44 protein-coding genes (2 of these 44 running past the window's edge) are annotated in these 57,671 nt (G+C 36.9%); 31 read left to right on the forward strand and 13 right to left on the reverse strand.

Annotated features, from left to right (window positions below):
• Nucleotides 1-238 carry the start of a class I SAM-dependent methyltransferase gene (locus DKG80_RS01040; protein ID WP_109829426.1) on the reverse strand. The gene continues 371 nt to the left of window position 1, outside the view, so only the first 238 of its 609 coding nucleotides appear in the window; the start codon lies at nt 236-238; the stop codon falls past the left edge of the window.
• 43 nt (nt 239-281) lie between these two features.
• Between DKG80_RS01040 and DKG80_RS01045 the strand changes: the two genes are divergently transcribed.
• Nucleotides 282-2,861 carry a WG repeat-containing protein gene (locus tag DKG80_RS01045; protein WP_109829427.1) on the forward strand — a complete coding sequence of 860 codons (2,580 nt, stop codon included), beginning with the start codon at nt 282-284 and terminating at the stop codon, nt 2,859-2,861.
• 170 nt (nt 2,862-3,031) lie between these two features.
• On the opposite strand, the gene tpx is transcribed toward DKG80_RS01045, so the two are convergent.
• Nucleotides 3,032-3,529, reverse strand: coding sequence for a thiol peroxidase (gene tpx / locus DKG80_RS01050; protein ID WP_109829428.1), 498 nt, complete (start codon nt 3,527-3,529; stop codon nt 3,032-3,034).
• A gap of 43 nt (nt 3,530-3,572) precedes the next feature.
• Complete coding sequence (locus DKG80_RS01055) at nt 3,573-4,043, reverse strand: SRPBCC family protein (protein ID WP_109829429.1); 471 nt, start codon at nt 4,041-4,043, stop codon at nt 3,573-3,575.
• A gap of 126 nt (nt 4,044-4,169) precedes the next feature.
• On the opposite strand from DKG80_RS01055, the gene DKG80_RS01060 reads away from it, so the two are divergent.
• The 5 genes from DKG80_RS01060 to DKG80_RS01080 all read left to right on the forward strand — a co-directional run bounded on the left by DKG80_RS01060 (nt 4,170) and on the right by DKG80_RS01080 (nt 9,602).
• Nucleotides 4,170-5,675, forward strand: coding sequence for an MmgE/PrpD family protein (locus tag DKG80_RS01060; protein WP_109829430.1), 1,506 nt, complete (start codon nt 4,170-4,172; stop codon nt 5,673-5,675).
• The gene (prpB, locus tag DKG80_RS01065) at nt 5,672-6,565 is read left to right on the forward strand and encodes a methylisocitrate lyase (RefSeq protein WP_109829431.1); all 894 of its coding nucleotides are present in this window, start codon (nt 5,672-5,674) and stop codon (nt 6,563-6,565) included. Before DKG80_RS01060 ends, prpB begins: the two co-directional genes overlap by 4 nt.
• A 21-nt stretch (nt 6,566-6,586) precedes the next feature.
• The gene (locus DKG80_RS01070; protein WP_109829432.1) at nt 6,587-7,702 is read left to right on the forward strand and encodes a bifunctional 2-methylcitrate synthase/citrate synthase; all 1,116 of its coding nucleotides are present in this window, start codon (nt 6,587-6,589) and stop codon (nt 7,700-7,702) included.
• A 38-nt stretch (nt 7,703-7,740) separates the two neighbouring features.
• Nucleotides 7,741-8,328, forward strand: a complete 588-nt coding sequence (locus tag DKG80_RS01075) for a hypothetical protein (RefSeq protein WP_109829433.1) — start codon at nt 7,741-7,743, stop codon at nt 8,326-8,328.
• Nucleotides 8,329-8,621: 293 nt separating this feature from the next.
• Nucleotides 8,622-9,602 (forward strand): SH3 domain-containing protein, encoded by a 981-nt coding sequence (locus DKG80_RS01080; RefSeq protein ID WP_109829434.1) that lies wholly within the window; start codon nt 8,622-8,624, stop codon nt 9,600-9,602.
• A 572-nt stretch (nt 9,603-10,174) separates the two neighbouring features.
• Here DKG80_RS01080 and DKG80_RS01085 read toward each other — a convergent pair.
• Nucleotides 10,175-10,735, reverse strand: a complete 561-nt coding sequence (locus tag DKG80_RS01085) for a hypothetical protein (protein WP_109829435.1) — start codon at nt 10,733-10,735, stop codon at nt 10,175-10,177.
• Between the two features lie 89 nt (nt 10,736-10,824).
• Entirely contained in the window at nt 10,825-11,376 is a 552-nt protein-coding gene (locus tag DKG80_RS01090; protein WP_109829436.1) for a hypothetical protein, read from the reverse strand.
• Between the two features lie 484 nt (nt 11,377-11,860).
• On the opposite strand from DKG80_RS01090, the gene DKG80_RS01095 reads away from it, so the two are divergent.
• The 3 genes from DKG80_RS01095 to DKG80_RS01105 all read left to right on the forward strand — a co-directional run bounded on the left by DKG80_RS01095 (nt 11,861) and on the right by DKG80_RS01105 (nt 16,087).
• On the forward strand, nt 11,861-12,592 hold the full coding sequence (locus DKG80_RS01095) for an SDR family oxidoreductase (RefSeq protein WP_109829437.1): 732 nt from the start codon (nt 11,861-11,863) through the stop codon (nt 12,590-12,592).
• 637 nt (nt 12,593-13,229) lie between these two features.
• Nucleotides 13,230-14,327, forward strand: coding sequence for a dsDNA nuclease domain-containing protein (locus DKG80_RS01100; protein ID WP_109829438.1), 1,098 nt, complete (start codon nt 13,230-13,232; stop codon nt 14,325-14,327).
• Nucleotides 14,328-14,377: 50 nt separating this feature from the next.
• Nucleotides 14,378-16,087, forward strand: coding sequence for an AAA family ATPase (locus DKG80_RS01105; protein WP_162555610.1), 1,710 nt, complete (start codon nt 14,378-14,380; stop codon nt 16,085-16,087).
• 296 nt (nt 16,088-16,383) lie between these two features.
• On the opposite strand, the gene DKG80_RS01110 is transcribed toward DKG80_RS01105, so the two are convergent.
• Nucleotides 16,384-16,689 carry a hypothetical protein gene (locus DKG80_RS01110; RefSeq protein WP_109829440.1) on the reverse strand — a complete coding sequence of 102 codons (306 nt, stop codon included), beginning with the start codon at nt 16,687-16,689 and terminating at the stop codon, nt 16,384-16,386.
• 1,252 nt (nt 16,690-17,941) lie between these two features.
• Here DKG80_RS01110 and DKG80_RS01115 point away from each other — a divergent pair.
• From DKG80_RS01115 to DKG80_RS01140, 6 genes are all read left to right on the forward strand, one after another.
• Nucleotides 17,942-21,292 (forward strand): transglutaminase family protein, encoded by a 3,351-nt coding sequence (locus DKG80_RS01115; protein WP_109829441.1) that lies wholly within the window; start codon nt 17,942-17,944, stop codon nt 21,290-21,292.
• Between the two features lie 20 nt (nt 21,293-21,312).
• Complete coding sequence (locus DKG80_RS01120; RefSeq protein WP_109829442.1) at nt 21,313-23,841, forward strand: circularly permuted type 2 ATP-grasp protein; 2,529 nt, start codon at nt 21,313-21,315, stop codon at nt 23,839-23,841.
• Nucleotides 23,838-24,713 carry a transglutaminase family protein gene (locus DKG80_RS01125; protein WP_109829443.1) on the forward strand — a complete coding sequence of 292 codons (876 nt, stop codon included), beginning with the start codon at nt 23,838-23,840 and terminating at the stop codon, nt 24,711-24,713. The genes DKG80_RS01120 and DKG80_RS01125 overlap by 4 nt, the downstream gene beginning before the upstream one ends.
• 333 nt (nt 24,714-25,046) lie before the next feature.
• Nucleotides 25,047-26,519 (forward strand): circularly permuted type 2 ATP-grasp protein, encoded by a 1,473-nt coding sequence (locus DKG80_RS01130; protein ID WP_109829444.1) that lies wholly within the window; start codon nt 25,047-25,049, stop codon nt 26,517-26,519.
• A gap of 49 nt (nt 26,520-26,568) precedes the next feature.
• Nucleotides 26,569-27,510, forward strand: a complete 942-nt coding sequence (locus DKG80_RS01135) for an alpha-E domain-containing protein (RefSeq protein ID WP_109829445.1) — start codon at nt 26,569-26,571, stop codon at nt 27,508-27,510.
• Between the two features lie 486 nt (nt 27,511-27,996).
• The gene (locus DKG80_RS01140; protein WP_109829446.1) at nt 27,997-30,606 is read left to right on the forward strand and encodes a T9SS type A sorting domain-containing protein; all 2,610 of its coding nucleotides are present in this window, start codon (nt 27,997-27,999) and stop codon (nt 30,604-30,606) included.
• A 120-nt stretch (nt 30,607-30,726) separates the two neighbouring features.
• Here the strand turns inward: DKG80_RS01140 and DKG80_RS01145 are convergent, their stop codons facing one another.
• On the reverse strand, nt 30,727-31,779 hold the full coding sequence (locus DKG80_RS01145) for an alpha/beta hydrolase (protein ID WP_109829447.1): 1,053 nt from the start codon (nt 31,777-31,779) through the stop codon (nt 30,727-30,729).
• A 461-nt stretch (nt 31,780-32,240) separates the two neighbouring features.
• Between DKG80_RS01145 and DKG80_RS01150 the strand changes: the two genes are divergently transcribed.
• From DKG80_RS01150 to DKG80_RS01165, 4 genes are all read left to right on the forward strand, one after another.
• Nucleotides 32,241-33,125, forward strand: a complete 885-nt coding sequence (locus DKG80_RS01150) for a UDP-2,3-diacylglucosamine diphosphatase (RefSeq protein ID WP_109829448.1) — start codon at nt 32,241-32,243, stop codon at nt 33,123-33,125.
• Entirely contained in the window at nt 33,122-34,168 is a 1,047-nt protein-coding gene (locus DKG80_RS01155; protein ID WP_109829449.1) for a glycosyltransferase family protein, read from the forward strand. Before DKG80_RS01150 ends, DKG80_RS01155 begins: the two co-directional genes overlap by 4 nt.
• 3 nt (nt 34,169-34,171) lie before the next feature.
• Nucleotides 34,172-35,545, forward strand: a complete 1,374-nt coding sequence (locus DKG80_RS01160; protein WP_109829450.1) for a GH1 family beta-glucosidase — start codon at nt 34,172-34,174, stop codon at nt 35,543-35,545.
• Nucleotides 35,546-35,856: 311 nt separating this feature from the next.
• Nucleotides 35,857-36,390 carry an adenine phosphoribosyltransferase gene (locus DKG80_RS01165; RefSeq protein ID WP_109829451.1) on the forward strand — a complete coding sequence of 178 codons (534 nt, stop codon included), beginning with the start codon at nt 35,857-35,859 and terminating at the stop codon, nt 36,388-36,390.
• 88 nt (nt 36,391-36,478) lie between these two features.
• Here DKG80_RS01165 and DKG80_RS01170 read toward each other — a convergent pair whose 3' ends face one another.
• The 3 genes from DKG80_RS01170 to recA all read right to left on the reverse strand — a co-directional run bounded on the left by DKG80_RS01170 (nt 36,479) and on the right by recA (nt 38,850).
• Nucleotides 36,479-37,054 carry a thioredoxin family protein gene (locus DKG80_RS01170; protein ID WP_109829452.1) on the reverse strand — a complete coding sequence of 192 codons (576 nt, stop codon included), beginning with the start codon at nt 37,052-37,054 and terminating at the stop codon, nt 36,479-36,481.
• Between the two features lie 7 nt (nt 37,055-37,061).
• The gene (locus DKG80_RS01175) at nt 37,062-37,544 is read right to left on the reverse strand and encodes a TlpA disulfide reductase family protein (protein ID WP_109829453.1); all 483 of its coding nucleotides are present in this window, start codon (nt 37,542-37,544) and stop codon (nt 37,062-37,064) included.
• A 283-nt stretch (nt 37,545-37,827) separates the two neighbouring features.
• Complete coding sequence (gene recA / locus DKG80_RS01180; RefSeq protein ID WP_109829454.1) at nt 37,828-38,850, reverse strand: recombinase RecA; 1,023 nt, start codon at nt 38,848-38,850, stop codon at nt 37,828-37,830.
• Nucleotides 38,851-39,185: 335 nt separating this feature from the next.
• On the opposite strand from recA, the gene DKG80_RS01185 reads away from it, so the two are divergent.
• Together DKG80_RS01185 and DKG80_RS01190 are read left to right on the forward strand one after the other, a co-directional pair.
• Nucleotides 39,186-39,869, forward strand: coding sequence for a response regulator transcription factor (locus tag DKG80_RS01185; protein ID WP_109829455.1), 684 nt, complete (start codon nt 39,186-39,188; stop codon nt 39,867-39,869).
• Between the two features lie 8 nt (nt 39,870-39,877).
• Nucleotides 39,878-40,915: a sensor histidine kinase gene (locus DKG80_RS01190; protein ID WP_109829456.1), complete on the forward strand. Its 1,038-nt coding sequence runs from the start codon at nt 39,878-39,880 to the stop codon at nt 40,913-40,915.
• Between the two features lie 36 nt (nt 40,916-40,951).
• Here the strand turns inward: DKG80_RS01190 and DKG80_RS01195 are convergent, their stop codons facing one another.
• The gene (locus DKG80_RS01195) at nt 40,952-41,791 is read right to left on the reverse strand and encodes an oxidoreductase (protein WP_109829457.1); all 840 of its coding nucleotides are present in this window, start codon (nt 41,789-41,791) and stop codon (nt 40,952-40,954) included.
• 85 nt (nt 41,792-41,876) lie between these two features.
• The gene (locus DKG80_RS01200; protein ID WP_109829458.1) at nt 41,877-42,464 is read right to left on the reverse strand and encodes a Crp/Fnr family transcriptional regulator; all 588 of its coding nucleotides are present in this window, start codon (nt 42,462-42,464) and stop codon (nt 41,877-41,879) included.
• A gap of 212 nt (nt 42,465-42,676) precedes the next feature.
• On the opposite strand from DKG80_RS01200, the gene eat reads away from it, so the two are divergent.
• The 10 genes from eat (at nt 42,677) to DKG80_RS01250 (ending at nt 55,699) form a co-directional block, all read left to right on the forward strand.
• Entirely contained in the window at nt 42,677-43,990 is a 1,314-nt protein-coding gene (gene eat, locus DKG80_RS01205) for an ethanolamine permease (RefSeq protein WP_109829459.1), read from the forward strand.
• Between the two features lie 82 nt (nt 43,991-44,072).
• The gene (locus tag DKG80_RS01210; RefSeq protein ID WP_109829460.1) at nt 44,073-45,437 is read left to right on the forward strand and encodes a glutamine synthetase family protein; all 1,365 of its coding nucleotides are present in this window, start codon (nt 44,073-44,075) and stop codon (nt 45,435-45,437) included.
• 5 nt (nt 45,438-45,442) lie between these two features.
• Nucleotides 45,443-46,600, forward strand: coding sequence for an iron-containing alcohol dehydrogenase (locus DKG80_RS01215; protein ID WP_245906938.1), 1,158 nt, complete (start codon nt 45,443-45,445; stop codon nt 46,598-46,600).
• On the forward strand, nt 46,597-47,337 hold the full coding sequence (locus DKG80_RS01220; protein WP_109829461.1) for a gamma-glutamyl-gamma-aminobutyrate hydrolase family protein: 741 nt from the start codon (nt 46,597-46,599) through the stop codon (nt 47,335-47,337). Before DKG80_RS01215 ends, DKG80_RS01220 begins: the two co-directional genes overlap by 4 nt.
• Nucleotides 47,334-48,698 carry an aldehyde dehydrogenase family protein gene (locus tag DKG80_RS01225; protein ID WP_109829462.1) on the forward strand — a complete coding sequence of 455 codons (1,365 nt, stop codon included), beginning with the start codon at nt 47,334-47,336 and terminating at the stop codon, nt 48,696-48,698. Before DKG80_RS01220 ends, DKG80_RS01225 begins: the two co-directional genes overlap by 4 nt.
• A 166-nt stretch (nt 48,699-48,864) precedes the next feature.
• Nucleotides 48,865-50,286, forward strand: coding sequence for a T9SS type A sorting domain-containing protein (locus DKG80_RS01230; protein WP_109829463.1), 1,422 nt, complete (start codon nt 48,865-48,867; stop codon nt 50,284-50,286).
• Nucleotides 50,287-51,688: 1,402 nt separating this feature from the next.
• Nucleotides 51,689-52,558: an SDR family oxidoreductase gene (locus DKG80_RS01235; protein WP_109829464.1), complete on the forward strand. Its 870-nt coding sequence runs from the start codon at nt 51,689-51,691 to the stop codon at nt 52,556-52,558.
• 77 nt (nt 52,559-52,635) lie between these two features.
• Nucleotides 52,636-53,562 carry a helix-turn-helix domain-containing protein gene (locus DKG80_RS01240; RefSeq protein ID WP_109829465.1) on the forward strand — a complete coding sequence of 309 codons (927 nt, stop codon included), beginning with the start codon at nt 52,636-52,638 and terminating at the stop codon, nt 53,560-53,562.
• A gap of 187 nt (nt 53,563-53,749) precedes the next feature.
• Complete coding sequence (locus tag DKG80_RS01245; RefSeq protein WP_109829466.1) at nt 53,750-55,000, forward strand: amidohydrolase family protein; 1,251 nt, start codon at nt 53,750-53,752, stop codon at nt 54,998-55,000.
• Between the two features lie 291 nt (nt 55,001-55,291).
• Nucleotides 55,292-55,699, forward strand: a complete 408-nt coding sequence (locus tag DKG80_RS01250) for a nuclear transport factor 2 family protein (protein ID WP_109829467.1) — start codon at nt 55,292-55,294, stop codon at nt 55,697-55,699.
• Between the two features lie 1,926 nt (nt 55,700-57,625).
• Here the strand turns inward: DKG80_RS01250 and DKG80_RS01255 are convergent.
• Nucleotides 57,626-57,671: the final stretch of an NAD(P)H-dependent oxidoreductase gene (locus tag DKG80_RS01255; RefSeq protein WP_109829468.1), read on the reverse strand. The gene runs 584 nt beyond the window's last position; only the last 46 of its 630 coding nucleotides appear in the window; its start codon lies off the right edge, out of view; the stop codon is at nt 57,626-57,628.

Consider the following 57,671-nt stretch of genomic DNA (forward strand, 5'->3'; position numbering starts at 1 on the left):
ATTTCGGAATAGAGGGGAATTTTGTCCCAAGAATAAAATGTAACATTCGAATAGCATCCTCATTGATATCGACTCCGTGTATATCGTATCCGTTGTTGAGGAAATAAAAAATATTTCTGCCTTCACCACATCCAGCATCTAAGATTTTAGCGTCAGTTGGTATTTTAGCCTTTAAAATTTGATCTAAAAGATATAAGTCAATATTGCCTAGTTCGTTATTTAGTTGCTGTACGTTCATTTTGCTAAATTAGCCGCCTTTGAATTAGACCAAAAAATTGTATTTGCGAATTTCTATAATCTTTCTTTTACTCTTACCGAGTGCAGTAATTGGCCAAAAATCCAGACAGGCAATCAAATTGCTTGAATCTCAGGAGTACGAAAAACTCATTGAGTTGCAAGAGAAGTCTGTACTAAAAGATAGTCTGAATCCAGCCACATTTTATGTGTATGCTAGAATTTATACTTCTCAAGAGTATGATGCCTATGATATTGGGATGGCTCATGAATATATTATTAAGTCAATTGATTACTTGTCAGAAGCTACAGAGGATCATTTAAAGGAACTGGAACGATCAGAAATATCTAAAGAAGATATTCTTGAACTAAAGCACAATATTGATGAGTTAGCATATAAAGAGGTGGTTCAAGCTGAGAGTATTGAAGCTTGTGAGTTGTATATATATGATTATGCAGATAGTAAATGGTTGTCTGGGGCTATTGAATTACGAAACCGATTAGCTTTTAAAGAAGCTTCTAGACAGAATACATGGAAAGCGTATCAAACCTTTATGAACACCTATCCAGATTCAAATGAGTATAATGAAGCTGAGAAAAGGTTTAATGATTTAGTCTATCAAGAAAAAGTTGGTGATGGAGGTCTTAAAGAATGGAAGAAGTTTATAAAAGAGTATCCGAAGAGTCCATATAGATTAAAAGTTGAGAGTAAAGTCTTTGAGTTTAATTTGGCACGAGTTGATTTTTCAGGGTTAGAGAGCTTTTTAGAAATAGCTCAGAGTGATGAACTAAAGAGAAATGCTATAGATGTATTATATAGTTGGAATAAACTCAATAAAGGCATTCGAAAGAAGTATACGAATAGGGTGTGGCGTGATTCAATACAAGTAGTTGAAGCCCTATCTGAAGAAACGATTGTTCCTGTTCTCGATGAGGATAAATTTAGATTTGTCACAGCTAATACAGACCCTTTGAATGGAGTCACTTTTACTAACGTTGCTCCCGAATATTTATGTGGGAGAATTGATAAGAATCTACTTTTAGTAGAAAATGATAGTGCTAAAATTGTTGTTAATAGGGCTGGGCAGCAAGTAATCTCAGGTAACTATGAATCAATAGAAGAAAGTGCAGATGGTGTTGTACTTTTTGAGATGAATTCAGGATTTGGAGCTTTTCACGTATCAGGGATAGATCTAGTAGAACCAAAGTATGAAGATCTGAAATGGTCAGGTTGTAAGTATTTTATAGCTGAATCGGAAGAAGGAGTGGGATTGTTGGACTATATGGGAGGGGAGATATTGCCTCCGAAATATGATGATATTGATACACTTGGTGTGTTTTGGGTACTAACTATTGGGGATAGTTTGTATCTGACGAACGAATCTTCTCTATCTAAATTTGATCCCATTGCTAATTTGCCTTTTGAGGAATTTGAACAGTTATCTGATGAGTATGTTATTGCATATACGGAAGACAGTGAATTGATTATCAATCAAAATTTAGAAATAGTTACTCCAGAAAATACGAATAGAATAAATACACGGTATGAAACTTGGGTGTTTGAGCAAGATTCTAGTTTTCTTCTTTTTGATCCAAAGTCCAACCAATTAAATCCAACTCGATTTCATGATGTCCAGCAAAATGCAGAATGGATAGGTACAAATAGGTTTGGCAAATGGAGTGTCAAGCCAAAAAATATTGATAGTGAAGAATTGCTAGCAATAGATTCATTAAAGCTAATTGGTCACAATATAGCAATGGTTTTCAGAGATGAACAAGGAGTAGCTATTTTTCCAAATAAGGAAACTGTTGAGTTCAAAGACGGAGAGAAGTTAATTGGATTGACTAATTCAGAAAGTTCAGAAAAACACTTTCTGGTCATTGATCGTGATGGCAAGAGGTATCTGTATAGAGATGGAGTTAAACTCTTTGCAACTAGTGCAAAAAAGCTGTCTTATGTAACTGATGAGTTCTTTTCTATGTATGAAAATGGCAAGTATGGGATGGTTAATGAAAAGGGAGTGCCTATTCTCAGGACCAAGTACGATGCTGTAGGAACAGCTGAAGATGGGTTGGTGTCAGTTATTTATCGTGGTAAGTTTGGGTGCTTTGATTTAAACAGTCTTGTATTGATTAGTTTGGATTTTGATGAAATGCCTAAACCATATGCAAATGATTTGATAGTGGTCAGGCAAGATGGTTTATATGGTATATGGGATAGGGCTAAAAATGTAGTTCTAGAACCAGAATTTGAACAGTTACAGTATTGGACAGATACTACAGCCTTAGTGAATGAAGGAGGGTTTTGGGGTATTTTGGATATTAAGAATAACAGGTATTTATTAGAAGAGGTTATATCTTTCGAGAAGGTAGAAGGTGCTCATCCATCTATCTTATACCGGACAGAGACAGGTTATGGAGTTTATGATCAAGTCAATGGTGTAATTGTGCTGCCTGTCTACTCAGATGTATTGAACTTAGGTAGTGCAAAAGTTCCGATCTATTTTGCAGAAAAGGCATTTAGTGAGGCTGGATACAATATCGTCGTTTATTATAATGAGAAAGGTGAGAAACTTAAGCGCGCTGCTTACACAGAAGAACAGTTTGATAGGTTAATCTGTGACTGACTAAATTTAAGCTTCAACTTTTTAGCTTGTAGTATTGTAATAGCTGCCTAAGCTGAATCAGGAGCCTATTCTACCATCAAGTTAGTGTTCTTTTTTCATCCGATTAAAATGTTGAAATACTTATCCCAACATTTTAATCAATGAAAAATCTGTATGCTATAAAAACACTTTTATTTGAGTGATTCTAGAGCTTTGTCATAATCAGGTTCATCTACTGTTTCAGATACTTGCTCCGTGTATATTACTTTTTTGTCTTCATCCAGCACTACTATTGATCTTGAATCTAATCCTTCCAGTGGGCCATCTACTATTCTAAGACCATAAGTTTTTCCAAAAGTACCATCAACATAGTCTGAAAGCATGACTACGTTTTCTATTCCTTCAGCTCCACAGAATCTACTTTGAGCAAATGGAAGGTCTTTCGAGATACACAGTACAGTTGTGTTTTCAACAGAGGAAGCTACTTCATTGAATTTACGAACAGATGTAGCACAAGTACTAGTATCGACACTAGGGAAAATGTTTAATACGAGCTTACCTGAAAAGTCGGATAATTTAGCTCTACTTAGATCTCCTTTGACCATTTCGAATTCTGGAGCTGTAGATCCTACTTCTGGTAATTCTCCAATAGTATTAATCTCGTTTCCTTTAAGGGTTATTTTAGCCATGATTTAAATTTATTTTTTAGTAAATATACAATTTGCTCCTAGCTCATACTCCGTGGTTGAGAGAAGGTTTAGTTTTTGACCTTATTTGATGAGGCTTTCCTATTCCAGTTTCTAGATATTGTTTTAAACTATTTAAAAAGAATTGCCATCCTTTTGAGCATATGTGATAGCAATCAAGCTCTTCTGCTAGGCCTATGTGTGAGAGCTGAATCGTTGTAGAGTTTGAATTCTCAATCAGTAACCACTTAATAGCCGTGTTGTTCCATTCATCAGTTTTATCAGAACTGAAAATATGGTGAGATTCAGTTACTTTCCAAGTTATTTGTTCTGGTGGTTGAAAGTTGACTTCCTTAATAGTCCAAAAAGATCCATTTGAAAATTTTACTCTGAATGTCCTTTCATCTATTTGTTCCAAGTCTTCAGTCCACCATTCGTAGATTTTCTTTCTTATAGCATGAAAAGCTTTTTCAATAGGAATAGAAATATGAATCTTAGTATGGAATGACTGGTTCATCGCAGTAAGCTAGTTGTTGAAAGTATACTTACAATAAATATACTCAATCAAAAAGCTTGGATATCTACATGATATAGTTAAGTGTCTCAAATTCACTATATTTAATAGGAACAACAAGACTAAACTATGATTAATCACCATGTAAGGGTGTATCCATCAAAATTTGATTTGCCTAAAATTGAACAGCTGGCATATAAGCTAGCTCAAGTAGTTTGTGATCCAGTCCCAATTATTCCGAAGGTAGAAGAAATGGTGATCAATAGAATCATCGATAATGCCTCTGTCGGTATTGCTTCGCTCAATAGAATGCCAATAATTAATGCTCGTGGGCAGGCCTTAGGTCATTCTAGACAAAGAGGGGCAACTCTATTTGGTCTTCCAAATGAGATCAATGTACATGCAGAGTGGGCTGCATGGGCCAATTGTGTAGCTGTTCGTGAATTGGACTATCACGATACTTTTTTAGCTGCGGACTATTCTCATCCAGCGGATAGTATTCCTGCTATTTTGGCAGTTGCTCAGCAGATGAGGAAAGGAGGAGAAGATGTTTTGAGAGCTATAGTGGCGGCTTATGAGGTACACGTTAGTTTAGTCAAGGGAATATGTCTTCACAAGCATAAGATCGATCATGTAGCACATTTGTGTCCAGCACAGGCAGCAGGCGTATGTGCACTTTTAAGGTTAAATGAGAGTACAACCTATCAAGCTATACAACAAGCATTGCATGTTAGCATATCTACTCGCCAATCAAGGAAGGGAGATATTTCTAGCTGGAAAGCATATGTGCCAGCACATGGTGCCAAACTAGCTATAGAGGCAGTGGATCGAGCTATCAGAGGAGAAAAAAGCCCTTCGCCTATTTATGAAGGTGAGGATTCGGTTTTAGCTTGGATATTAGATGGCCCAGAATCAGATTATAGGGTTCCTCTTCCAGAAAGGGGAGAAGAAAAGAAGGCAATACTCGAGACATATACCAAAGAGCATAGTGCTGAATATCAATCTCAGGCATTAATAGACTTGGCATTTCGGATGAGACATAGAGTAAAGGACTTGTCCCAAATAGCAGCTATTGTTATTGAAACCTCTCATCATACACACTATGTGATAGGAACAGGGTCAAATGATCCACAAAAGTTTAATCCAGAAAGCTCCAGAGAAACATTAGATCATAGTATCATGTACATTTTTGCAGTGGCATTACAAGATGGTAAATGGCATCATATAGATAGTTATTCACCAGACAGAGCTAAAAGGTCGGATACTATAGAGCTGTGGAGGAAAGTATCGACTACTGAGAAAGATAGATGGACTAAACTCTATCATGATCCAGATCCGAACAAAAAGGCTTTTGGAGGTAAGGTCACTATTACTCTGAAAGATGGTTCGACAGTTGAAGATGAAATCGAGAGAGCTAATGCTCATCCGGCAGGAGCGAGACCATTCGAGAGAGACCAGTACATAAGTAAATTCAAAACTTTAACTGATTCAATTTTGGAACCCAAGGAATCAGAAAAGTTCCTAAAGTTAGTTGAAAGGTTGTCGGGATTGACTTCTGATGAAGTGATGCAAATTAATCCAGTGGTCCCAGAAGAGTATTTAATTCAGTGTAACGTCAAAGGGATATTTGGATGATACAGCAGGCAAAAACTTCAAAACAGAAACGAGTCGAACTTAGAAGTAAAATTGATTCAGGCAAGATATTACAGTTTCCAGGAGCTTTTAATGCTTTAGTAGGAATGATGATAGAGCAATCTGGTTTTGATGGAGTCTATATGTCAGGAGCTGTAATCTCTAATTCTTTAGGATTACCAGATATTGGCTTGACAACGCTAACAGAAGTACTTCAATTCTCGAAGCCAATTTGCGCTAGGGTCACTATTCCATCCATTGTCGATGTTGATACGGGGTTCGGGGAAACAATGAACGTGGCTCGAACTATTCGAGAGATAGAAGAAATAGGAGCTTCTGGGTGTCACTTAGAAGATCAGGTTAACCCAAAGCGCTGTGGTCATTTGGATAATAAAGCAATAGTATCAGTAGAAGAGATGGTCAAAAAAATAAAAGCGGCCGCTGATGCTAAAATAGACCCAAATTTCATCCTGATAGCTAGGACGGATGCGGCTACAGTCGAAGGGATAGAAAGTGCTATTGATCGAGCCAAAGCCTATACGGATGCAGGGGCTGATATGATTTTTCCAGAAGCCATGAGAGACGAAAAGGATTTTGAGAGATTTCGAAAAGAGATAGATCTGCCCCTCTTAGCTAATATGACAGAGTTTGGTAAGTCTAAGCTGTTGTCAAAATCGACACTTCAGGAACTAGGTTTCAACATTGTAATTTATCCAGTTTCAATGCAAAGATTGGCGATGAAATCAGTGGAACTCGGATTGAAGACCATTATGGATGAAGGAACACAAGGAAATTTATTGCCTGAAATGCAGGATAGAAAGAGACTTTATGAAGTCTTAGGGTATGAAAAGTACAATGCCTTTGATAATGATATTTTCAATTTTGAATTGTGAAATGACTTAAAGCAATCAATCATGAACCTAGAAAAAATTAACAAAGGTCTTAATGGAGTAACAGTCGATTATTCGGCAATATCCAAAGTAATGCCAGAGACCAATTCATTGACTTATCGTGGCTATGCGGTAGAAGAGCTTTGCGAACACTGCAGTTTTGAGGAAGTAGCCTATTTACTTATATATGGAGAGCTTCCCAAGCTGGAAGAATTAGAAGAGTTTCAGACTAAAGAACGTGAAAAGAGAAAGCTATCAGTGGAGCAACTACAGCGCATTCACTATTTACCTGAAGCAGCGCATCCGATGGATACATTGCGTACTTGTGTTAGTTTTTTGGGGTGTGAAGACCCTCGGCTTTGGGACAATTCTGAAGAAACAAGTATTGATAAATTTCTTAATCTTTTAGCTAAGATTCCAACCATCATTGCAGGTTGCTATCGACACGCTGCCAATCAAGATATTATTATCCCAAAGCAGAACATAAGTATGGCTGAAAACTTCTTCTATATGTGTTTTGGAGAGATTCCAGCTAAAGAAGTAGTCAAAGCTTTGGAAGTATCTCTAATACTATATGCCGAACATAGTTTCAATGCTTCAACCTTTACTGCTAGAGTAATAGCCAGTACGACATCTGATATGTATAGTGCAGTGACAGGTGCTATTGGAGCATTGAAAGGCCCTTTGCATGGAGGCGCGAACGAACAGGTGATGCATATGTTAATGGAGATTGGTTCTGCGAGTAAAGCAGAAAGATGGTTGGATAATGCATTTGCCGAAAAGAAAAAAGTGATGGGTTTTGGCCATAGAGTATATAAGAATGGAGACTCTCGAGTGCCTACGATGAAAAAGTATGCTAACCTAATGGCAGATTATATTGGTGATCATCAATGGCGTGATATTTCCGAAGTTCTTGAACAGAAAATGATCAAAGACAAAGGGATTTATCCCAACCTTGACTTTCCAGCTGGACCAGCCTATTATTTAATGGGATTCGATATAGATGTATTTACGCCCATTTTCGTGATGAGTCGAATAACAGGATGGTGTGCACATATAATGGAGCAGTATGCAGATAATAAACTGATAAGGCCACTAAGTGCATATTCAGGAGTAGAGCAAAGAAAAGTAGTCGTATAGATTTTGAATACTCGAGGTACTGTAATTGCTTTGTCGGTATGAACTCAGAAAATCAAAATCCTCAACAGGTAGATATTCCAAAGATTTTTAAATGTGATCTTACAGGAGATCATTTTGATCACTGTATCCATTGTGAAAGAGAGCTTTTGGACGGAAGCGTGCCATACGTGATAGAAAAAGCAATAAAACCTTATAACGGTTACAAAGCCTATTCTACCATATTTGAGTATGCTATGTGTATGCCATGTGCGGTTGGGCTGAGGTCAAAGATTTCAAAAGAGAGTATGGAAAATATAAATCACTATTTCTCTACTCAGATCAACTTTGTTGAACGCGCAAAGGTGACTTTTGAATCCGAGAATGTTGATGATTATATGAAACAGTGTCTGATCAAAAACAGATCTATTGACGAAGTAAACGAATGTCAGATCTACGCTCAGTGTCAAGGAGATAAAATGACCCTAGGAGAATTTCCTTACATGGTAAGTGGTCAGGCTATGGATGAAGTGATGGACTTACTTTCACAGGAGACAATGGATGAGTTCAACGACTTGAAAGACGAGTTGATCGATGGACCTTCAGAATTTCAAGATTTACTTCAGGGAGGCCCAAGAGTATTGATTTGAAAAAAATACTACTTATTTCTAGTCGTATTCTTTTTAGATAATGTTTGGATTTGCTGAAGGTAAAGTGCTCTCTTAGGGTTTTTGATTTTGTAATTTCGGCTGATCCAATCTAGTTAAATATAAACGTAGTCTTAACTATGATCTGTGGATCGTAAAACCTCCATGCAGCATGACGGGAATGGGGTGTTTGTTACATATCACCATTTGTAATTAATTGTTGTCATTAATAGTATTGTATGTTACAATAAAAGAAAAACTGAGTGTTATATACTCGGTCGTTATATGCGAGCAATATGAAGCATCTATTATTACTAACCTTAATCTTCTTCCTTACTCAATATTCCAAAGCTCAATCTTATCGTCATACTGAAGCTTTCTATCGAGTGACCAGTACTAACGGACTAAAACTAAGAGAAAAGCCTTCCACGAATTCTAAAGTAATTACGTCAATTCCATATAACAACATTGTAAGAGCTGGCGGAATGGGAAAGATAGTGTCCGATACTATTGAAAATATTATAGGTACTTGGATGCCTAGTAAATTCAAAGAATTCAAGGGCTATTTATTCAATCCATACATTGATAGAATTGCAGGTGAAATATTTACTGAAGAAGATCTTGGTATGATATGCTACTATGGCTTAACGGAAATCGAAAGAATTTCCTCTATATATCCAGAACTTTCAGCCTACTATTACAACAATACGAAAACAACTTTCAGAATTGAGAATATAAATACACTCGATTATCTCACCAAAAAAATGGAGGAGGCACAAGGCAAGCGAAAAGCTCAAAAAAACACAGAAGAAAGACTTGTATTCATGTCATCACCAACAAAAATAAAAGTCAAGGTGTTTTCTACTGGATTTGGTTTAAGAAGCTCTAGTAGTAGAGTTCTGAATTACAGCATAGATTCAACTCTATACAAATATTCAATTTTCGCATTATCTGAAACCACGATTAGTAGTAATAAAATTGAACCAATCGCCAATAAAAGTTATCGAATAATATTAAGACAGAAGAAGGGTGATACGATTACCGACCAAGAAATTTTTTCAATACCGACCTTAAAAAATTATGAGGGCGAATGTTGTTCAGAACCGATTCACTTCATCGGTATAAAATGGGTTGGAGATATTGATGGTGACCAAAAGTTAGATTTAGAAATTAGTGTCCAAGGATGGGAATGGTATACTAACTATATCTATCTATCATCAAGAGCAAAAGAAGGAGAGTTAGTTTCACTAGCAGAACAAATTCAATGGGATAGCTAAAGAATATAACATGCTGTATCAAATCATGGCAGGTCAGCTGTAAACCCAGTTGTTTGAAGTCTTCCGAAGGGTGACTTCAAACTTAAAGATGAACCCCAAGTGTCTCCTGACACGGCCTGCTAATTAAAAGCATCTCTATATCCAATGCCCTCCTGTCGATTAACATAATTATTTACACTTGATCAAATTAATACTCAGGTACATCAACTATCCTTGCTTCTATAGGTTTTTAACCAATGTACTTGAAAGGTCGAATAAGCTTAATATCCCATTAACTAACACTTTAGTTTAAAGATAAAACTAGAAAGGCCGTGTCGGGAGACACTAGAACTTCATCTTCAATTTTAAGTGCCGTTGCACTTACACTTAAAATAACGGGAGTTTTGGGACAGTCAGGTAGCTATTTTTCCTGAATTTGCCTTAGCAAGTATCGACGATGAACCAATTGGTTTATTACCTTGCGATTCTGTTCAATCTGGAAGATTAAGTTCAGAGTTAGTAGAGGAACTAACTAAGTAGTAATAATGATAGGGAGTCTCAAAGTAGACTCCCTATCATTATTACTCATAAAATTACTCTTTTACATAGCTTGTAATATGCAGGCCGCTCAGTTTTAAATAAATAGTAGTTCCTTCTCCGCTGCCATCAGCCCAAATGCCAAATACCTTACCACTCACTGTTGCTTTCTGGCCTTTATTTAAACACTTATAAATATTGTCGCCTTCACAAGATTTACAAACCTCTTTTGGAACTACAAGCTCATTGCTATAACTAAAATCTTCACTTAGAAAGCTTTCCTTCCCTAGAAATTTATTTACATCGTAGTTCGAGGAATTATTGGTGAAGGCTCCAACAAAGAAATATCGACCAAAATCTTGTTCTCTCCTACTACCGTATCCCAGCATGCATTGTCCTGACTCAGCATCAATCATTTCATGAATACCCAGGGTTCGAAGATCCTTTAAAATTACTTCTTTCCCAATTAGACTTTTTGCTTCTTCTTCAGACATCCCTTTAATTTTTTCATTAATAACTTCCCCTCTAAGCTCACCTAATTTTATTTGATTATCACTACAGGCTGCTAACAAGAAAAGTACAAAAGGCAGCAGAAACTTAGCTGTAAATTTAGTCATAAATGGTCTCAGGTTTTATCAAGTTCAGACAATTGATTAAATGGGAAGAGAATAAGGTTGTCAAACTTACATTTAAAATAATGAGGAAATTATTTTGGGTATGGAACAAGTTCGTAGCCGCTTAACTTAATATAGATCCTCGTAATTCCGGGCTCATTTGTATCTCCATTCCACTTCCAAGCTCGAATCACCTTCCCACTTACTGAAGCTGTAACTCCTTTATTCAAACAATCTTCGAAATTATCACATCGTTTGCAAACTTCTTTTGGAAGCTCTATTTCATTTTCGAACTTAAAACTGTCTGAAGTAAATTCGTTCGTTGGTATAAAATCATTAATATCATACTCATGAGATGAGTTAGTAAAAGCACCTAGAAAGAAACGTCCACCAAAACCAAGTTCTTTTTTAGCTCCAAACGCTAGCATACATTGACCTTTTTCTAGATCAATCATCTCATTTACACCTCGGGGAGTCAGGCCCTTGAGTACTATTTCTTTATTTAACAGTTCTTTAATTGATTCGGGGGTAAAAGTCGAGATCTTGTCATTTAATTGCTCTCCTTTTAACTCTCCAAACTTAATTTTATTCTCGCAACCAGTTAAAACGAATACTACGACTAAGAACAGTGACCTTAAAGACATTACGATTTACCCTATTTTTTGAATTGATTTAAAAATATAAAAGTTAATATTTTTTCACTTATAAATAATAACCTGACACGGCCTGCTTATTAAAAGCATCTCTATATCCAAGTGCCTCCTGTCGATTAACATAATTATTTACACCTGATCAAATTAATGCTCAGGTACATCAACTACCCTTGCCGCTATTGGTTTTTAGCCAATGTACTTGAAAGGTCGAATAAGAATAATATCCCATTTACTAACACTTTTAGTTTAAAGATAGCACTAGAAAGGCCGTGTCGGGAGACACTAGAACTTCATCTTCAATTTTAAGTACCGTTGCACTTACACTTAAAATAACGGGTGTAAAAAGTCCGAGAATAAACTTAACCTTTAGAACAATCGAAATTAAACCTAATTCTTAATTCCGCAAGTATCGGGTTTTATAGGCTTTATCATCAAAATATTTTTGCATTATAATTATTGATCAAAATAACGAAACATGCAAACATTGGAAGACAAAGTAATATTAATTACAGGAGCGAACAGAGGAATTGGAAAGTCTCTCGTAAAAGCATCATTAGAAAAAGGAGCGAGAAAAATTTATGCTACTTCCAGAGATTTAAGCAAAATGCCAAATTTTGGAGACGAAAGAGTTGTAGCATTAGAATTAGACATTACTGATAACGCTCAAATTATAAAAGTTGCAGAAAAAACTAAAGACGTAGAAGTTCTTATTAATAATGCAGGAATTTTAAGTCAAGGAAATGTTTTAGAGGGAGAAATTAGTGCTTTAGAAAACGATATGAAAGTTAACTATTATGGAACAATAAATATGATGCGAGCATTTGCTCCTATTTTAGAGAAAAACACACCTGCTAAAATCATTAATATAGTTTCGATTGTTGCATATTCGCCACTTCCGTCAATTGCAGGTTATTCAGCATCAAAAACAGCTTTATATTCAGCAACACTTTCAGTAAGAATTGAGCTTGCCAAAAAAGGGGTAACTGTACACGCTATAAATCCAGGAGCAATCGATACAGATATGAATAAAGGTAGTGAATGGGATATGCCAGCACCAGACGGAGTTGCGACAATAATTTTAGACAAAGTAGAAGCAGGAGAATTGGATATTGTACCTGACGAAATGGGACTTGGAATGTTTAATGCTTGGAAAGAATCACCTTCAAAATTAGCTGAAATGTATTCTAATATGTATCACGGAGAATAAAAAAAGGACGGAAATTGAGCGTGAAAAAAGTACGAACGCACAACAATGTATATAAAAAATAGCGGTTCAGGTGCAAGCCTGAATCGCTTTTGCGTTTAATTAAGTATATTGCTTTCCAAAAGGTTCGTGCTTATAAATCCGCTACTTTTCATATACTAGCCGTTACACTCCATTTGCTCCGCTTGATCGCAATTGTATTGCGATTTTATTAGTCTACAGCATCTGTGATGTGACCTTCATATTTAAACTAATCCAATTCCTTTACTAATATAGTACCATTAAGTCCTTAATGGTTACTTTAACAAAGTACAATCACTCATAGTTTCTAATCTTATATCTGTAAGCCATAAATACAAGTTAACATCAAGATTACCGCAATGCAATTGCTAGATACTTCTCTATTAAGCTAGATTTCAGTCGCAAAATATTTGCGACCGAGCAGGATTTTATGAATATCAAGAATCTATTAGATATAATGGTTATAATCACCATTATACACATTAACATTACAATTACGTTAGGTTTCATGCAAGAACGACGCGAGCCAACGCACATTTGGCACATTTACAAGCTCTAACACACAGGCTGACACTTCAGCTTGTAAAAGAGCCAAATTTTTGCCAATACACAATGAATTATGGATATAAAAGATACTTTAATAAAAAACAAACCGAGAGAAAAAGCTGGTGCTAGGTCTGCCAGCCGTTTTGATTATCAGAAAGATTGGAGTATCTGCCAATTACTTGATTTTCACAATGAGAAAAGTGATTATTTATTTGTATTTGATTATCAAGAAGACCTAATGATAATGGATTCAGAAAGTACTCCTCAAAAAGTTTCGTTCTATCAAATTAAAGGAAAGCAAAATAAAGCTCATTGGACATTGGGCGAATTGCTTAAAAGCCCAAAAAGTACAAAAGGAGATGTTCTTCTTTCCATTATTGGAAAGCTATATGATTGCAAAATTAAAGCAGAAAAGAACACAGAATCTCTGAATTTTGTTTCGAATATTGGATTTAAAGTTGGCGATAAAGACTTTAATTCACTGGATAAAAAAGAAGTATGTGTAATAGAACTAAATGAAACTGACAAGAAAAAAATAAATGAAAAACTAAATATAGAACATCCTAGTGAAGATATTTCTGAATATGAAGATATCACCTTCTTGAAAGTTGCAGAATTAAACTTGCATGATAGTCCAACATACACCAAAGGGAAAATTGCCGATTTTCTTAATGATTCATATCCTAATACTAAACACAATATCCCTCTAATTTATCAACATCTATTCAATGAAGTTAAGCGCAAATCCAATTACAATAAAGATGTAATATCCTTTGATGATTTAATCAAATGTAAAGCAATTGGAAAATCTTCTTTTCAAGGCATGTTAGATATTTGCGGTACATCAAAGGACTTTGAATCTGCTTGGAAGAACATTGAAAAAATATTGTCAAATGAAGGTGTTAAATATTCTAGAATTAGAAAATATAAGAATGCTTGGGATAAAGTTGAAATTGAAAGAATGGAGCCTAATAATTCAATATTAGCTTCCATAATTAAGAAGATTAAAGAATTAATAAAGCATTTTGAGGAAAATGATTTATTGGATAATGACACTTTGCTAGAGTGTGTAGATAAAGTATTGTCGAAATATAACCAAGCGCCTATAAACCAAACAATCTATGATGAAATATTTATTGAAGCATTAACATTATGTGAACTGTATGACTAATACAAGTGAAAATTTTAAAAAACTTATTCGGAATCTAAGAACAAAGAAATATGAAAAGATTCGTTTTGTCCGAAATAATGCTCTTGTCTCACAAAGAAAAGAAGGCGAAAGCAGTGGAACTAAATCCACATCGAACGGTAATTTACGGGAAGAATGATACTGGGAAATCATCCCTTATAAAATCTATATACGAAGCATTTGGAGCAAACCCGAGAAAATCTAATCCTAGGTGGGTTAATTTATCTCCTATAATCATGGTTAGATTTTTAGTTGATGATGTCAATTTTGTAATCGTTAAGGATTATAAAACCTATGCTATTTTTGATAGGAATGACAATTTAATTGGTCTATTTGATAGCGTAACAAAAGGTTTAGGTCCATTTTTAGCAAAAATGTTTGATTTTAAAATTCAACTACCTGATAGGAATAATAATATAATAACTCCTCCTCCTGCTTATTGTTTTTTACCATATTATATTGACCAAGACTCAAGTTGGCAAGAACCATGGGTTTCTTTTAAAAATCTATCTCAGGTAAAAAAGTACAAAGACCCAATTAGCTATTATCATACTGGAATTCGACCGAATGAGTATTACATTACTAAAGGAGAGATTGACCAACACCTTGTAACCGTAAAGGAATTAGAAAGTGAAAAAAAACTAGCTCAAAACATGCTTAAAAAGGTAAAAGACCAGATGGAACAAGTTGATTTTGCCTTTAGTATGGATGATTTTAAAGAAGAAATAAAAGAGTTATTATTAGAGTCACAAGAGCTGAAAAAAGCTCAAGAAAAACTTAAAACTAAATTGGTTGATTTTCACAACTTTAAAAATAATTGCGAAACTCAAATTGAAATAACAAAGAAAGCATTGAATGAAGTTCGCAAAGACTATCAGCATGCTACCTTTTATCAGATTAGTGACCATATCGATTGTCCAACCTGTGGTGCAACATATGAAAACTCCTTTGAGGAAAGATTTGAAATTGCTCAAGATGAAAATAAATGTAAGGAGTTACTTATTGAACTAAGTAGGGAACTAACTGAATTAGATTCTCATATCGCTAAAGTTAATCAAGCTTATACGAATAATAATGAGGAAATTGTAAAGGTTGAAACTGTTTTAGAAAAGAAACAAGGAGGTATTAAGCTAAGGGACATTATCGAAAATGAAGGAAAACGAGAACTAAAAAAGGTCTTTGATGAAAATATTGATGCTTTGAAGGAAGAGATTTTCGAATTGACTTATCAGGTTAATCAGCTTAATGAAAAACTAAAAGGAATTGAAAATAAAGAAAGGAAAAAGGAAATTTTAGAATTTTATAGAACTAATGTTCGGACAAATTTAAGGGACTTAGATGTTTGGTCTATAAGTGAGGAAGATATGAAGAGTATAAATACTACGATACCAGAAACAGGTAGTACTTTACCAAGAGCATTAATATCATATTATTTTTCAATACTTAAGACAATAAATAAATATGGGTCATCTACTTTTTGCCCAATTGTTATTGATTCTCCAAATCAGCAAGCTCAAGACACAGGGCACATTGACCTGATTTATTCTTTCATACTAAAAAATCAACCTAAAGACAGTCAGATGATTCTTGGTGTTGAAGAATTATACGGGATAGATTTTGATTGTCCTATTGTTGAGTTAAATGAGAGATATAGTCTACTTCAAACTGATGAATATAATAGCGTTGATGAAACGATGCAACCATATCTAGACAAAATGTACAATAAAACTGGACTATTTTAATGCCATCGCTTCACAACCATACACATTGCCAAGTCGCACAAAAGGCAGACACACAAACCAAAACTTGTCAAAGAGTATGGTTGCCCCACCACACGGACAGACTGCGGAGAATAAAGCACGAAAACCTAACAATAAATATAGGTCATTTGGCGGATAGTGCTAAATTTGAATTAAGTACAAATAATAAAATATATAGAGGTTTGACAGGTTGGTGTTTTGAAGTGCCAAACGCCCCATATTCGAGCCGTTACACTCCATTTACACCAGCGTCGGTAATACAAAGAAAGACTACCTAATTAGATAGTCTTCCTATATGGGTTTTGTAGAGTTAAGATTTTTCCAACTGCTCCACCCCCCCCCCACAAAAACTTAAGATTAAAAAGAGCAATCTTTTCAGGAGTATCAAAACACAAGTCTGTATGATACAAAGCAAAATCATGAACCATTTTTAAGGATTCAATTAATTCCTCAATTCCATGAAATTTGAGATTGCCAATAAATTCCTGCTCAACAGAATTTACAGATTTAAAGATTTCAGAATCATTAACAGACTCTACATTTTTGCCATTTAGGCATACATTTGAACCATTGGAGTTTCGCATAATAATGGATTAATAAATGAATAAAAAGAGGATAGGTCACTGCGAAACTCCTCAAAGCGGTGCCTTGATTGGTTCTCGGGACTTACACCCGTATGCCTATCCAATATCTTGTGTTTAAACCTGATAAATGCAAATTGCACCATTGTGATAATAATTTTAAGAAGTCTCGCATTTCAAAAGTACTGAAAAGAAGGAATAAACCGAGGAAAAAAGACTCTAATCAAGGAGACGGCACCACACCACTGAGGCGAGCTTAGTAAAACTTCTGAGACTACCTTGCCTTAGATAGAGGAGGTCATCCCACAAATTTATTTTAGGGCAAAAAAAATCCTGACTGCGCATATTTTTTCAAAAACCTTAACCACGCATATTTTCTTAGATCCCAACTACGCATATTTATTTCCCCTAGAAAAAAATATGCGTGGTTGTGTTTTGAGTTACGCATATATGCGTAGGGGTGTCACGCATATATGCGTGGTTCATTTAAGTCACGCATATTTTTTTTTAACAAAATGATATGCGTGATTGTTTTTTGAGTTACGCATATTTTTTTCAAACACACTTACGCATAATTTTTTTTGAAAATCAATCACGCATATTTTGAAAAAGAATCTGACTACGCATATTTATTTCGAATTCTTAGTCACGCATATTTTTTCACAAACCTTAACCACGCATATTCTGAAAATAAAACTGACTACGCATATTTTTTAAAAGGCGACTAAATAGAATGTTGCTTAGTAAGTTCAACGATACTGAAATACTCACTGAACATCAGGCAATCAAATCTATGAAAGGCATTAATTGGGCTATGATGCTCAAGCCTTTAATGGTGAATCTAACAAAGTACAATTCCTCACTATCTCCAATCTTATACTGATTAGCCATAAGCACACCGCGATGCAAGGGTTAAATATTGCTCTATAATCTAGATTTTAGTTGCAAAGCATCTGGAGTCGAGCGGGAGAATTTCCTTATATGGGTAAGTAGCCAAGCGATGGACGAGTTGATGAACCTACTTTCACACGAGACAGTGGATGAATTCAATGATTTGAAGGACAAGTTGATCGATAGGGGTTGAGAATTTCAAGATTTACTGCAAAGTGGTCCAAGAGTATTGATTTGAAAGCTGCTTTTTCGCAGTCGTATTCCTTCTCAAATAAATGTTTGGATTTGCTGACGGTGCAGTGCCTACTGTACCGAAAGCGGGTATTTTTGTGAGAGTAAGTCATTGATCAAAACTTATCTTTCCATGTCTATTAAGGTTGCACTTCGACACTTTACGAGCTATCAATATGAACATCATATAGAGGTATCTCCTCAAGTCATCAGGCTTAGGCCTGCTCCACATTCTAGAACACAGGTAAAAGGCTATTCCTTGAACATTAAACCTGCTAATCATTTTATTAATTGGCAGCAGGACCCGTTTGGTAACTACCTAGCTAGAATAGTATTTCCTGAGAAAATCGATCACTTTGAAGTAGATGTCGAAGTCATCGCAGATATGGTGGTGATCAATCCTTTCGACTTTTTTATTGAAGAATATGCCGAAAAGCCAGGATTTCAATATGAAGCGGGATTACAAAAACAACTCGTTCCATATCTTGAAATCATAGAGCGTGATTCAGAATTGATGAAAATGGTTGAAAAAGCCAAGTCTCTACTCACAGAAGATATGAACACAGTGGACTATTTGGTAGCGCTCAATCAATTGGTTTACTCTTCCTTGAAGTACAACATCCGCATGGAACACGGGGTTCAAAGTTGTGCTGAAACCTTAGCGTTGAAATCTGGATCTTGTCGTGATTTCACTTGGTTGTTAGTACAACTTATGCGCCACCTTGGGCTAGCCGCTCGATTCACATCAGGCTACTTAGTACAATTGAAACCAGATGTGAAATCATTAGAAGGCCCGTCAGGTCCAGAAGAAGATTTTACCGATTTGCACGCTTGGGCAGAGGTTTATATTCCAGGTGCCGGATGGATTGGATTAGATGCTACATCAGGATTGTTTGCAGGAGAAGGGCATATTCCCTTGGCATGTACACCGCACCCCGAAAGTGCTGCCCCTATAACAGGAACTGCAGAAGCTGTAAAGACTGAATTTCAGTTTGAGAATTCTGTAAAACGTGTGATAGAAAAGCCGAGGGTAACGAAGCCTTTTACCGATTCACAGTGGAATAGGATAGTAGACTTAGGAGTTCAAATAGATGAAGAATTAGAAGCGGGTGATGTTCGCTTGACTATGGGGGGCGAGCCTACTTTCGTCGCCGTTGATAACCAAGATGCCCCTGAGTGGAACACAGCTGCAGATGGTGAACACAAAAGAAAATTATCTAATGAACTTTTTCACAAGCTAAAAGATGAGTTTGGAAATGGTGCATTGATGCAATACGGCCAAGGGAAATGGTACCCCGGTGAGCCATTACCAAGATGGAAGCTAGCTTGCTATTGGAGACTCGATGGACATCCGATATGGAACGATGATGAGCTATTGGCAGATTTATCAAAAGACTATGGTGTGACAAAGGAGCAGACTGAAGTCTTTATGAAAACATTGGCTCAAAAGTTGAACCTTGATCAAGAAAATATCCAACCTGCCTATGAAGATCCTTTTTACTTCGCATGGGAAGAAAGGCGCGTACCTGTTAATATAGATCCCTATGAAAAGGATCTAAAATCAGCATTAGAAAGACAACGATTAGCAGAGTTACTTCAGCAAGGTTTAGGAAACCCAATAGGGTATGCTATTCCGATACAATGGGATTTTGATCAAACCAACTGGCAAAGTTGTAAATGGGAGTTCAGATCAGGGCACCTTTTTTTAACCCCGGGCAATTCACCTCTTGGACTAAGACTACCCTTAGATTCTATCCAACATATAGACGAACAAGATGCTGAATACAGACCAGAAAGAGATTTGTTTGAAGAAGTCGGTGACTTACCTAAAACTAAACGGTCATTAACAGATAATATTCCATTTAATACTAGCACCATACCATTTAAGACTTCTGTTTGTGTTGAAGTTCGTCAGGGGAAATTATTTGTGTTTTTTCCTCCTTTGACACACATTGAGCATTACTTGGAGCTGGTTGGTGCAGTGGAAGAAGTAGCTAAACAGATGCAGCTGCCCGTCCTTATAGAAGGATATGATCCTCCGTCGGACAATCGAATTCAGAAGTTTATGATCACTCCCGACCCTGGTGTGATAGAAGTCAATATTCACCCTGCCAAAAACTGGAATGAAGTATTAAAGAATTATGAGATTCTCTATCAAAAGGCGGCAGAAACCAAATTAGCAACGGAAAAATTCAATCTGGATGGTAAGCACACAGGTACTGGAGGAGGAAACCATATTACATTAGGAGGAGAAAAACCAGCAAATAGTCCTCTTCTAAGGAGACCAGACGTGTTGAGGAGTTTTATTACTTATTGGCAGCATCACCCTTCATTATCATATTTGTTTTCTACTCAATTCATAGGTCCAACAAGTCAGGCTCCGAGAGTGGATGAAGGAAGAGATGAGATTCTTTATGAACTGGAACTTGCCTTTGATCAGATACCAGATGATTTGGCTGAAAATGAAGTCCCGTTTTGGCTTGTTGATAGAATATTCCGGCATTTACTGATAGACATTACAGGGAATACACATAGAGCAGAGTTTTGTATAGACAAGTTGTATTCCCCAGATTCTACTACTGGAAGGCTAGGGATATTAGAATTCCGAGGGTTTGATATGCCACCTCATTACAGAATGAGCATGGTACAGTTTCTATTGATAAGAGGTCTGTTGGCTTGGTTTTGGAAACAACCCTACAAGCATGATCTTGTAAGGTGGGGGACAGGTCTTCATGATAAATTCCTTTTGCCTCACTATTGTTACAAAGACATGGCCGAGGTAGTCAATGATCTCAATAGAGCTGGATATGGTTTCGAACTTGATTGGTTTGATCCATTTTTTGCATTTCGATTTCCGTTTTTAGGAGAATTAAATGTGGATGATATACACATTGAAATTAAAATGGCCATAGAACCATGGCATGTTCTAGGAGAAGAAATGTCCAATTCTGGTACTTCGAGATTCGTAGATTCATCATTAGAAAGAATACAAGTCAAAGTTTCAGGACTAACAGATAGTCGGTATAAATTACTATGTAATGGTTGTCAGATTCCATTGAAAAGTACTGGAGTACAAGGAGAATATGTAGCCGGGATTAGATATCGTGCTTGGCAACCACCATCAGCATTGCATCCTACTCTAGGAGTAGATACTCCATTAGTTCTCGATTTATTTGATACTTGGACCAACAAGTCTGTCGCAGCATGCCAATATCATGTAGCACACCCCGGGGGTAGAAACTATGAAACTTTTCCCGTCAATAGTTATGAGGCAGAGTCTCGACGTATTTCAAGATTTTTCGATTTTGGACATTCGATCAATCTAGTAGAGCCCACTGTAGTCAATCAGCAGTCTAGTGGTAGGTTTATTACTAAAGTAGATTTAGTCTCAGAATATGCTATTACAGAATCAGAATCTAGTGCTGAATACCCACATACCATGGATTTGCGTAGATATAAGGCAAAAATGTCTCGTTCTAAGTGAAAATTCAGGAATTTTGAGGTATGATTAATTCTTATCTGTCAGAGCGAGTAGGGAAGAAACGCAAGTTTTTTGATGAAGTATCTGATGCGGATGGTAATGTTTACCCGCATTGGAAAGAGGTGTTGAGACAATTTGGAGAGATGGGAGATGAGTCTCTCAAGGAGCGTGCAGAGGATGTATCCAGAATTCTTCGGGAAAATGGGGTAACTCACAATGTATATGGAGACCCCGATGGTCTTAATCGTGCATGGCAGTTGGACCCTATTCCAATGGTGTTCAGTGAACAGGATTGGTCATTTATAGACCAGGGACTCAAGCAGAGAGCCAAGTTGCTCGATATTGTTTTGAAGGATATTTATGGAAGTCGCAAGTTGATCCGATCAGGAGATATTCCATTTGAATTGATCTATAACCACAAAGGTTTTTTGAGACAATTAGACAAGCTTCGTCTTCCTGGAGATCAACTATTGATTCAGTACTCCGCCGATTTAGCTCGTGGGCCAAACGGCAAAATGTGGGTACTCAATGACAGAACCGATGCGCCTTCAGGTGCAGGGTATTCATTTGAGAACAGGTCTGTCATGATGCAGGCTTTTCCTGATATGATTCGAAATAATAAAATTCAGCGAATCAATGAATACTACAATGCGGTGAAAAGAGCCTTAATGCGACTTTCATGGCAGGACAAGCTCAATCCAAGAATTGTTATTTTAACTCCAGGTCCTGGAAATGAAACCTTTTTTGAGCATGCCTACTTATCATCTTTGATGGGGTTTACCTTGGTGACAGGAGATGATTTAATGGTCAGCGACGGGTATGTTTGGCTGAAGACTATAGGAGGGTTAGAAAAGGTAGATGTAATTGTTAGACGTGTCGACGATATATTTTGTGATCCAATGGAGTTTAACATGGACTCTAGACTTGGGGTAGTCGGTCTGATGGAAGCTATAAGAGATAAAAAAGTTACAGTAATTAATCCACTGGGATGTAGGGTCTTGGAAAACCCAGGGCTGATGGCTTTTTTACCTAAGCTATCACAAAAAATATTAGGAGAAGACCTACTTCTTCCATCCGTAGCTACTTGGTGGTGTGGCCAAAAAAAGGAGCTAGATTATGTATTAGATAATATTCAAAATCTAGTCATTAAAAGAATTTATATTGATAGTCAAGCCAAATCCATTTGGGGCGCACAACTAGGAGAAAAGGAAATATTAGAGCTCAAAGAAGCTATTTTATTAGAACCATATATGTATGTAGGACAGGAAATGGCAACATTTTCTACAACTCCTTCATACATTGATGGAGAAATACAACCCAAAAGTGCAGTATTTAGAGGATATGCTATAGCAGATGGTAGTGAAGATGGATATACCATCATGCGCGGAGGATTGTCAAGAAGTAGTAAAAACGAAGGGCTACTTATGCCATCAGCCAACGCACAAAGTATCAGTAAGGATACATGGGTGATTGGAGATGACTCAACTAAACAGACAAAATCGATACAGGAAAAAGTTCATTATGGAGATTGGATTCTTCCTAGTAAGACTGCTGAAAACTTGTTTTGGCTAGGAAGATATGGTGAACGTTCTATTCATACCATTAGACTACTGAGGACCGTATTGAAGCGTCGAACAGAATCTCCAGATATAGTACATCCAGAAAAAGATGATGTGCTAGTAGCCTTGCTCCAGTCCCTCACCGCAATGACTTTGACCCAACCGGGTTTTGAAGAAGAAGATACACTAAAGTCACCAGATGAAGAACTCTTGTCTTTGATCAAGGATACAGCCAAGATAGGTTCTTTGGCACAGTCAATTCAAGCGTTTCTAAATAATAGTTATAGCGTCAGAGATAAGCTAGGATTGGATATATGGAGGATTCTAGATATGATCAATGACAGTAGTGTACGTTACAAACAAATTGATGATCTTAGAGTGATGACCTCTAAACTGGATAACTCTTTGGTAAGATTAATGGGATTCCATGGGATGATGGTAGATACCATGACACGTGATGATGCATGGCATATCTACAGTATAGGTAGATTCTTAGAGTCGTCTATCAATATTTGTGTAATTCTCAAAGAAGTTCTTAAAAAAGACTATCCTATAGAAGTAGAACGAGAGCTACTTGAAAAAATTCTAATGGTTAATGAAAGCCTAATAACCTATAGATATCATTACAAGTCAGCAATTGAAATATCTAGTGTGATTTCTTTATTGTTAATAAATGAAACCAACCCAAGATCATTAACCTATCACCTAGAGCATATTCAGAAGGAGTTAGGTAGGCTTCCTTCAAAACACACACAATACTTAAGCAGTATTCAAAAAAAACTTTTAAAGGCCAGTATGATGGTTCGCCTATGTGAGCCTGATCAACTAGTACTAGTCGACAAGGAGGGTAGTGAAAAAAGAGTTAACCTAATTAATTTCTTTACAGAATTGGTACAGATTTTAGCATCTGTCTCGACGGATATTTCTAGTCAGTACTTTAGTCATACGACTTTCCATGCACATTCCAACTCAACTCTAATCCCCGAAATATGAGGTATCAGGTTAGACATGTTACTAAATATAAATACAACTCACCTGCTGAGTTGTGTCACAACATTGTTTATCAATGCCCCTCCGATTATCCATTCCAAAAAGTCAACTCATACAAGTACAGGATTTCTCCAGAGCCTAACTATGAGATGAATCGAAGAGACTTCTTTGAGAATCAGTATTTGTACTTTTCAATTCAGAAGTTACATAAGGAACTGTCAGTAGAGTCAATAGCAGAGGTTACTTTAGAAGTACCACAGTGGATGAAAGTTAATCCTTTAGAGACTCAGTCTTGGGAAGAAGTAGTTGAATGGTTGCGTACTCCTGAGGCGATGAATGATACTAGGCAGTTTTATCTTGGTTCAACAAATGTAGAGCTTCATCGTCATTACAAAGAATATGCATTAGAGTCCTTCATGCCAGGTAGGCCTATCATGGCAGCTATGATGGACTTAAATGAACGAATATTTAATGACTTTAAGTTTACGCCTGGATTTACAGATATATCCACTCCAGTTTCAGAAGTATTCAAAACCAAAAAAGGAGTCTGTCAGGACTTTGCTCATTTTGGATTAGCTTGTTTGAGATCTATAGGGTTAGCAGCGAGGTATATGAGCGGTTATATTGAAACAATACCACCTCCAGGTAAACCCAAATTAGTAGGTGCTGATGCATCACATGCATGGATTGCTCTTTTTATTCCAGATATTGGCTGGGTAGAGTTTGACTCAACTAATAACTTACTTGTATCTGACCAGCATATTCGTACTGCATCAGGTCGTGATTTCTCTGACGTTATTCCACTTAAAGGTATCGTATACTCTGGTGGCGATCAAGAAATGGATGTAACGGTAGATGTGAATCAACTGAAATAAGTTTCATTTCTTTCCTGCGACATTGACTTTAGTGGTTGAGCGCCTTTTTTTACTATTGTTTATCAATATAATTCAAAAGACACTTTGAGGAGAAAGCTAGTCATTCCTTGCTAATGCGCTAAACTTTGAAACGCTTCAAATAGCTAAAAAAATAATAAAATGCGCTTCTTCATTTGTTTGGTTTTCAGCAAATTGAAAGAGTAAAAAGCTGTTGTGAAGAAGCTGTTATTTGGCATGTAGAAACCTGCTCATAAAATTAGCTTAGGTTGAGTGATACCATACTTTTCGGGTTGACAGCTAGATATTTTTGTATAGAACGCAAACCAAGAAAATATGTCTGTAGCAGAAATAAGAGAGGAGATCCTCAGACCCTATACAGTATCAGAAGGCTTCTATGATGAGGTATTCATGAATAGTGGAGAAATTAGGCCATCTTATGAGAAGCTATATAGTGTATTTAACCAGTACAGTCCAGAGGAGTTCAAGAAAATGAATGAGTCGACCAAGCTGTCGTTTCTTTTGCAAGGAGTAACGTTTGCCACCTATACTGAAAACCCGAAAGGTACAGAACGTATTTTTCCATTTGATCTGATGCCTAGAATCATAACTAAAAACGAATGGGAAATTCTAGAGCGCGGTTTGATTCAAAGAAATACGGCAATTAATTTATTCTTGCAGGATATCTACAATGACAAGAAAATACTACGAGATAAAATAGTTCCTTCCGATTTAATCTTCAGTTCGGTGAACTACAATAAGTATATGGTAGATTTTGAACCACAAGGAAATATCTACAATCATATTTCTGGAACTGATTTAATAAAACACAGTGATGGTCAATTTTATGTTCTTGAAGATAATGTTCGATGTCCATCTGGGGTGAGTTATGTCTTAAGTAATCGAGATGCACTGAAACGAACAATTTCCAACTTATTTACCTCTCTCAATGTTCAAACAGTTTATGATTACCCTGAAGCGCTACTTAACTGTATGAGATCTGTTTCCCCAGAGGGAGTAGATAGAGCTAATTGTGCAGTCCTTACACCAGGGATATACAATTCTGCTTATTACGAGCATGCCTTCTTGGCACAAAGTATGGGGGTGCAATTGGTAGAAGGACGGGATCTGTTCGTAGATAAAGGTTTTCTATATATGAAAACTATATATGGACCAAAGAAGTGTGATGTGCTATATAGACGAGTAGATGATGATTTTATAGATCCATTGGTGTTTAGAAGAGATTCGATGTTGGGTGTACCCGGCTTAATGGATGTCTATCGTCAAGGAAATGTTACACTACTTAATGCACCAGGTACAGGAGCCTCTGATGATAAGGCAGTTTATACTTACATCCCTAAGATTATTAAATACTATCTAGATCAAGAGCCAATACTACAAAATGTCCATACGTATCAGTGTGAGATACCTTCAGAACGTGACCATGTGATTCAAAATATGGAAGAGCTTGTTATCAAACCGGTTGATCAAAGCGGAGGTTATGGTATTTTCATGGGGAATAAATCAACTAAGGCTGAGCGAGAGGAAATGAAGGCTAAGATACTTTCGGACCCTAGAGAATATGTTGCACAGCCAATCATGCGTTTATCTTCTCATTCTACATTTATGGAGGACTCCGGAGAGTTTGAGCCAAGACATGTAGACCTTCGTACTTTTACTCTTTTTGGCAAAAACTTTCAACATGTACTCAAGGGAGGGCTTACTCGAGTAGCTTTGAAAAAAGGTAGTCTGATAGTTAATTCGTCTCAAGGCGGAGGATCTAAAGATACTTGGGTGGCAGACATGTAAAACCTGACATTTAAAAATTTATTTTCCAATACTGAATAGCAAGACATAGATGTTATCAAGAGTAGCAGACAACCTATACTGGTTGGGTAGATATATAGAGCGTTGTGAACAAATAAGCAGATATTTAAACATTCAATATTTCTCATCACTAGATACTGATTTTGAATTACAAAAGGAGATTGCACTCAAAAGTGTGGCTCATATGGTTGGTCTCGACACTGAGAACTATGATGACTATACTTTTGAAGAAGATATTTTAGTTTCGGTGGCGATGGACGATGAAGGGACAAACTCTATTAAGTCCTGCGTGCACCATGCAAGAGAAAATGCAAGAGGCGCGAGGGACGTGATCTCCGTTGAACTCTGGAATGCGGTCAATAAATTTTACAGGTTTATTCATGATTATCCTGAAGACTACTATAAAACGAAAGGGCTTTATGACTTTACACAGACTACCAATGAGCACTGTTCTATTATAAAAAATAAGATAGGGTCTTCTCTTTTACACGATCAGGTATGGGCATTTATAACTGCAGGATTGAATATAGAAAGGGCTACTCAGGTAAATAGAATGTTGCTTAGTAAGTTCAACGATATAGAAATGCTCACTGAACATAAGGCAACTAAATCTATTGAAAGTTTCCAATGGGCTATGATGCTCAAGTCGGTAGAAGGGTTTGATATGTTCAGGAGAGAGTACTCTCGCTTGCCAAATCAACAGGATGTATTAGAGTTTGTCGTGCTAAGTCTAAAATTTCCACGCTCTATTTCATATAATATCAATTCACTATGTGAGTATTTTAATCTAATTAGCAGAAGTAAGAATGTTGAAGAAAATAGTCTGGAATGGAGTGTTGGTAAAATGTCTCAATATTTGAAATACAAAACTATCGATGAGATCAAGGATAAACCTGTAGAGTTTCTGATGGAAACACTAACCTATCTAAACGATCTTAATACGCTTCTGACAAAGTCATACTTAAACTATTAAGAATAGATATTTCTTTCAAAATTCGTTACTGATATCTATCTGAGTAAATTGTTCTTAACACTATTCTATGTAGAGGTTTCAGTGTTATTTAAGTTCTATTAATTATCTATTATTTGACTCAGAGATAACATCAAACAGATGCTTAAGAGTATGTTTTTAGTTTATTGTTATCTCAAATGCATCAATTTTCACCTCTTTATTTATAGATGTACGACCGTATATTGTTTTGATAAGGAGGGGGGTACTCTTATGATCGAGGGTGTGTCTAGTTCTAATATTCATGTTATCAGTACTCTATTTTTATATTAAAAGATGTTTTGTGGTTGAAAATCACAGGACAAGTATATGATTGATTATTGACTAGGGTTAAAAGACTACTTATCACCTGTAGGTAGGTCTTTGCATATCTATTATGATAGACTTCGTATGGTTGTTCTGGATTGAGATCACGCAGAAACGAATGTATGAATGTTTAAATATTAGATTATGAAAAGACTATTAACTCTTTTTGCGCTTCAGTGTATTTTTATCCCAACTCTTTTCGCGCAAAGTGTCTCTTACGTAGGGGCACCATTTACTCTGACAACCAACACTACAGAAACCATTACCCTTAATTATGATGCAGGAGCAGGTAATGAAGCTACAGAGCTTTCTTTGGAACTTAGGTATTTGGAAAATTGGAGTACTATAAAAACAGGAGAATTGTCATGGACTACAAGAAGTAATTCAAACGAAGTAATAGCAGGAACTCAAACAGGAACCGCGACGGTGGATTTGAATTTGTCTGGAGCCATTCCAAAACTGGATCTACCAACAGACCCGACGCATAGAATCCAGTTTGTAGCAAGACTAAAATATATTCCAGTTGGAGGAGGTGCTGAAGCTACAAAAACAGGATTTAATACAAATATTAATATCATAGAAAATGAAGGTATTACAGGGTTTTCTATTCCAGAAGAAGTAGAGCCAGCAAACATTGACGCTACCAATTTTACTGTTGATTTGGAAGTGCCCTTTGGAACTAGTTTAACTGCTTTAGTTCCAACTATTGATTTGTCTGATGGGGCTTCAGTATCTCCAAATACTGGTGTCGCACAAAATTTCACAAATCCAGTTACATATTCTGTAACAACAACCGGAAGCCAGGATTGGACAGTAACTGTGACTGAAGCACCAGCTTCTACTGATGCTTCATTATCTGTATTGACTACTAGTGTTGGTATGCTTTCTCCAGATTTTGCATCAGGTACTTTTTCCTATACAGTAGATCTACCATTTGGAACGACTGCGACACCGACCGTAACAGCAACAGAAAATGATTCCAATGCGACATCAGATGTAGACGACGCATCGGATGTCACAAGTGGAACAGAATCGGATAGGACCACTACGGTAACTGTAACAGCAGAAGATGGTACAACTACTGAAGATTACACTATAGTATTTAATGTGCTTCCACCTTCTACTGATGCTACATTATCAGCGTTGTCATCGGGCTTAGGAAGCTTGGATCCAGTATTTGCCTCTGGTACTTTTTCCTATACCGTAGAGTTGCCATTCGGAACAACAGCAACGCCAACGGTAACAGCAACAGAGAATGATTCTAATGCGACTTCGGATGTCGACGATGCATCAGATGTGACAAGTGGAACAGAATCAGACAGGACTACTACGGTGACTGTGACCGCAGAAGATGGTACTACTACTCAGGATTATACGATAGTATTTAATGTAGCAGCGGGAGCGACAGATGCTACATTATCAGCGTTGTCAACGGGTTTAGGAAGCTTGGATCCAGTATTTGTCTCTGGTACTTTTTCTTACACCGTAGAGTTGCCCTTTGGAACAACAGCAACGCCAACCATAACAGCAACAGAGAATGATTCTAATGCGACTTCGGATGTCGACGATGCATCAGATGTGACAAGTGGAACAGAATCAGATAGAACCACTACAGTGACTGTAACCGCAGAAGATGGTACCACTACTCAGGATTATACTATAGTATTTAATGTAGCGGCAGGAGCGACAGATGCTACCTTGTCAGCGTTGTCAACGGATTTAGGAAGCTTGGATCCAGTATTTGCCTCTGGTACTTTTTCTTACACCGTAGAGTTACCATTTGGAACGACTGCGACACCAACCGTAACAGCCACGGAAAATGATTCTAATGCGACTTCGGATGTCGACGATGCATCAGATGTGACAAGTGGAACAGAATCAGATAGAACCACAACAGTGACTGTAACCGCAGAAGATGGTACCACTACTCAGGATTATACTATAGTATTTAATGTAGCAGCAGGAGCGACAGATGCTACCTTGTCAGGATTATCAACAGACTTAGGAAGCTTGAATCCAGTATTTGCCTCTAGTACTTTTTCTTACACCGTAGAGTTACCATTCGGAACGACAGCAACGCCAACTGTAACAGCCACGGAAAATGATTCTAATGCGACTTCGGATGTAGACAATGCATCAGATGTGACAAGTGGAACAGAATCAGATAGGACTACTACCGTAACTGTGACAGCAGAGGATGGTACCACTACTCAGGATTATACGATAGTATTTAGTGTGCTTCCAGCTTCTACAGATGCCACTTTATCAATGATAACATTGGATGAAGGTACATTAGATCCTGAGTTTGACGCAGCGACTAAGATGTATTCAGTTCAACTTCCTGCAGGTACTACAGCAGTGCCAACAGTGACAGCAACTGCAAGTGACGCAAATTCAACTAAATTAATAACTGATGCGACTGATCTGACAGGTGATGAAGCAGCTAGAACTACTACCATTGTAGTAACTGCTCAAGATGGTTCTTCTACAGAAACTTATACAATAGTATTTGAGCTAGAGGAAGCTACAGGTATTAGTGAAAACTTAGCAACTCTATCAATTTACCCTAATCCATCAATAGGTAATATTAGTTTGGAAGGTGTAGTGGTAGGGACTAATGTAGTAGTTTCTTCACTAGACGGACAGATAGTATTCCAAGGAGGATATACTGGAAGTATTGAATTAGAAAATGTGACTCCAGGGTTATATGTCGTCAAAATAGAAGGTTACATCGGTAAAGTTTTGATTAAGTAAATTTTTATCTAAAGCACAACAACAACAACAACAACAACAACAACAACAACAACAACAACAAAAGGGTTTGCAATTGTTTTTGCAGACCCTTTTTTGTTATCTTAAAGTATACATAGTGTCTTAATCAGATGATACAGGTGAATAGGAAGGATCACCTGAAAAGCTGGAATCCTTTTTTTCTTTCTTATGCTTTAACAATGCCTTACCTCGTTGCCATACATTTTTTCGTTTCAGTCCTAAAGTTTCTCCTACTTCCTGTGCCAATTGAGGTGTTCTTAAGTAGCCAAAGGACTTATGAGCGTTATTCGTTACCCAGTCTTTATAATCATTGTCAACAATAACATCAACTGGCATTATACCATGTTTGTTAGGCGAATAATATGATGCTAGGTTGTTGAAAACTGCAAAATGATCTTCAGGATCAGAGTAGTTCAACCATTTATGAACACAGTTGGGAGTGGGAAGAAGAGTATCTTCCTTATAGTCCCATTTGTGATCTCTAGCCATCTTCTCCCTTACCACTGGCAACCCAATAGGAGAGCCAAATGAAATAAAAGACTCAATTTCATATTGCTCTGGAAGCTGAGAAAGCACGTCATAAGCAATTAATGAGCCCATGCTATGAGCCAATATTATAATTCTTTTGTCTTTATGTTTTCTAAGTAGATAAAGTAGGCGCTGTCTGACCTTTTGTTTGACAGCTTTCATTTCTAATTTTTCTTCAGCGCTTTCATCGCTATTGAAATAGGCGTCCAAATCCTTGAATGAAGCTTTTACTACCATATCAAATAGAACCTCATAGTTTGCCAGTCCATTTCTACTCAAGAATATTGTCTCCTTGATACGGTCATAAGCGAGTTTCCAGTAGTGCCAAAAAGTATGCCTGATTTTAGGAGAAGGAATAGGCTCAGGGATGTAAGGTTCCTCTATATGCAATTCATGATTTGGATCTTTGATTCTAGGGTTTAGTGGCTTTTTATACATTAGATCAGCCCAATAAGCCATTTCAAATTTAAAGTGACTTGGAGCCCCATCGATTTTTTTTAAACCCTCTGTCAAGGAGTTTTTCCACCACCTTCGCAATAAAGATTTGCTTGGCTTATTATCTAGTCCATGGACACCAATAACAATTGTCGCTCCTTTCTTTCTAAATATGCGCTTGAGTATTCCCATTTTACTTTACCATAATATGATTTTACCCCATATAGAGTAAAATAAGCTGTGTTAACCCATGTTTTTTATCCGACAGTTGCCGAAAAAACTCATTTAAGGCTATTAGACGATTATTTGGAAGTTACTCTGCAAAACGAGTAATTGTATTGTGATGTTATCTGATTTCGATGAATGGGTGGGTTTTCTTCAAAGAAACTTAACAATCATTCGATAGGAGTAATCTAAATGTAACCTCACCTCAACCATGAAGTAATAACTAACTGTCAACTTTGTAAGAAAAAAACTATGCAAATATCCAGCACAAACCTAGACATTAGACAAAGCTTGAAATCTTCTTCTCACAGTTATAAACACAAACATACGCTAGACGTGGTGATAAAGGAATCTGTGCAGGACATCATATTCTTTATAGAAATGAAGTTCTTCAAGCCTTTGTGGTCGCCATTTAAAGCGTAATGTAAATGACAGAGAATTCACAAGGAAAAGGCAAGAGAAAAGTAGATCTTTTGGTTATCTCGGATGTTCATTTGGGCATGTATGGGTGTAGGGCCAAAGAGCTATTGAACTACCTAAAGAGTATTCAACCTAAAGAAGTTATCCTCAATGGGGATATTATTGATATATGGCAGTTCAGTAAAAGGTACTGGCCCAAAAGTCATATGAAGGTAGTTAGTCACCTTTTCAAGTGGATGTCTAAAGGGATTAAGATTACCTATATCACGGGGAATCATGACGAAATGCTTCGAAAGTTCGAAGGGTTCAGTGTTGGCTCATTTGAACTTCAAAATAAAATGACCTTAAATCTTGATGGTCAAAAGGCGTGGGTTTTTCATGGTGATGTATTTGATGTGACCATGCAACACTCTAGATGGTTGACCAAGTTGGGAGCCATTGGTTATGATGCGCTCATTTTGATAAATCAAGTAGTTAATTTCTTCAGTGAGAAGTTCGGTGGAGCTAGGATTTCTTTATCCAAGAGAGTAAAAAATAGCGTCAAAGGCGCTGTTAAATTTATTAATCAATTTGAGGAAGTTGCTACAGATATCGCCGCAGAAAATGGCTTTGATTATGTGATTTGTGGTCATATTCATCATCCAGAAATGAAGGAATATGAAACTCAACATGGGAAAGTGAAATATCTCAATAGTGGAGATTGGATAGAAAACCTTTCTTCTCTCGAGTATCATAAAGGGAAATGGTCTCTATATCAATACCATGACGAAGACTTCGATGAAGAGACCTCTGAAGAAATGGCTGAAAAGGATTTAGATAATCTATCGGAAAAAACACCAAAGGAGCTGTTCGGCAAGATGCTCCAAGATATGTACATAAAAGATAAGAGTTGAAGGTTTTATACGCCATACAAGGGACAGGCAATGGCCATTTAAGTAGAGCGAAGGATGTAATTCCTGCACTAATGAAGCGTGTCAATGTAGATGTAATGATTAGTGGAATACAAGCTGATCTTGATTTGCCATTTCCAATAAAATATAGATATCATGGACTCAGTTTCATATTTGGCAAAAATGGAGGCGTGGATGTTTGGGATACTTTTAAAAAAAATAAAACCAAAAGGCTTATAAATGAAATTAGGTCTTGCCCTGTGCAGGATTACGACTTAGTGATTAATGATTTTGAACCCGTTAGTGCTTGGGCATGTAAGATTAAAGGAGTAAAATGTATTTCACTGAGCCATCAGGCCTCTTTACGATCCAAAAATGTTCCTAAACCTGATCATATAGACTGGATGGGATCTTTGGTTCTGAAGTATTATGCTCCTTGTCATGATTATTATAGCTTTCATTTTAAGCAATACGATGAGCAGATGTTTACACCTGTAATTAGAAGTGAGGTTCGTGAACAAGAGATTGTAGAGAAAGATCATTATACGGTTTACCTACCAGCATACGGAGATAAAAAGATAATTAAAGTTCTATCCGAAATTTCAGGAGCCAACTGGCATGTGTTTTCAAAGCATAGTGACAAAGCTTATCAAGTTAAGAATGTAAAAATAGAGCCAGTAAATGGTACTAAATTTGGTGAGAGCTTGGCTTCAAGTAAGGGGGTTCTTTGTGGAGCTGGGTTTGAAACGCCAGCAGAGGCATTGTTTCTTGAAAAGAAACTGATGGTAGTTCCGATGAAAAAGCAATACGAGCAGCATTTCAATGCAGAGGGGCTAAGAGATTTGGGAGTGCCTGTGATAAAAAAACTAAGCAAGAAACAAGTAGATAAAATAAAGAAGTGGGTAAAGAAAGGAAAGAAGATCGAAGTGTCTTTCCCAGATCAAACGCAGTTTATAATTGATGAACTACTTACCACTCATATCACAACATTGGGAGAAGAGATCAAAAAGATGGAGATCTCATTACCAATTTTTAAACAAGCATAAATAGTGAAATTTACCAAGGACGATTTTGGAGATGACTTCAGTTGGGGCGTCTCTACTGCGGCATATCAAATAGAAGGAGCATATCAAACCGATGGAAAGGGATTATCCATTTGGGATACCTTTTCCAATGGTGCAGGTAAAATTGATGATAAATCAAATGCCAATGTAGGTTGTAATCACTATGAGCATTATAAGGAAGATGTGAGCATTATGAATAAGCTCAATATTCCAAATTATAGAATGTCCTTTGCTTGGTCAAGAATTCTTCCTAATGGAATAGGTCAAGCGAACCAAAAAGGAATGGATTTCTATGACCGTCTGATAGATGAATGCTTGGAGAAAGGGATTACACCTTGGGTTACCTTATATCATTGGGATTTGCCTCAAGTACTCGAAGATAAAGGGGGGTGGACCAATAGAGATGTTCTGTCTTGGTTTGAAGAATATACTGTTCATTGTGTACGTGGTTTTGGAGATAGAATCAAAAACTGGATGGTCCTGAATGAACCAATGGTTTTTACAGGTGCAGGTTATTTCTTAGGTTATCACGCGCCAGGTAGAAGAGGTATGGGCAATTTTATTCCTGCTATGCATCACGCCACCTTAGCTCAAAGCTTAGGAGGAAGACTAATTCGACACGAACTGCCAGAAGCTAAAATAGGGACAACATTCTCTTGCTCTCATATAGATCCAAGATCAGAAGATAAGAAAGATATACAAGCAGCTAAGCGTATAGATGCACTCTTGAATAGATTATATATCGAACCAGCCATAGGTCTAGGCTATCCTGTGGAAGACCTACCTATTGCCAATAGAGTCGAAGATTACTTGAAGCCAGATGATGAAGCAAATATGCCTTTTGATTTTGATTTTATAGGAATTCAAAACTATACCAGAGAAGTTGTTAAGCATGCTTGGTTCGTTCCCTATCTTCAGGCTCAACTCGTAAAAGCAGAAGATAGAGATGTGAAGAATATGACCACAATGGGTTGGGAAGTCTATCCGAAGTCAATCTACAATATGCTCAAGAAATATAATGAGTATGGTAAAATCAAAGAATTTATCATTACCGAAAATGGAGCGGCGTTTGAAGATGAAGTGATTGATGGGAAGGTTGCAGATCAAGATCGGGTCAAATACTTACAGTCTTATCTATATGAAGTTTTAAGAGCTAAGAAGAAGGGTATTAATGTTACTGGATATTTTTTATGGACATTGATGGACAATTTTGAGTGGGCTGAAGGATATACCCAGAAGTTCGGAATAGTTCATACAGATATTGAAACACAGAAAAGAATTATCAAAGACTCAGGGTATTGGTATTCTAGATTTCTTAAATCTAGCATTGTTCACCATATGGTGGAGGAATTGGTATAAAATCAAAAGCTACAAGAAATGAAGCTTTCCGACCCAAGGGTAAGGGATATCTTTAGAGTTTTATCTCTAATCGACCCAAGGAAAGGGCAGGGAATTAAACCTTAAGGGCTATCGCCATGCGATTAAATTCGACTCGTAGTTTTATGTTTCAAGATAGAAGTTAAATTCTTGTGAAATCTCAAATACAACTCTTGATTGAAGCTTAATTCATACCTAAGGATTGAATAACATATGTAATCTATATTTGAATTGTACGAAAGATTGCACTGGACGGTACGGTCACTGTCATCCGAATCTGATAGTTTTGAGCCATGACACTAACAGAGCAATTAATCGCTACAATAAGAGATGTTCCTGACTTTCCTAAGCAGGGCATCCTTTTCAAGGATATAACTCCAGTACTTGCGGACCCTAAACTTTCAGAGCGTGTTAGTCACGCTTTTTTGGCTTATTGGCGAAATAAGGATATAGATGGGATAGTAGGTATTGAATCACGAGGGTTCATATTTGGTATGAAACTGGCTCAAGAGCTTCAGGTTCCTTTCATACCAGTCCGAAAAGCAGGCAAACTTCCTTTTCAAACTATTAAACATAGTTATGATCTTGAGTATGGATCTGCAGAAATGGAGATTCATATCGACGCCATCAAGCCTGGGCAAAACATTTTGATTCATGATGACTTGTTAGCAACAGGAGGAACAGCATTGGCTGCTGCTGAATTGATCAAGAAGTGTGAAGGAAATGTGGGCGGATACTCTTTTATGGTGGAACTTGAGTTTCTAAAAGGCAGAGAAAGTTTATGCGCTGATAAAAAAATAGATATTCAGACACTGGTAGGTTTTTAAAATTTGAGTCCTGCTTCTAAAACAGGACTCAAATTTATGGCAGTAAAAGCGGATTTGGTAAAAGATAGCCCTCGCGCTAGTTATAGACTTAAATAGTCTTAATACTGCACCCTATAGCTTTAGTGTAGTTTGTTTTTGGCTTTTTACCAGCTTCTAAATCTGCTATTGCATTTTCTACAAATTTTTCTTCTACACCTTCTGGTTGGGTTGAATCGTCAATAGCACCTATATATTGAACTTTTCTGTTTTTGTCTAGTAAGAAAACATGAGGGGTTTTGGTAGCTCCATACTGGGGGAAGATCTTTTGTCCATCATCGAAAAGGTATGGGAAGTTGAAACCTTTTTCTTTTGCTCTTACTTTCATGTTTTCGAAACTATCAATTTCATATGCACGCGGGTCATTTGGGTTGATAGCTATAACAGGGTATAGGCTGCCATATTTTGATTGTAAGGCAATAATTCTATCTTCATAGGCTACAGAGTAAGGACAGTGATTGCAAGTAAAAATTACAATGTAACCTTTAGCGTTTTTAAAGTCAGCTAAAGAATGCATCTTGTCGTCAGTTCCTTTTAAAGAAAAGTCTGTAGCAATATCTCCAATCTTATATTGGGCTGTTGCCGAAAAAGCAAATAGAGTTAGAATAGTAATGATGAATGATTTCATGTTTTTATTATTTTGATAACTGATTTATTTCGTTCTCCAGTTCTTGAAGTGAATGATATGATTTCTCCTTAAAGTATTTTTTTCCATTAACAATGAAAATGGTTGCTGGAATTGCACCTGACCAATTTGAGTCAACTTTATCAATCCAAGCGCTTTGTTTTGGGTCGGCAAGAACAACCACTTCACTTTCGATTTTCTTTTTTTCTATAAATGGAACTAGTTGAGATTGAATTCTACTTTTAAAGTCCATACTCACTAGTAATACCTTTACAGGTTTATTAGCGTTTTTCTTTCCATATTCATCGAAATAGGGAAGCTCTTTTACGCAAGGCGCACACCATGTGGCCCAGAAATTAATTACGTAAGTAGTGTCAGAGTTTGCATTGCTAAGTACAGTTTCTTCGAATCGATCAAATTTTTCGAAAATTGGAATATCTGCTTTGCTCAGTGTAGAAAACAGTAGACAGCAAATGATTAAAGTGTATTTCATAAATGAAAATTAGTAGAAAAATCCCGTTTATTTTTATTTCAGATTTAAAGCAGTAAACGCCAAACTAGTAATAAGTTGCTCCTGTGCGTTTTTCATCTTTAGAAAAAAACTATTTACAAGTTCACTTAGGCTTTAGCTATTAGTACTTAAGGTTAAATCAATTATTTTTAATAAGGTTTCCATACGGGCTAAAGTATGATTTAGTTTAGCTTTAAATAAAAAGAGCACTGTTTCCAGTGCTCCAATTTTTGGTGGTCATAAGACCTTTATATTTTGGACGAGATTATGCTTCTACACCATCTACTTCATCTACTCCATTCATTTTTGCTTTGATAGCAGTCTCTAGTTCTTCCATCAGTTCAGGATTGTCAAGAATAAGCTGTTTGACAGAATCTCTACCTTGACCTAGTTTGTTGCCTTTATATGAGAACCATGACCCTGACTTTTTCACTACTTCCATTTCAACTCCGATATCAATAATCTCACCGACTTTTGAAATTCCTTCACCATACATTATGTCGAATTCTATTACTTTGAATGGAGGCGCGACTTTGTTTTTCACGACTTTTACTCTTGTTCTATTTCCTAGAATATTGTCTGCACTTTCCTTGATCTGACCTATTCTTCTGATGTCAAGTCTTACAGAAGCATAAAACTTTAAAGCATTACCACCAGTAGTAGTTTCAGGGTTTCCGAACATTACGCCAATTTTTTCTCTCAATTGGTTGATGAAAATACAGGCGCATCCAGTTTTGTTAATCGCTCCTGTAAGTTTTCGGAGTGCTTGAGACATTAGTCTAGCCTGAAGTCCCATTTTGCTATCTCCCATTTCACCTTCAAGTTCGGCTTTTGGTACTAAAGCTGCAACAGAGTCGATAACAATGATATCAATAGCTCCTGATCTAATGAGGTGTTCTGCAATTTCTAGAGCTTGCTCACCATTATCTGGTTGAGAGATCAATAAGTTTTCGGTGTCGATACCTAACTTTTCAGCGTATACTTTGTCAAAAGCATGCTCTGCATCTATAAAAGCAGCCATTCCGCCAGCTTTTTGAGCTTCAGCAATAGCGTGCATACTCAATGTCGTTTTACCAGATGATTCAGGTCCGTAGATTTCTACGATTCTTCCTCTAGGAATACCTCCTATTCCCAGTGCGATATCCAAGCTCAATGAGCCAGTTGGAATAGACGGAACATCAACTACACTCTCATCGGAGAGTTTCATGACTGTTCCCTTTCCATAGGTTTTTTCTAATTTATCAAGGGTAAGTTGAAGTGCTTTTTGTTTTTCGTTCAATTCACTCATGGTCTTGGATATTTATCTCTTTCGCAGTGGAAAGTTAAATTCAATTTGTTATTTTCTGTCATTACTTAAACCGACATTATTGTGACTAAAGTTGGTCAAAGTCTTCATAATTATTTTAGCAAATATAGATTGAGTTATTTCAAAAAGTTACTAAAAGACTAATAAAATTAGCAAAATGATTTAAGGTATTGATAGTCAGCTGTGATAAAGTTTTGGTGGTTGTATTAAATTTTTGTAACTTCTTTATTTTGTCAGGTGATTATTAAATTTAAATTAAGAAATTGGTCTCGCATTATCAATGCGATCATTTGAGTTTAGATTTATTAGTATAACACATGTCAGGTAATAAGAAAATCCTAGTAGTTGATGACGAAGAAGATATTTTGGACTTATTGAGATACAATCTCGAGAAAGAAGGATATCAAGTCAAAGTTGCAGAAGATGGAATCAAAGGAGTAGAAATAGCAAAGACTTTCGTACCTGATTTGATTTTACTGGATATTATGATGCCAGGGCAAGATGGAGTTGAGACTTGTCGTCAAATGAGAGAGCTTTCGGAGCTATCTGGTACTTTTATTATTTTCTTGACCGCTAGAGTAGAAGAGTACTCTGAAGTGGCGGCATTTGAAAATGGTGCAGATGATTACTTGACAAAGCCTATCAAGCCTAGAGCGCTGATGAGTAGAATCAATGCTATTTTCAGAAGGTCCAAAAAAGAAATCGATACGGAGGAAAAAATCAACGTAGGTGATTTAATGATCGATAAGCAAGGCTTTATTGTTCGTAAAAATGAGACGGAATTTAACTTTCCTAAAAAGGAATTTGAATTACTTTATTTCTTAGCCAAGCATCCTGGGAAAGTATTTAGCAGAGAGGATTTGTTACATAATATTTGGGGGTCAGATGTGTATGTATTGACTAGGACAGTTGATGTACACATTAGAAAAGTAAGGGAGAAAATCGGTGATGGCTACATTTCTACTATTAAAGGAGTAGGGTATAAGTTCGAACTGGATTAAATCAATTTATGTTTCTTAATTCTAAAGGGCTCGCCCTTATTCTGGCACTATGTATTTCAGCCATTATCACAGGCTGCATGTTTTTATTGCCAGATTTGCCACTATATGCATATTGGGTAGTTTTTTTACTGTCTATAGGTACCTCGTATATTTTGATAGCAATAGTTCTTGAGTTTCTATTCTTTAAGGAGTTGAGATCAATCTATCGGATGTTTGAACAAATTCGTTCAAACGACTTATCACAGTTAGAAGCCAATAAAAAGTATGGTCATAGTTCACTTAGTCAAATTCATAAAGAAATTTATGACTATGCGCATAATAAGCAGAGTGAAATTAATGAGTTAAAACAATTAGCTCAGTTTCGTCGCCAGTTTTTGGCAGACGTCTCTCACGAGTTGAAAACTCCCATTTTTGCAGCGCAAGGATTTGTGCATACGCTTTTGGACGGTGCGATTGATGATAAGAAGAATCGTATGAAGTTCTTGAAAAAAGCAGCGAAAAACTTAGACGGTTTGGATGCTTTGGTACAAGATTTATTAACCGTTTCTCACATGGAAGCTGGAGATATCACGATGCAGTTTGATTCCGTAGACTTGGTAGCTCAAGTGGAAGAGATATTTGATCAATTAGAGTCTCCAGCGGGTAAAAATGGCATTCAGTTAAAACTCAATAATCACTTTGGCGGAGAGAAGTTAGTAAAAGCAGATAGTGCAAGAATTGATCAAGTTTTGGTAAATCTGATTTCTAATGCTATTAAGTACTCTAATGAAGGTGCTGAAGTTACGGTTTCTCTAATAGATCATATTGATAAGGTAGAAGTCTGTATTAAGGATACAGGTGTAGGAATTCCTGCCGAGCATCTGAATAGAATTTTTGAGCGTTTTTATAGGGTTGATAAAAGTCGATCAAAAGCAGCTGGTGGTACTGGGCTTGGTTTGTCTATTGTAAAACACATTCTTGAAGCACACGAGAGTGAGATACATGTGACAAGTACTTTCGGAGAAGGCTCAGAGTTTAGTTTTGAACTGAATAAGTATGCAGGCTGAAAATAGCTAGGTTGGCTGGTTTGTACTTTAGACCGCTTACGACTCGTTGAATACGGTAGATTTAGCAATTTCAATATTCGCCTCTAATTCAGACTTTACATGATTTAGTTTTTGAGAAATCGTAATGGTTGCAGTTTTACCTAACGGAAGACGCAGGGTAAGGTTCTCAAGTTTTGTATGATTGTAAATTGCTTTAGCTGCTTTTATAGGATCTCCCTCCTGTAACCCGTTAGCACTTTTGATTTTGCTTCGAAAGACTCCAGCTGTGTTGGAATAATCGTCTATGATTTGAGTTGCTTCAGAGAGTCCTGTATTGGCAAAGTTTGTTCTAAATGGTCCAGGCTGAACAATAGTTACTTTTATTCCTAAAGGTTCTACTTCTTGAGCTAAAGCCTCACTAAATCCCTCCAAAGCAAACTTACTGGCGTTGTAAATCCCAAAACCAGAGAAAGCTTTAAAACCACCATGAGAAGAGATTTGGATAACATGACCATTTTTTTCTTCTCTCATATAAGGTAGTATAGCTTTGGTCATATTTAGAGCTCCATAGAAATTGGTGTCCATAACCGATTTTACTTCATCTAATGATGATTCTTCAATTGCACCTATGAAACCAAATCCAGCATTATTTACAAGTACATCAATCCGTCCATATTTATTAATCAATTCTGAAACTGTAGCGTTAATCTGATGTTCGTTGGTAATATCCAGTAATACGGCATCTCCATTATTTAAATTATTGTTTTTGAATTCTGATACCTGTTTCTCATTTCTAAAAGTACCGATGGCAAAATCACCTTCTCGCATGACTGATTCCGCTAAGGCTTTCCCTAGGCCGCTTGATGCACCTGTTATGAGCCAAATTTTCTTTTCCATCATATTTTCTAATTAGTTTTTACAAAATTCAGTTAGATGGCCAACAACTAAAATGAACTAGAATAGGAAAATTGATTGAACTAGTTCAAGATACTTCGCTAAGTCTTTTACGAATCTTACTTAAGAATTCAGCTGACATTCCAAGGTACGAAGCCAACATGTACTGAGGTACTCGATTGACTATTAATGGATATTGATCACTAAATTCTAAGTACCGTTCTTCTGCAGATTTATCTAGTTTGGAAAGAATTCTATTCTGTGAGTATGCAAATGACTTTTGAGCTACTTTTCTAAAAAAGCGTTCAAATTTGGGATTGGAGTCGCATAATCTTTCTACATCATCAAAAGCAATTTGTTGAATAACGGAATCTTCAAGTGCCTCAACGAATAAAGAGGCAGGTTCTTGATTGATGTAGCTGTTGAAATCACTAATAAACCAATCTTCTATGGCAAACTGGATGGTGTGTTCTACACCTTCTTGACTCAAGAAGAAACTCCTAAGCGCTCCTTTATTGACATACGTTTGGTGCTTACAGGTAAAACCAGGTTGGACAATCATCTGCTTTTTCCTGACCCTACAAGTCTGTATTATTTCGATAAATTGAGCCTCGTCCTCTTGATTAAGGTTAATGTATCTTTTTATATTGTTAAGTATGCTTGAGTATTCTTTCATTTTAACAAGGACGATAGTTTATCAGGCTTTAATTCCATGAACTCAGGTAGGATTTAAATAAAGTTTTGAAGACACTTTGTATCCATTGACTAGATAGCTTCATGTCAAAAATAAAGATTTAGACAGAGATATAAGCCAAGGTTTTATTAGTGATAAGAGTAACGCTTTTGAGCTTTGCGCGAGTAGACCTAACTTGTAACAAACTTAAAAGAATGGCAGATACTCAACTCAAACGAACTCTCAGCCCATTTATGTTATGGGGATTGGGAGTAGGATATGTGATTTCAGGAATGTACTTCGGATGGAATCTAGGTTTAGCTGAAGGGGGGACCTATGGGTTGGCAATAGCGACTTTTTTCATCATCATCATGTATGTGACTTTCACTTTTAGTTATACAGAATTGGCTTGTGCTATTCCAAAAGCTGGAGGAGCCTTTGACTATGCAGAGAAAGGTCTAGGAAGTAAATTGGGGTTTATAGCTGGTATGGCGCAGAACATCGAATTCATTTTTGCGCCTCCTGCGATAGCAATGGCTATTGGAGCCTACCTAAATCTTCTATACCCTTCTGTAAATGTCATCACTTTTGCAGTCGTAGCTTATGTATTATTTACGCTGATTAATATTTTAGGAGTGAAGCTTGCAGCTTCATTTGAGTTGGTGATTACTATTTTGGCAGTAATAGAACTGTTGATTTTTGCTACGGTAACACTTCCAGAGTTTGAACTGTCCAATCTTCAATCTAACCCCTTACCCAATGGTTTTCAAGGTGTATTTGCAGCCATTCCTTTTGCGATTTGGTTTTTCTTAGCCATAGAAGGCGTGGCTAATGTAGCCGAAGAAGCTATTAACCCTCAACGTAGTGTGTTGATAGGTTTTGGAAGTGCCATATTGACTTTAGTGGTACTATGTATATTGACTTTCTTCTCCTCTGTTGGGGTAGCAGGTTGGGAAGCCGTAGTTTATCCTGAAGGATCTACTGATGCCTCTGACTCTCCATTGCCATTAGCTATTTCCTATGTCATGGGCGAAGGTCATGTGCTCTACAAAATGCTAGTAGGAATCGGTCTTTTGGGATTAATAGCTTCTTTTCATGGAATCATTTTGGCAGCAGGAAGATCTACTTTTGAATTTGGAAGAATAGGCAATGCGCCCAAGATGCTTGGTAAAGCTAATGGTAAGTTTCAAACTCCTATGAATGCATTGTTGGTAAATATGGCAATAGGTATATTGGCCTTATTTACAGGCAAGACAGGTGAGATCATCACTATAGCTTGTTTCGGTGCATTGACATTATACATAGTTTCGATGATTGCCTTTTTTGCATTGCGAAAAAACGAACCTGATATGGATAGACCATTCAAAGTGCCAGCCTATCCTTTGTTTCCTGCTTTGGCATTGATAATAGCATCTATAGCCTTGGTGGCCATGTTTATCTACAACTTGAAATTAGGGAGTGTATATCTTGGTATTTTGGGAGGTTCTTATGGTTTATGGTGGCTGATGAAGCGGAATGATCAAGATTAGATAGTGAGTTGTTTATGTTTCTTAACAAAACCGTAGCATTTAAACCTATTCGCTAAATTTCAAAATAACATATCTTACTAAAATGAACCAACAAGAAATATTAAAACTCATAGAGGGTCATCCTCATCACAAACTCAAGGTGGCAGTTACAGATATTGATGGAGTGCTTCGAGGCAAGTTTATGCACAAGGATAAGTTCCTGTCAGCTGTCAAATCTGGTTTTGGGTTTTGTGATGTGGTTTTTGGATGGGATATGAATGATGCCTTATATGAAGACATGGCGATTGAGGCTACAGGTTGGCATTCAGGATTTCCAGATGCTGAAGCTAGACTAGATGTGAGTACTTTTCGTCAGGTGCCTTGGGAGAATCACGTTCCCTTTGTTTTAGGAGATTTTAGTAAACACGATGGTGAAGATTTTCCAGCTTGCCCTAGAAGTCTGCTAAAGAAGATAATAGCCAAAGCTGAAGGAATGGGTTTTCAACCTCTCTTTTCTCAAGAGTTTGAGTGGTTCAATTTTGCAGAGAATAACAGTATATTGGAAGAAAGAGGTTTTACCAACCCTAAGCCATATACGCCTGGTATGTTCGGGTATAGTTTATTGAGAGCCTCTGAGAATAGTGATTATTTTCATGATTTATTTGACCTGTTGACAGAATTTGGTGTTCCATTGGAGGGGCTGCATACCGAAACAGGACCTGGAGTTTTTGAAGCTGCAATACAATACTCTGACATACTAGAAGCGGCAGACAGAGCTGTTTTATTCAAAACAGGAGTAAAGGAAATTGCTTATAAACATGGTATTATGGCCAGCTTTATGGCAAAGCAAACTGCTGATTTGCCTGGATGCAGCGGACATGTTCATCAAAGCCTTTGGGATGCGGATAAGAAAAGGAATTTATTCTTTGATAGCGCTCATCAGGATCAAATTAGTGAGGTCATGAGGCAATATATAGCAGGTCAATTATTTTGTCTACCATATATCCTTCCCATGTTAGCGCCGACCGTGAACAGCTATAAACGATTGGTAGAAGGTGCTTGGGCACCGACGACTTTGACATGGGGTGTAGATAATAGAACTGTTGCTTTGAGAGCGCTGCCATTAGGAGAGAAATCTTCGCGTATTGAAACTAGAGTAGTAGGCTCAGATGTAAATCCTTATTTGGCAATGGCAGCTTGTCTAGCAAGTGGGATATATGGGATTGAAAAGCGATTGAAATTGGATACTCAACAAACTGTAGGTAACGGATATAAGGACTTACAAAACGGAGTACTTCCAAGCAATCTATTGGAAGCTACCGATTACATGAAATCATCTGATGTGGCAAATGAACTCTTTGGAGAAGCTTTTGTCGATCATTTTACTAAAACCAGAATCTGGGAATGGAAGGAGTACTCTAAACATGTCTCAGATTGGGAAATAAAACGATACTTTGAAATAATTTAATAAACGTGAGCATCATCAACTTTTCTCAAACTTACCAGTACAACTTTCCAACAACTATTCGCTTTGGAGCAGGTGTTATTAAAGAACTTTCAGCCTATCTAAAGGATAATAACTTGTCCAGTCCTTTGATTGTTACCGACCCGACAGTGGCTGAATTACCTTTTCTGAAGGAGATTGTCAGTGATCTAAAATTAGCAAGATTGAAGCCTGACGTTTTTTGTGAGATTAGCAAAAACCCTGTCAAGTCTGATGTGCTTAAAGGGGGAGAGGCCTACAAAGAGACTAAGAGTGATTGTATTATCGGTATCGGTGGAGGAGCTGCTTTAGACGTGTCAAGAGCAGTTGTACTTAGAGTAAATCATAAGCGAGACTTGTTTGATTATGATGATTTGATCGGAGGAGATAAATATGTGACAGAAGAAGTTCCTCATTTCATTACTGTGCCGACGACTTCAGGTACGGGTAGCGAGGTCGGACGATCAGCCGTGATATCAGAGGACGAGTCTAAGAAGAAAAGAATTCTATTTAGTCCTAAGTTGTTAGCAAAGATTGTATTCGCAGATCCAGAGTTGACGATGAATCTACCTGCTTTTGTGACAGCTGCGACTGGTATGGACGCATTGACTCATAATATAGAAGCTTATTTATCGAAAGGATTTCATCCAATGTGCGATGGAATAGCTCTTGAAGGAATAGCTTTGATAGGCCAGTCTATCGAACAAGCTACTAAAGATGCTACCTTAGAATCTAGGGCAAAGATGCTTTTAGCTTCTTTGATGGGAGCAGTAGCGTTTCAGAAAGGGTTGGGAATTGTCCATAGTTTGTCTCATCCGTTATCTAGTTTATTAGATACTCATCATGGCATTGCGAATGCTGTTAACTTACCTTATGGCCTTCAGTATAACTACGACGGCTTTGAAGATAAATTCGAAAAGATGGCTGTCGCATTTGGACTACCCAATGGATCGGGTGATAAGTTCATAGATCATATTTTTGAACTGAATACAAACCTGTTTTTACCGACTAAATTGACGGGGTTAGATGTAAAACCAGAACATGTAGAGCCATTGTCCGATTTGGCAGTCCAAGACTTCTGTCTTCCTTCCAATCCTAAGCCTGCAACTAAGGCTGATTTTATCAAAATATATAATAGCGCACTGTGATCAAGATAGGAATATCAGCGGCTTTTGAATATCCTAATCCTGAGCGGACAGTTTTTGGCCCTAAAACACTCAGTTATGTAGAAAATGACATGGCTCGCTATGTCGCTAGGAAGGGTGTTTTGCCTGTCATGATCCCAGATGTAGAAGATGGTATCTTAGACGATATACTTCAAGAGATGGATGGGTTTATTATTCAAGGCGGAGCAGACATTGCACCCGAGACATATGGAGAAGAGCCAATAGGTAGATGGTTGGGAGATGGTGTACGTGATCAATACGAGTTACAAATCATTGATTATGCTGTCAAAAACAATAAGCCAATTTTTGGAATATGTCGTGGTTTCCAATTGATGAATGTCTACTTCGGAGGGACGCTCTATCAGGATACTTTGACCCAGCGTGAAGGTAGTGAAGATCACCGTTCTTCTGAGGAATACGATTCAAAGCATCATCCTGTATTTTTCACAGAAGATAATTTCCTCTCCAATATTTATGCAGGTGTAGAAAGCCCTCATATCAATAGTATTCATCATCAGGCAATCAAAGACTTGGCTAATGACCTTGAGGTCTGGGCGACTTCGCCTGATGGATTGATTGAAGCTTTTGGAGTGAAAGGGCAACCAGATGGTAGATGTTTTGGAGTACAATGGCATCCAGAGTTTTCTCATACACTAGGTGAAAAAATTATCAACCCAGATATCCTTATAGAAGAATTTTTAAAACACTGTCAGAAATGATCATTATTAACCCCGCAACTGAGCAGGAAATAAATACACTATCAGAAGACACTCCATCGAAAGTAGCAGAAAGATTACAAACCCTTCGAAATGGCCAAAAAGCTTGGCAAGCATTAGGAGTTTCAAAAAGGTTAGAAATTATTACTCGTTTCGGTGAATTAATCAAATCTAATACAGAAGAGCTGGCTAATATTTTAACCTCAGAGACAGGAAAGCCAATTCAACAATCCAGAAACGAAATCAACGGAGCACATAATCGCATCGATCACCTTCAGACTAATGCCGAAAAATGGTTGGCAAGTGAAAAACTAGTGGAAGAAGGTCAGACGTTAGAGTCTATTCAGTATGAGCCACTGGGGGTAGTAGCTAATATCTCTGCTTGGAACTTTCCATACAATGTTGGTTACAATGTCTTTCTGTATGCATTAGTAGCAGGTAATGCGGTGCTCTATAAACCTTCTGAATTCTCATCTTTAACAGGGCTAGAGTTTGAAAAGTACCTCCATCAAGCAGGAGTACCCAAAGATGTTTTTATGACAGCTATTGGGGGTAAGGAGGTAGGACAAGCTATTCTAGAATTAGACTTTGACGGTTACTTTTTTACAGGTTCGTACGCTACAGGTAAGCATATTATCCAAACGGTAGCCCCTAAGATGGTTCCAGTTCAACTGGAGTTGGGAGGTAAAGATCCTTTGTATATCATGGATGATGTAGCTGATATCAAGCAATCAGCCATCAACGCCGCTGAAGGGGCTTTTTACAATAATGGTCAAAGTTGCTGTGCAGTGGAAAGGATATATGTCCATGAAAAAATATATGATGAATTTGTCGAAGAACTTGTCAAAGAAGTCAAGGGGTATAAAATAGGGGATCCCAAAAATAAAGACACTTTCATCGGTGCTATAACTAGACCACAGCAGATCGAAATATTAGATAATCAGGTAAATGAAGCGTTGGAGAAAGGAGCTCAAAAATTGACTGGAGGCAATGCCCTTGAAGGTGTAGGCTATTTTTACGAACCAGTTGTGCTAGTAGGTGTAAATCATGACATGAAAATCATGAAAGAAGAATCTTTCGGTCCCATCATAGGTATTCAAAAAGTGAGTTCAGATGAAGAAGCCATTGATCTGATGAAAGATACAGCGTATGGTTTGACTTCAGCTGTTTTTTCTGCTGATGAAGAGCGTGCAAAGGCGGTTCTTTCTGAAATGAATACAGGTACTGTGTATTGGAACTGCTGTGACCGTGTAAGCCCAAACTTACCTTGGTCGGGCAGAGGCAACTCAGGAGTAGGCTCAACATTAAGTAGTCAAGGTATAAGAGCTTTTGTACAGCCGAAAGCTTATCAAATGAGACCTTGAGAAGTTTGAAAGCTAAAACCCTACGGTTTATCGAAGAAAACTATTTGTTTTACCCTGTTATTTAGCCACTTCGTCGAAAAGTAACTATTCAGCTGGATTCGAGTAATTAGCTTCGCGTTTTGTATGTGAATGAGAAGGACTGATTCATCTTAACATTAGCAACGTAATGAGAGTTATCATAGTCCTTATTCTAATTATACCTCCTTTTTTGTCTTTTAGTCAGTGTCCTACGGGTGATTATACAGGGAATATTTCTCTAACAGCTGACTGTACTATTTCATCCAATATCACTGTTACTGGTGATATTACATTTAATAGCACATCTAAGCTTACTATCAACCCAGGAGTTACTTTGACGATTTCGGGTGAATTGTCTAGTAGTTATAATTCTGGGGTATTAGAAATAGATGGTGGAGGTATTCTTAATACAGGAGGAAGAGTTTCCGTGGGTCAGTTAAGTTCAATGACATTTGATAATGTTACTGCTTCAATGAATAACACTTCTTCTTCTGCTGTGATTAGTATGGATCAAAGTACATTGATTTTAGAAAATGGAGCTTCTTTTACGGTAGTTCAAGGTAATTTCAGATCAGCCAATGCTGCATCTCTCAGTGTCGTAAACTCAAGCCTTACTGTTTCGGATGGTAATCTCTTGATTGACTATCAGGGAACTTTTAATTTAACCAATTCTAATTTGACTCTTTCTAATGGGGATTTTCAAACAGAAAATGAGACAGTTTTAACTATAACAGGCAGTAACCTAAGTGTAGATGGAAATATGAATGTTGACTACCTGTCAGATATGACAATAAATGGAGGTAGTAATGTATCTATTACTGGAGATTTTAATAATGGGATTGATCCTACTGGTACTACAGTTACTAATGGAGATTTAATAGTAGATAATGCAACTTTTAGTATAGGAGGTGACCTAAATAATCAATACGGAAGTTCTGTAACAGTTGATGGAGGAGGAGCAATAACAGTATCAGGTTCAATTAACAATTTTGGAACAGCGACAATTTCTACTCCAGGAGGATCGGTTACCCTACCTATAGAATTAATAGCATTTGCAGCTCGTCAGGAAGGTAATGCTGTAGAAGTCAATTGGTCTACAGCGTCAGAACTAGATAATGAACATTTTTATTTGTATCGATCTACAAATGGAGTTGATTACGTGCAGGTGGCAGAGATAGATGGAGCTGGAACGTCAAGCACAATGAAAGAGTATTCTTATAAGGATTCACCTTCTAGCTCAGGAAGATACTATTATAAGCTTAAGCAAGTAGACTATAGTGGAGTAAGTGAAGAGTTCTCTCCTGTAGGTGTTTATTACGAACTTCTCTTCGATGGAGTTCAGCTGTTTCCAAACCCTACTAAGGATTTCATAGAAGTAGCAGGAGTGACCGAGTCAGGTTTAAACAATATTTCCATTACCTCTGTAGATGGAAGCTTTGGATATTCTCTTAGCGCTGATTTCGACAATGGAACTGCTAAAATCAATTTGGCATTCTTGCCCTCAGGATTGTATGTACTACATTTTGAAAGTGCTGGAGTAAAACAGAATTATAGAATATCTAAGATTTAATACGGTTGATGTATTGGGACTTTGTAAGGAGAGTTTAAACAACAATAAGTCAGGATGTTTTGAGAAAGAGGCGTAGCACTGCTACGGAGATTGATCAAAAATTAGTGAAACGACTGATTTGAAGTTGTTTAGACTCGCAATTAATTTTCTAATACATAAAGCGGGTTGAAACTTTTTAAACCCTGATACATACATTTTTTAGCTAAAAATTATAAGTAGCTGTTTACCAAATTAGACCATTCATTGGACTTCGTATTTAGCTCAGGAGTCCCCGCTATCTGTCTATGAGCAGTCAGCATGTTAAAACAACGCTTTGATAGCCTCCTCTTGTGCCGTAGCGTGGCTGTAGAGCTTTAGCAATGAAACAAATCGTATTATGCTCTAGCGGATTCAGATTTTTGGGGTGGAGATTTGACTTGTGGTAGTTGAGAAGTATGTTGTGAACTTTAGTAAATGTATTATGATAATGTAAATCTTTATTATGAAAATTAAGATTTACATTATTGTTATTGATAAGTACATTATGGTAGTCAGCATGTCTATTATGAATATTACTATTTAAGTTATGATCATTAGTCTGACTGTTATTGAAGTTAAGAGTTTGATTAATGATCACAAGTTGAACAGCTGGCTATTCATAATACAATGCCTCAGATCGATCACCAATCACTTGACCTTAATCGCAGTACGATAGCCTATTGGGTTTACTTCCCCGACTCTTGGATTGAGTCACGTGTTTATTATCATCTTGAAGACATCTAGTACCCTTTGAGTAATCTTTGATCAGGAAGCTTCATTTACTCCGATGCTTATCTCTTTCGATGTGACTAGTTTTTGTATTGGTCCAGTGAGCGTTTTAATCACTTGAGTCAGGATGTTAGTCCGTATGTCAAAGGTGACTTTTTACATTTACCATGGACTAGGTTATTTGAGAGACTGAGATAGTAATAGGGGTAGGGCTTGCTGAGAAACTCACCCTTGCTCCAATAAATAAAAGGTTTCTCTACTTCTTTGGTCAAGAAAGAAAGTAGCAAAGAAGTCAAGTCTGTAAATTAGAAGGCTAAAATAGTTAAGCAACAAGAAAGCCACCCCTCAGGTAGTGGTCGTTTACTGTGGTTTGTCTTGAGTGACTGATTGACTTCTTTGTTTTTTCCTCGACTACGTTACTACATACTCTTTAATTTTTTATTATCAATTAGATAAACATTGGAGAATGGTTTTTTGAACTAGTGTGTTCTTAGATGAGTTAACTCATAAATATTGACCTTTTCTTTTTGAAGAAGGTCAATCTCCTATACTACTAAAGTCACTTATTTCATGGAATTGGTTACAATCTCCTCGGAATTGGCTAATTGAAAATATTTTCTTAATTGTTATTTTGTGTTATTCAAAAAGAAAAAAAATGTCAAAAGTATTAATAACAGGAGCCAATGGAGGCTTTGGAATCTTAACAGTAAAAACTCTCTTAAAAGAGGGGCATAGTGTAGTAGCTACGGTTCGAAATATGGAATCAAAAAACAAGTCCGTGGCAGAAGAACTAACCGCCGCAGGCGCTAAAGTAGTGAATCTGGATGTGATAGACGATGAAAGCGTTCAGAAAGGAGTTGCAGAAGGGATTGAGTTAATTGGAGGACTAGATATTGTAATTAATAATGCAGGTATTGGCTCTTTGGGAATCCAGGAACAATACACTGCTGATGACTTTCAGCGTATTTTTGATGTAAACGTATTTGGTGTACAGCGTGTGACTAGAGCAGTCCTTCCTCACTTAAGAAAACAAGGCTCTGGTTTATTGATTCATATCTCAAGTCTTTTAGGAAGAATTGTGTTTCCATTCTACGGACCGTACAATGCATCAAAATGGGCACTAGAAGCCATGGTAGAAAATTATCGCGTGGAGTTGTCAGGTTTTGGAATTGACTCGTGTCTTGTGGAGCCTGGAGGATATCCAACTGGGTTCTTTCAAGGGTTAATGAAGCCTTCTGATACTTCAGAAAATGAAAGTTACGGAGATATGGTAAATGCCCCACAGCAAGCATTTGAAAGTTTTGAGGGTGCTATGGCAAATAATCCAGAACAGAATCCACAGAATGTAGCCGATGCTATTGTTAATCTAATCAATACACCAGTTGGTAGTCGTCCGATGAGAACGACGGTAGATAAAATGGGAATGGGAGATGCTATTGACTCCTATAACAATCAGTATGCTCAAATGACCGAGGGAATTTATACTGCTTTTGGTATGGAAGGTATGCTAAAGGTTGGTGTTTAAATTCACTTTTATAAATAGTGGTGGTTTAGTATAGAGAGATACCATTATTTTTTAAGTTAGTTGATTAGCTTATCATTATGACTCCTATTAATACAGTTCGTCTAGAGACTATAAGTGACCTACATAGATTCAATGAGATCCCTTCACCCGAACATCCATTGATTAGCCTAATTGATTACAGTTTGGTAAAGCAGACTTCAGTGACCAATGAGCTTAAGTGGATTCAATCATACTATTCCATCTCTTTGAAACGGAATGTCATTGGTAAGTATCGTTACGGTCAGCAGTCCTATGATTTTGATGAGGGGGTCATGACTTTTTTTTCTCCTGATCAGCTTATTTCTGTCCAGCTTTTAGAATCAAATACTATAACGAATCCTCCTTCAGGGTGGATTTTAGCTATACATCCAGATTTTTTCTTTGGAACATCATTAGCAAGAGATATTCAAAAGTATCCCTTCTTCAAGTATTCAGTTCGGGAGGCCTTGTTTCTATCTGAAAAAGAAGAGCAAGTGATTTTGAGTATTCTAAAGAACATAGAGGCAGAATATCAAACTAACATTGATCAGTTCAGTCAACAGATCATTATGAATCAGTTGGTTCTATTACTGAGCTATGCCGAGCGATTCTATAAGCGTCAATTTTTGACTCGAAAAATCTCCAATCATAAGATCCTGCAAAAGCTCGAAGAGTACTTGGATGATTATTTTGATGAGAACAGTGCGATCAACAAGGGCTTACCTTCTGTTCATGAGATAGCCAAATACCTGAATGTCTCCCCAGACTACTTGAGTAGCATGCTCAAAAGTTTGACAGGACAAAATACACAACAGCACATTCATCATAAATTGATAGAAATGGCTAAAGTGAAATTGTCTGCCTCAGAGTCTTCTGTGAGCGAAATTGCTTACAGTCTTGGTTTTGAGCATCCACAGTCTTTTAGTAAGTTTTTTAAGTCCAAAACCAACCAGACACCATTAGAATATCGGATTTCTTTTAACTAAACATAAAGCTGTGTACAGCAAATGCTGTGAACTGAGTTAAAGGTATTCCATGCGGAGTGGAAAGTCCGTTACAAACGATAGATAAGGCAGCGTTATGTGAAATGCGAAAGGTTAACACGTTTTCTAAGCGTTAATCATCGAAGTTGATTGATCACAATTAAATGATAATATAAAAACAAAAGTAGATATGGCACATTTAAATAAATGCTTAGCTATCCTAATCCTATCATTATTAATATCATCCTGTAATAGAAATGAATTAGCTCTTGATTCTCAGGATAAAATTGATTTATTAATTAAGAATATTAATTTATTTCCTGATCCAGAGACATCTGTTGTAAATAATGCAAGTATTGCGATTAAAGATGGGAAAATTACCGCTATCCTAGATGTAGGGAGTGAAGAGCCTGAAGCTCAAAAAGTCATTGATGCTCAAGGGGCTTATGCATCAGCTGGTTTTTGGAATTGTCATGTACATTTAACAGAACCTCAATGGCAAGGTGCTGATACAATTCAAGTAGAAAAACTACAGGAGTCACTCGATAAAATGTTTAATCAATATGGTTTTACTTCAGTTCTTGATTTAGGGTCTAACATAAAAAATACCTTGGTCATAAAGAGAAGGATAGAAACAGGTGAATTAAAAGGGCCTAGGATTTTATCCGCTGGATCAGGTTTTACTGCAGAAGGAGCTAGCCCTTCTTATATTGAAGAACAGTTACCTCAAATTACCTCTATTAGTGATGCTAAGAATAAAGTAAAGACCGAGATTTCAGCAGGAGCTCAACATATAAAACTCTATGTGGGAACTTTCATAGATCAGTCCTTAGTTATGGTAATACCCGAAGATATTGCAAAAGCTGCAGTGGAGGAAAGTCATAACCAAAACTGTTTGGTTTCATCTCACCCTCATTCTTTAGAAGGCTTAGTCACTTCAGTCAATGCAGGTGTTGATTTTCTTGCTCATAGTGTTCCTGATGCAGGTGATCTGAGCGATGAGATTTTGGAGAATATGATTTCTAAAGATGTTAAGTTAATACCTACGCTCAAATTGCATCGTATCGCATATACAGGAGTTGGTTTACCAGAAGTAGCGATCGACAATTTAGAAGAGATCGCAATTAGACAAGTTGAAGATTTTAAATCAAGGGATGGTAAAATTTGTTTTGGGACGGATACTGGATTCATTTCGGATTATAACCCAGCCGAAGAATTTGTATTGATGGAAAAAGCGAATTTATCTGCGCATGATATTTTAAAGAGTCTTACTACCGAACCAGAAGAGTTACTAGGAGATATAAATGTATCAGGTACCGTTCATGTTGGCAAAGAAGCTAATCTGGTTTTACTAGAAAAAGACCCCAGACAAGGTGCTGAACATTTTTCAGAGGTGAGTTATACTATTAGAAAAGGGGAAGTTATCTATGAAAAAAAATAGGTAATAAATACCAAGGCTAATTATCAAGCCACAGCTATCAACTGGGCATAGGGGTATTGACCACACGAATGCTTAGTTGATAGTACCAACAAGACAAGGCATAGCTGAACTAAACTATCTAATCACTACTCATAATAGGAGGGTAGGCGGTTTATAAAACTATTGCTTATAGTATCCTATATGTATGATGAAGCTTTGTGTCTTGCGAGTGTGTTATGTTTCATTAAGAAATTGACAAAAGGAAAATATCACACATGGACTTATAGAATCAATTAATTAAAATCAAAAATTATGGAAAATAAACAAAACCTTCAGATTGTTGAGAATCTGTATAACGCATTTGCAACGGGTGATATGCCTACAGTACTCGGGTCTATGCATCCTGATATTGAATGGAATGAAGCTGAGGGCAATTCTCTAGCAGATGGTAATCCATACACGAGCCCAGATGCTATTTTAAATGGTGTTTTTGAGCGTCTTGGTGCTAACCATGAGTATTTTAATTTGAGTGATATTCAACTTCACAACATGAGTGACAATAAAGTTCTAGCCACCTTGCGTTATGAAGCTAAAGTAAGAGCAACTGGAAAGGCCTATAGTGCTCAAGCAGCACATTTTTGGACACTGAATAGCGAGGGCAAAATTAAAGCTTTTCAGCAATATGTAGATACTAAGAAATTGGCAGATTCTGGGGCGTAATTTAAGAGTACATTCTAGGGACTAAAAAAAGAAAACGCGCTTGATAATTGAATCAAGAAGCTTATGCTGCTGTTTCGACAAGTAATAAGGAACTAGAAAAATAATGAAAGTACTATTGAGTTGACGGCCATGAGTCATAATGTGTAATAGCCACAACTTGATCTGATGAATAAGAGTTATCCGACACTCTTTATGCTACCCTAATATATTTCATTCCCAAGCTATCTTCGAAGAACAAAAGGTAGTTAGGAATGAAATATATTTCTTTCTGCTCAATAAGCTTCTCTTGAGCAATTGTTATTGAATCGGTGAAGGTTTTCATAGGTGTTTTTCCAAAGCAAAACTTTCCTTAATGAGTATGCTCGCTATTATACTATTTCATCCACAGACCAAGATCTTGCTGCAATTCATAAATAGTTTTATATGTTTTCTTTCTGAATTTGACCCCCAAAGAATTCCTGTTGAACTGTTCGATTAAAGCGCTTACAAATCCCATTTGTTTGAGGATTTTTGGCTCTGGTTTTGAGTGATCTATGTCACTCGATAGTTAGGTAGAGTTTATACTCATGTGTTTTTTCCTGTTTACTACTTTCTAGTGCTTGAAGTTGAGACTATGTTAGTATGAGGTTGTCTTGGGAAGCTTTAGCTTCAAGATCCTCGAGTCTTTTCCTTATTGTTTCAAGATCATGACGTTGCTAAGTGCTATGCCCCTAAAGCTAAGAAATAGACCACATTTTTTAGCTGATAGGAAACACATAACAACTTTAAATTCGTCGCGTCTCCTAAGACAGTAAAATTTTTGGTCGCTTCTTTCTATCAAAATTCTTTACGCATCTGATTTAAGGACTCTATTTTTTAGTACAAGCTTTTTTGAGCTGTAGTTCAATACATATTGCACTTTCATAGTATTTATATGGAATCCATAGATTAATTGTACAAAATAGTGTATTTAAACAGTTCAGTAATATATTTTGATAGGTGACTCAAAGGAATTTTTATATTCTTTGGTCACCAGTAAAAACCTACCTACACCGTGGAGGAAGCTAAAAACGGCTTTTTAGTTTTTGATTCTGTGAGGAGCTGACTAATATTCCAATAGCTTTACCACTATCTTGGAGAGCGATCACTATCGTCATAGTGAAATGTCATAGAACTGGCTGATGAGCTATTAGGAGAGCTTTCAATAGGGACGGTTATTTTCGATTTTATAAAGATTCCGTTATCATTTTTTCTCTCAATTGTTTTCCATTCGTCATTATACTCTCTGTTTAGCTAGAATTAAATCAGAGTTTTTTAGTAAAATTAGCATAGCTAATTCATTTTATTTTTCGTAATTGACTCCCTCGTTTTTGGTTAAAATATCAGCCTTTTCTGTCATAAACTTATCAGTAGAAGAATCGTATTTTGAATCGTACTTAAGTTGTTATTGTAAAAACTCTTTAATTTGTTCATATTATCAATTTCTATTGAATAAGTATCTCCATGACCAGCAGCAATTACATATATAAAATCTTCACAGTGAAATCGTCTACATCTTCATAGCTAAGGAAGTGTTTGAGGATAACATCGTAGCCAAGAGACGTACTGTGCACAGCCCATACTTTGCTATCTGATTCATCCGTTTTATAAAATTGACCCCCCCCTAAGTACATCCAGGTTTGTCTTAGAGGTGTTTTTAATACCGTTGTTTAAAAAAAAAACGGTGGTTAAGTGACTGGTTTTCCATGATTAAGATTTTGAGATGGTGTTACCATTAAAATCAATCTCTTTAGCGGAAGAAGGAGATAATTTTTACGCTAAACAGTTGGGGGATCGCTGCAGAGCTTATCATTTTGATTGAGGCTTGTATAAAGTAGGTGGAGTGTGATACAAAAAAGCTCGATCTTTCATTAGACCGAGCTTTACTATTATTACGATAATGTTGTCTTAAATCAGTTCAAAAAGCTCTTCAGCAGGCTTTCTTACTTTTGCA

This window comes from Reichenbachiella versicolor (assembly GCF_003171675.1).
GTDB classification, from domain to species: domain Bacteria; phylum Bacteroidota; class Bacteroidia; order Cytophagales; family Cyclobacteriaceae; genus Reichenbachiella; species Reichenbachiella versicolor.

Excerpts from the sequence above, each read along its gene's own strand:
- DKG80_RS01105 (WP_162555610.1), top strand. The coding sequence starts at position 14,378 with ATGAAAAGATTCGTTTTGTCCGAAATAATGCTCTTGTCTCACAAAGAA.
- DKG80_RS01165 (WP_109829451.1), top strand. The coding sequence starts at position 35,857 with ATGACACTAACAGAGCAATTAATCGCTACAATAAGAGATGTTCCTGAC.
- DKG80_RS01230 (WP_109829463.1), top strand. The coding sequence starts at position 48,865 with ATGAGAGTTATCATAGTCCTTATTCTAATTATACCTCCTTTTTTGTCT.
- DKG80_RS01055 (WP_109829429.1), bottom strand. The coding sequence starts at position 4,043 with ATGAACCAGTCATTCCATACTAAGATTCATATTTCTATTCCTATTGAA.
- recA (WP_109829454.1), bottom strand. The coding sequence starts at position 38,850 with ATGAGTGAATTGAACGAAAAACAAAAAGCACTTCAACTTACCCTTGAT.
- DKG80_RS01130 (WP_109829444.1), top strand. The coding sequence starts at position 25,047 with ATGTCTGTAGCAGAAATAAGAGAGGAGATCCTCAGACCCTATACAGTA.
- eat (WP_109829459.1), top strand. The coding sequence starts at position 42,677 with ATGGCAGATACTCAACTCAAACGAACTCTCAGCCCATTTATGTTATGG.
- prpB (WP_109829431.1), top strand. The coding sequence starts at position 5,672 with ATGATACAGCAGGCAAAAACTTCAAAACAGAAACGAGTCGAACTTAGA.
- DKG80_RS01170 (WP_109829452.1), bottom strand. The coding sequence starts at position 37,054 with ATGAAATCATTCATCATTACTATTCTAACTCTATTTGCTTTTTCGGCA.
- tpx (WP_109829428.1), bottom strand. The coding sequence starts at position 3,529 with ATGGCTAAAATAACCCTTAAAGGAAACGAGATTAATACTATTGGAGAA.
- DKG80_RS01175 (WP_109829453.1), bottom strand. The coding sequence starts at position 37,544 with ATGAAATACACTTTAATCATTTGCTGTCTACTGTTTTCTACACTGAGC.
- DKG80_RS01190 (WP_109829456.1), top strand. The coding sequence starts at position 39,878 with ATGTTTCTTAATTCTAAAGGGCTCGCCCTTATTCTGGCACTATGTATT.
- DKG80_RS01135 (WP_109829445.1), top strand. The coding sequence starts at position 26,569 with ATGTTATCAAGAGTAGCAGACAACCTATACTGGTTGGGTAGATATATA.
- DKG80_RS01110 (WP_109829440.1), bottom strand. The coding sequence starts at position 16,689 with ATGCGAAACTCCAATGGTTCAAATGTATGCCTAAATGGCAAAAATGTA.
- DKG80_RS01150 (WP_109829448.1), top strand. The coding sequence starts at position 32,241 with ATGACAGAGAATTCACAAGGAAAAGGCAAGAGAAAAGTAGATCTTTTG.
- DKG80_RS01195 (WP_109829457.1), bottom strand. The coding sequence starts at position 41,791 with ATGGAAAAGAAAATTTGGCTCATAACAGGTGCATCAAGCGGCCTAGGG.
- DKG80_RS01140 (WP_109829446.1), top strand. The coding sequence starts at position 27,997 with ATGAAAAGACTATTAACTCTTTTTGCGCTTCAGTGTATTTTTATCCCA.
- DKG80_RS01115 (WP_109829441.1), top strand. The coding sequence starts at position 17,942 with ATGTCTATTAAGGTTGCACTTCGACACTTTACGAGCTATCAATATGAA.
- DKG80_RS01060 (WP_109829430.1), top strand. The coding sequence starts at position 4,170 with ATGATTAATCACCATGTAAGGGTGTATCCATCAAAATTTGATTTGCCT.
- DKG80_RS01075 (WP_109829433.1), top strand. The coding sequence starts at position 7,741 with ATGAACTCAGAAAATCAAAATCCTCAACAGGTAGATATTCCAAAGATT.
- DKG80_RS01200 (WP_109829458.1), bottom strand. The coding sequence starts at position 42,464 with ATGAAAGAATACTCAAGCATACTTAACAATATAAAAAGATACATTAAC.
- DKG80_RS01240 (WP_109829465.1), top strand. The coding sequence starts at position 52,636 with ATGACTCCTATTAATACAGTTCGTCTAGAGACTATAAGTGACCTACAT.
- DKG80_RS01085 (WP_109829435.1), bottom strand. The coding sequence starts at position 10,735 with ATGACTAAATTTACAGCTAAGTTTCTGCTGCCTTTTGTACTTTTCTTG.
- DKG80_RS01070 (WP_109829432.1), top strand. The coding sequence starts at position 6,587 with ATGAACCTAGAAAAAATTAACAAAGGTCTTAATGGAGTAACAGTCGAT.
- DKG80_RS01145 (WP_109829447.1), bottom strand. The coding sequence starts at position 31,779 with ATGGGAATACTCAAGCGCATATTTAGAAAGAAAGGAGCGACAATTGTT.
- DKG80_RS01100 (WP_109829438.1), top strand. The coding sequence starts at position 13,230 with ATGGATATAAAAGATACTTTAATAAAAAACAAACCGAGAGAAAAAGCT.
- DKG80_RS01225 (WP_109829462.1), top strand. The coding sequence starts at position 47,334 with ATGATCATTATTAACCCCGCAACTGAGCAGGAAATAAATACACTATCA.
- DKG80_RS01080 (WP_109829434.1), top strand. The coding sequence starts at position 8,622 with ATGAAGCATCTATTATTACTAACCTTAATCTTCTTCCTTACTCAATAT.
- DKG80_RS01090 (WP_109829436.1), bottom strand. The coding sequence starts at position 11,376 with ATGTCTTTAAGGTCACTGTTCTTAGTCGTAGTATTCGTTTTAACTGGT.
- DKG80_RS01250 (WP_109829467.1), top strand. The coding sequence starts at position 55,292 with ATGGAAAATAAACAAAACCTTCAGATTGTTGAGAATCTGTATAACGCA.
- DKG80_RS01125 (WP_109829443.1), top strand. The coding sequence starts at position 23,838 with ATGAGGTATCAGGTTAGACATGTTACTAAATATAAATACAACTCACCT.
- DKG80_RS01185 (WP_109829455.1), top strand. The coding sequence starts at position 39,186 with ATGTCAGGTAATAAGAAAATCCTAGTAGTTGATGACGAAGAAGATATT.
- DKG80_RS01245 (WP_109829466.1), top strand. The coding sequence starts at position 53,750 with ATGGCACATTTAAATAAATGCTTAGCTATCCTAATCCTATCATTATTA.
- DKG80_RS01095 (WP_109829437.1), top strand. The coding sequence starts at position 11,861 with ATGCAAACATTGGAAGACAAAGTAATATTAATTACAGGAGCGAACAGA.
- DKG80_RS01210 (WP_109829460.1), top strand. The coding sequence starts at position 44,073 with ATGAACCAACAAGAAATATTAAAACTCATAGAGGGTCATCCTCATCAC.
- DKG80_RS01120 (WP_109829442.1), top strand. The coding sequence starts at position 21,313 with ATGATTAATTCTTATCTGTCAGAGCGAGTAGGGAAGAAACGCAAGTTT.
- DKG80_RS01235 (WP_109829464.1), top strand. The coding sequence starts at position 51,689 with ATGTCAAAAGTATTAATAACAGGAGCCAATGGAGGCTTTGGAATCTTA.